Origin of the sequence: Salinimicrobium terrae DSM 17865 (genome assembly GCF_000424665.1) — a bacterium.
GTDB classification, from domain to species: domain Bacteria; phylum Bacteroidota; class Bacteroidia; order Flavobacteriales; family Flavobacteriaceae; genus Salinimicrobium; species Salinimicrobium terrae.
Genome location: NZ_AUKI01000023.1, coordinates 57,672 through 115,342, shown reverse-complemented (window position 1 = coordinate 115,342; position 57,671 = coordinate 57,672). Strand labels below are relative to the sequence as shown.

At 39.7% G+C, this 57,671-nt stretch carries 55 protein-coding genes (2 of these 55 cut by a window edge); 37 read left to right on the top strand and 18 right to left on the bottom strand.

The genetic code is table 11. The features are described 5' to 3' along the window. The 19 genes from lpxD to hisIE form a co-directional block, all read left to right on the top strand. Window positions 1–270, top strand: partial view of a UDP-3-O-(3-hydroxymyristoyl)glucosamine N-acyltransferase gene (gene lpxD / locus H148_RS0111305; protein ID WP_029034900.1) — the end only. 759 nt of this gene lie to the left of the window's left edge; the window shows 270 of its 1,029 coding nt (coding positions 760–1,029); the start codon falls outside the window, past its left edge; it ends in the stop codon at window positions 268–270. Continuing rightward, on the top strand, window positions 263–1,651 hold the full coding sequence (locus H148_RS0111300) for a bifunctional UDP-3-O-[3-hydroxymyristoyl] N-acetylglucosamine deacetylase/3-hydroxyacyl-ACP dehydratase (protein WP_029034899.1): 1,389 nt from the start codon (window positions 263–265) through the stop codon (window positions 1,649–1,651). The genes lpxD and H148_RS0111300 overlap by 8 nt, the downstream gene beginning before the upstream one ends. 5 nt (window positions 1,652–1,656) lie before the next feature. Next, complete coding sequence (gene lpxA, locus H148_RS0111295) at window positions 1,657–2,442, top strand: acyl-ACP--UDP-N-acetylglucosamine O-acyltransferase (RefSeq protein ID WP_029034898.1); 786 nt, start codon at window positions 1,657–1,659, stop codon at window positions 2,440–2,442. Between the two features lie 12 nt (window positions 2,443–2,454). Then, complete coding sequence (efp, locus tag H148_RS0111290; protein WP_029034897.1) at window positions 2,455–3,021, top strand: elongation factor P; 567 nt, start codon at window positions 2,455–2,457, stop codon at window positions 3,019–3,021. 73 nt (window positions 3,022–3,094) lie between these two features. Then, complete coding sequence (locus H148_RS0111285; RefSeq protein ID WP_029034896.1) at window positions 3,095–4,027, top strand: UDP-3-O-(3-hydroxymyristoyl)glucosamine N-acyltransferase; 933 nt, start codon at window positions 3,095–3,097, stop codon at window positions 4,025–4,027. Between the two features lies 1 nt (window position 4,028). Further along, on the top strand, window positions 4,029–4,436 hold the full coding sequence (locus H148_RS0111280; RefSeq protein ID WP_029034895.1) for a nuclear transport factor 2 family protein: 408 nt from the start codon (window positions 4,029–4,031) through the stop codon (window positions 4,434–4,436). A 58-nt stretch (window positions 4,437–4,494) separates the two neighbouring features. Continuing rightward, entirely contained in the window at window positions 4,495–5,367 is an 873-nt protein-coding gene (gene sucD, locus H148_RS0111275; RefSeq protein ID WP_029034894.1) for a succinate--CoA ligase subunit alpha, read from the top strand. 133 nt (window positions 5,368–5,500) lie between these two features. Then, on the top strand, window positions 5,501–6,247 hold the full coding sequence (gene fabG, locus H148_RS0111270) for a 3-oxoacyl-[acyl-carrier-protein] reductase (RefSeq protein WP_029034893.1): 747 nt from the start codon (window positions 5,501–5,503) through the stop codon (window positions 6,245–6,247). 156 nt (window positions 6,248–6,403) lie between these two features. Further along, the gene (locus H148_RS0111265; protein WP_029034892.1) at window positions 6,404–8,434 is read left to right on the top strand and encodes a hypothetical protein; all 2,031 of its coding nucleotides are present in this window, start codon (window positions 6,404–6,406) and stop codon (window positions 8,432–8,434) included. A 23-nt stretch (window positions 8,435–8,457) separates the two neighbouring features. Further along, entirely contained in the window at window positions 8,458–9,273 is an 816-nt protein-coding gene (locus tag H148_RS0111260; protein ID WP_029034891.1) for a prohibitin family protein, read from the top strand. 206 nt (window positions 9,274–9,479) lie between these two features. Beyond that, window positions 9,480–10,337 carry an ATP phosphoribosyltransferase gene (gene hisG, locus H148_RS0111255; RefSeq protein ID WP_029034890.1) on the top strand — a complete coding sequence of 286 codons (858 nt, stop codon included), beginning with the start codon at window positions 9,480–9,482 and terminating at the stop codon, window positions 10,335–10,337. Window positions 10,338–10,348: 11 nt separating this feature from the next. Then, on the top strand, window positions 10,349–11,650 hold the full coding sequence (hisD, locus tag H148_RS0111250) for a histidinol dehydrogenase (protein ID WP_029034889.1): 1,302 nt from the start codon (window positions 10,349–10,351) through the stop codon (window positions 11,648–11,650). Then, complete coding sequence (hisC, locus tag H148_RS0111245) at window positions 11,640–12,692, top strand: histidinol-phosphate transaminase (protein WP_029034888.1); 1,053 nt, start codon at window positions 11,640–11,642, stop codon at window positions 12,690–12,692. Before hisD ends, hisC begins: the two co-directional genes overlap by 11 nt. Continuing rightward, window positions 12,689–13,825, top strand: a complete 1,137-nt coding sequence (gene hisB / locus H148_RS0111240; protein WP_029034887.1) for a bifunctional histidinol-phosphatase/imidazoleglycerol-phosphate dehydratase HisB — start codon at window positions 12,689–12,691, stop codon at window positions 13,823–13,825. The genes hisC and hisB overlap by 4 nt, the downstream gene beginning before the upstream one ends. Before the next feature lie 32 nt (window positions 13,826–13,857). Next, the gene (gene hisH, locus H148_RS0111235) at window positions 13,858–14,478 is read left to right on the top strand and encodes an imidazole glycerol phosphate synthase subunit HisH (protein ID WP_029034886.1); all 621 of its coding nucleotides are present in this window, start codon (window positions 13,858–13,860) and stop codon (window positions 14,476–14,478) included. A 61-nt stretch (window positions 14,479–14,539) separates the two neighbouring features. Then, window positions 14,540–14,896: a four helix bundle protein gene (locus tag H148_RS0111230; protein ID WP_029034885.1), complete on the top strand. Its 357-nt coding sequence runs from the start codon at window positions 14,540–14,542 to the stop codon at window positions 14,894–14,896. 40 nt (window positions 14,897–14,936) lie between these two features. Beyond that, the gene (hisA, locus tag H148_RS0111225) at window positions 14,937–15,656 is read left to right on the top strand and encodes a 1-(5-phosphoribosyl)-5-[(5-phosphoribosylamino)methylideneamino]imidazole-4-carboxamide isomerase (protein ID WP_029034884.1); all 720 of its coding nucleotides are present in this window, start codon (window positions 14,937–14,939) and stop codon (window positions 15,654–15,656) included. A 67-nt stretch (window positions 15,657–15,723) separates the two neighbouring features. After that, complete coding sequence (gene hisF / locus H148_RS0111220; protein ID WP_029034883.1) at window positions 15,724–16,479, top strand: imidazole glycerol phosphate synthase subunit HisF; 756 nt, start codon at window positions 15,724–15,726, stop codon at window positions 16,477–16,479. Between the two features lie 126 nt (window positions 16,480–16,605). Further along, window positions 16,606–17,211 (top strand): bifunctional phosphoribosyl-AMP cyclohydrolase/phosphoribosyl-ATP diphosphatase HisIE, encoded by a 606-nt coding sequence (gene hisIE / locus H148_RS0111215; RefSeq protein WP_029034882.1) that lies wholly within the window; start codon window positions 16,606–16,608, stop codon window positions 17,209–17,211. 51 nt (window positions 17,212–17,262) lie between these two features. Here the strand turns inward: hisIE and H148_RS0111210 are convergent, their stop codons facing one another. Beyond that, window positions 17,263–19,824 carry an ATP-dependent Clp protease ATP-binding subunit gene (locus tag H148_RS0111210; RefSeq protein WP_029034881.1) on the bottom strand — a complete coding sequence of 854 codons (2,562 nt, stop codon included), beginning with the start codon at window positions 19,822–19,824 and terminating at the stop codon, window positions 17,263–17,265. A 256-nt stretch (window positions 19,825–20,080) separates the two neighbouring features. Here H148_RS0111210 and gyrA point away from each other — a divergent pair, with 256 nt between their 5' ends. After that, window positions 20,081–22,636 carry a DNA gyrase subunit A gene (gene gyrA, locus H148_RS0111205; protein WP_029034880.1) on the top strand — a complete coding sequence of 852 codons (2,556 nt, stop codon included), beginning with the start codon at window positions 20,081–20,083 and terminating at the stop codon, window positions 22,634–22,636. A 20-nt stretch (window positions 22,637–22,656) separates the two neighbouring features. Further along, a complete protein-coding gene (locus H148_RS0111200; protein WP_029034879.1) occupies window positions 22,657–23,934 on the top strand; it encodes a tetratricopeptide repeat protein in 1,278 nt (425 codons plus the stop codon). A gap of 54 nt (window positions 23,935–23,988) precedes the next feature. On the opposite strand, the gene H148_RS0111195 is transcribed toward H148_RS0111200, so the two are convergent. Further along, window positions 23,989–24,735 (bottom strand): C40 family peptidase, encoded by a 747-nt coding sequence (locus H148_RS0111195; RefSeq protein WP_029034878.1) that lies wholly within the window; start codon window positions 24,733–24,735, stop codon window positions 23,989–23,991. Between the two features lie 25 nt (window positions 24,736–24,760). Then, window positions 24,761–25,939: an acetyl-CoA C-acyltransferase gene (locus tag H148_RS0111190; RefSeq protein ID WP_029034877.1), complete on the bottom strand. Its 1,179-nt coding sequence runs from the start codon at window positions 25,937–25,939 to the stop codon at window positions 24,761–24,763. Window positions 25,940–26,053: 114 nt separating this feature from the next. On the opposite strand from H148_RS0111190, the gene H148_RS0111185 reads away from it, so the two are divergent. Beyond that, the gene (locus H148_RS0111185) at window positions 26,054–28,099 is read left to right on the top strand and encodes an HD family phosphohydrolase (protein ID WP_029034876.1); all 2,046 of its coding nucleotides are present in this window, start codon (window positions 26,054–26,056) and stop codon (window positions 28,097–28,099) included. Window positions 28,100–28,102: 3 nt separating this feature from the next. Here H148_RS0111185 and H148_RS0111180 read toward each other — a convergent pair whose 3' ends face one another. Both H148_RS0111180 and H148_RS0111175 read right to left on the bottom strand, forming a co-directional pair. After that, window positions 28,103–28,555 carry a transcription elongation factor gene (locus H148_RS0111180; protein WP_029034875.1) on the bottom strand — a complete coding sequence of 151 codons (453 nt, stop codon included), beginning with the start codon at window positions 28,553–28,555 and terminating at the stop codon, window positions 28,103–28,105. Window positions 28,556–28,641: 86 nt separating this feature from the next. Beyond that, window positions 28,642–29,049 (bottom strand): hypothetical protein, encoded by a 408-nt coding sequence (locus tag H148_RS0111175; protein WP_029034874.1) that lies wholly within the window; start codon window positions 29,047–29,049, stop codon window positions 28,642–28,644. A 159-nt stretch (window positions 29,050–29,208) separates the two neighbouring features. Between H148_RS0111175 and H148_RS0111170 the strand changes: the two genes are divergently transcribed. The 3 genes from H148_RS0111170 to H148_RS0111160 are packed head-to-tail and all read left to right on the top strand — an operon-like array spanning window position 29,209 to window position 31,411. Then, a complete protein-coding gene (locus H148_RS0111170; RefSeq protein WP_029034873.1) occupies window positions 29,209–30,561 on the top strand; it encodes an NAD-dependent succinate-semialdehyde dehydrogenase in 1,353 nt (450 codons plus the stop codon). A 4-nt stretch (window positions 30,562–30,565) separates the two neighbouring features. Next, window positions 30,566–30,985: an NUDIX domain-containing protein gene (locus H148_RS0111165; RefSeq protein WP_029034872.1), complete on the top strand. Its 420-nt coding sequence runs from the start codon at window positions 30,566–30,568 to the stop codon at window positions 30,983–30,985. 36 nt (window positions 30,986–31,021) lie between these two features. After that, window positions 31,022–31,411 carry an acyl-CoA thioesterase gene (locus tag H148_RS0111160; RefSeq protein ID WP_029034871.1) on the top strand — a complete coding sequence of 130 codons (390 nt, stop codon included), beginning with the start codon at window positions 31,022–31,024 and terminating at the stop codon, window positions 31,409–31,411. Here H148_RS0111160 and H148_RS0111155 read toward each other — a convergent pair whose 3' ends face one another. After that, on the bottom strand, window positions 31,412–32,509 hold the full coding sequence (locus H148_RS0111155) for an endonuclease/exonuclease/phosphatase family protein (RefSeq protein WP_029034870.1): 1,098 nt from the start codon (window positions 32,507–32,509) through the stop codon (window positions 31,412–31,414). It lies immediately after the preceding gene. Window positions 32,510–32,679: 170 nt separating this feature from the next. Here H148_RS0111155 and H148_RS0111150 point away from each other — a divergent pair, with 170 nt between their 5' ends. After that, window positions 32,680–33,765, top strand: a complete 1,086-nt coding sequence (locus tag H148_RS0111150; RefSeq protein WP_029034869.1) for an MFS transporter — start codon at window positions 32,680–32,682, stop codon at window positions 33,763–33,765. Between the two features lie 51 nt (window positions 33,766–33,816). On the opposite strand, the gene H148_RS0111145 is transcribed toward H148_RS0111150, so the two are convergent. Next, a complete protein-coding gene (locus tag H148_RS0111145) occupies window positions 33,817–35,100 on the bottom strand; it encodes a mechanosensitive ion channel family protein (protein WP_029034868.1) in 1,284 nt (427 codons plus the stop codon). Window positions 35,101–35,103: 3 nt separating this feature from the next. Next, complete coding sequence (locus H148_RS0111140) at window positions 35,104–35,388, bottom strand: DUF3817 domain-containing protein (RefSeq protein WP_029034867.1); 285 nt, start codon at window positions 35,386–35,388, stop codon at window positions 35,104–35,106. Window positions 35,389–35,605: 217 nt separating this feature from the next. Here H148_RS0111140 and galE point away from each other — a divergent pair, with 217 nt between their 5' ends. Beyond that, window positions 35,606–36,634, top strand: coding sequence for a UDP-glucose 4-epimerase GalE (gene galE, locus H148_RS0111135; RefSeq protein ID WP_029034866.1), 1,029 nt, complete (start codon window positions 35,606–35,608; stop codon window positions 36,632–36,634). Between the two features lie 145 nt (window positions 36,635–36,779). On the opposite strand, the gene H148_RS18505 is transcribed toward galE, so the two are convergent. Then, complete coding sequence (locus H148_RS18505; RefSeq protein ID WP_083961651.1) at window positions 36,780–36,923, bottom strand: YqaE/Pmp3 family membrane protein; 144 nt, start codon at window positions 36,921–36,923, stop codon at window positions 36,780–36,782. Between the two features lie 209 nt (window positions 36,924–37,132). Between H148_RS18505 and H148_RS0111130 the strand changes: the two genes are divergently transcribed. Next, a complete protein-coding gene (locus tag H148_RS0111130; RefSeq protein ID WP_029034865.1) occupies window positions 37,133–38,245 on the top strand; it encodes a DEAD/DEAH box helicase in 1,113 nt (370 codons plus the stop codon). Here H148_RS0111130 and H148_RS0111125 read toward each other — a convergent pair whose 3' ends face one another. The 3 genes from H148_RS0111125 to H148_RS0111115 form a co-directional block, all read right to left on the bottom strand. Next, a complete protein-coding gene (locus H148_RS0111125; protein WP_029034864.1) occupies window positions 38,246–39,118 on the bottom strand; it encodes a cation diffusion facilitator family transporter in 873 nt (290 codons plus the stop codon). It lies immediately after the preceding gene. A 76-nt stretch (window positions 39,119–39,194) separates the two neighbouring features. Further along, window positions 39,195–39,836 (bottom strand): YqaA family protein, encoded by a 642-nt coding sequence (locus H148_RS0111120; protein ID WP_245583423.1) that lies wholly within the window; start codon window positions 39,834–39,836, stop codon window positions 39,195–39,197. Window positions 39,837–39,894: 58 nt separating this feature from the next. Then, entirely contained in the window at window positions 39,895–40,272 is a 378-nt protein-coding gene (locus H148_RS0111115; RefSeq protein ID WP_029034862.1) for a hypothetical protein, read from the bottom strand. 247 nt (window positions 40,273–40,519) lie between these two features. Here H148_RS0111115 and H148_RS0111110 point away from each other — a divergent pair, with 247 nt between their 5' ends. Continuing rightward, on the top strand, window positions 40,520–41,239 hold the full coding sequence (locus tag H148_RS0111110) for an SDR family oxidoreductase (RefSeq protein ID WP_029034861.1): 720 nt from the start codon (window positions 40,520–40,522) through the stop codon (window positions 41,237–41,239). A 31-nt stretch (window positions 41,240–41,270) separates the two neighbouring features. Here the strand turns inward: H148_RS0111110 and H148_RS0111105 are convergent, their stop codons facing one another. Both H148_RS0111105 and H148_RS0111100 read right to left on the bottom strand, forming a co-directional pair. Further along, a complete protein-coding gene (locus H148_RS0111105) occupies window positions 41,271–42,179 on the bottom strand; it encodes an alpha/beta fold hydrolase (protein ID WP_029034860.1) in 909 nt (302 codons plus the stop codon). Window positions 42,180–42,188: 9 nt separating this feature from the next. Then, window positions 42,189–42,866 (bottom strand): type 1 glutamine amidotransferase domain-containing protein, encoded by a 678-nt coding sequence (locus H148_RS0111100; RefSeq protein ID WP_029034859.1) that lies wholly within the window; start codon window positions 42,864–42,866, stop codon window positions 42,189–42,191. A gap of 238 nt (window positions 42,867–43,104) precedes the next feature. Here H148_RS0111100 and H148_RS17760 point away from each other — a divergent pair, with 238 nt between their 5' ends. The 3 genes from H148_RS17760 (at window position 43,105) to cysM (ending at window position 47,290) form a co-directional block, all read left to right on the top strand. After that, on the top strand, window positions 43,105–45,282 hold the full coding sequence (locus H148_RS17760; protein ID WP_156877245.1) for an FUSC family protein: 2,178 nt from the start codon (window positions 43,105–43,107) through the stop codon (window positions 45,280–45,282). A gap of 330 nt (window positions 45,283–45,612) precedes the next feature. Beyond that, window positions 45,613–46,407, top strand: coding sequence for a serine O-acetyltransferase EpsC (epsC, locus tag H148_RS0111085; RefSeq protein WP_029034858.1), 795 nt, complete (start codon window positions 45,613–45,615; stop codon window positions 46,405–46,407). After that, a complete protein-coding gene (gene cysM / locus H148_RS0111080; protein WP_029034857.1) occupies window positions 46,400–47,290 on the top strand; it encodes a cysteine synthase CysM in 891 nt (296 codons plus the stop codon). The genes epsC and cysM overlap by 8 nt, the downstream gene beginning before the upstream one ends. A gap of 126 nt (window positions 47,291–47,416) precedes the next feature. Here cysM and H148_RS0111075 read toward each other — a convergent pair whose 3' ends face one another. Both H148_RS0111075 and H148_RS17755 read right to left on the bottom strand, forming a co-directional pair. Then, on the bottom strand, window positions 47,417–47,962 hold the full coding sequence (locus tag H148_RS0111075) for a hypothetical protein (RefSeq protein ID WP_029034856.1): 546 nt from the start codon (window positions 47,960–47,962) through the stop codon (window positions 47,417–47,419). A gap of 88 nt (window positions 47,963–48,050) precedes the next feature. Continuing rightward, a complete protein-coding gene (locus tag H148_RS17755) occupies window positions 48,051–48,764 on the bottom strand; it encodes a Crp/Fnr family transcriptional regulator (protein ID WP_037325131.1) in 714 nt (237 codons plus the stop codon). Window positions 48,765–48,951: 187 nt separating this feature from the next. Between H148_RS17755 and H148_RS0111065 the strand changes: the two genes are divergently transcribed. Then, window positions 48,952–50,469, top strand: a complete 1,518-nt coding sequence (locus H148_RS0111065) for a DEAD/DEAH box helicase (protein ID WP_029034855.1) — start codon at window positions 48,952–48,954, stop codon at window positions 50,467–50,469. A 78-nt stretch (window positions 50,470–50,547) separates the two neighbouring features. Here the strand turns inward: H148_RS0111065 and H148_RS0111060 are convergent, their stop codons facing one another. Beyond that, window positions 50,548–52,833: a transglycosylase domain-containing protein gene (locus tag H148_RS0111060; RefSeq protein WP_029034854.1), complete on the bottom strand. Its 2,286-nt coding sequence runs from the start codon at window positions 52,831–52,833 to the stop codon at window positions 50,548–50,550. Window positions 52,834–52,989: 156 nt separating this feature from the next. Here H148_RS0111060 and H148_RS0111050 point away from each other — a divergent pair, with 156 nt between their 5' ends. Both H148_RS0111050 and H148_RS0111045 read left to right on the top strand, forming a co-directional pair. Further along, window positions 52,990–53,856, top strand: coding sequence for an SdiA-regulated domain-containing protein (locus H148_RS0111050; protein ID WP_029034853.1), 867 nt, complete (start codon window positions 52,990–52,992; stop codon window positions 53,854–53,856). 3 nt (window positions 53,857–53,859) lie between these two features. Beyond that, window positions 53,860–54,570, top strand: coding sequence for a TVP38/TMEM64 family protein (locus H148_RS0111045; protein WP_029034852.1), 711 nt, complete (start codon window positions 53,860–53,862; stop codon window positions 54,568–54,570). A 217-nt stretch (window positions 54,571–54,787) separates the two neighbouring features. Here H148_RS0111045 and H148_RS0111035 read toward each other — a convergent pair whose 3' ends face one another. Continuing rightward, window positions 54,788–56,011: a dipeptidase gene (locus H148_RS0111035; RefSeq protein ID WP_425414082.1), complete on the bottom strand. Its 1,224-nt coding sequence runs from the start codon at window positions 56,009–56,011 to the stop codon at window positions 54,788–54,790. Between the two features lie 284 nt (window positions 56,012–56,295). Here H148_RS0111035 and H148_RS0111030 point away from each other — a divergent pair, with 284 nt between their 5' ends. Then, a complete protein-coding gene (locus H148_RS0111030; RefSeq protein WP_029034850.1) occupies window positions 56,296–56,694 on the top strand; it encodes a hypothetical protein in 399 nt (132 codons plus the stop codon). Window positions 56,695–57,054: 360 nt separating this feature from the next. Beyond that, window positions 57,055–57,671: the 5' end (the start) of a S9 family peptidase gene (locus H148_RS0111025; protein WP_029034849.1), read on the top strand. Its footprint extends 1,270 nt past the window's final position; the window shows 617 of its 1,887 coding nt (coding positions 1–617); the start codon lies at window positions 57,055–57,057; its stop codon lies beyond the right edge, outside the window.

Here is a 57,671-nt window from a genome sequence, read left to right as displayed (position 1 = left end):
CAAACCGGTGTGGCCGGTTCTTCCAAGATTGGAAAGAACTGCTTAATAGGAGGCCAGGTAGGAATTGCCGGGCACATTCATATAGGGGATCGCGTAAAGGTTCAGGCGCAGTCGGGAATCGGCAGAAATATTAAAGATGACGAGGTAATCCAGGGTTCTCCTGCCTTCGGTTACAATGAATGGAACAAAGCATATGTACATTTTAGAAAATTACCCAAAATAGAAGATCGCTTAACCCAACTTGAAAAAAAATTAAAGGATAATGGCTAAACAGCAAACCATAAAGAAAGAAGTTTCTTTAAATGGAGTTGGACTTCATACAGGAAATGAAGTCACTCTCACTTTTAAACCTGCTCCTGTGAACAGCGGGTTTAGTTTTGTTAGAACCGATCTTGAGGGGCAACCTGTGATCGAAGCCGACGTATCCTATGTTGTAAATACTCAACGCGGAACTAATCTTGAAAAGGATGGGGTGAAAATTCAAACGTCAGAACACGTTTTAGCGGCCTGTGTCGGTTTGGATTTAGACAACCTTATTATTGAGCTTAATGCTTCAGAACCTCCTATTATGGATGGTTCTTCAAAATTCTTTGTGGAGGCTCTTGAAAAAGCCGGCGTGGAAGAGCAGGAATGTGAAAGGGAGGAATTTGTGGTGACAGAAGTAATTCGCTATCATGATGAAAAATCGGGAAGTGAAATCTTGTTAATGCCTGCAGATGAATACCAGGTGACTACAATGGTCGATTTCGGAACTAAAGTTTTAGGAACCCAGAACGCTTCGCTTCAAAAAATATCCGATTTCAAAGCTGAAATTTCTGACGCCCGTACTTTCAGCTTTCTTCATGAACTGGAAACTCTTCTGGAGAATGGCCTTATAAAAGGCGGTGATCTCAACAATGCGATTGTTTACGTTGATAAAGAAATAAGTCCCGAAACTATGGACAAGTTAAGGATAGCGTTTAGGAAAGATAATATTGCCGTTAAGCCTAACGGTATTCTGGACAACCTTACACTTCATTATCCAAATGAAGCGGCGAGGCATAAACTTCTTGATGTGATAGGGGATCTGGCTTTGGTTGGAACCCGAATCCGTGGAAAAGTAATTGCCAATAAACCGGGGCATTATGTAAATACCCAATTCGCCAAAAAACTTTCAAAAATTATAAAGGCAGAAAAGAGAAATAATGTTCCCAGGTACGATCTCGACCAGGTGCCTTTAATGGATGTGAACGAGATCATGAACATTCTGCCTCACAGGCCACCGTTTATTCTGGTAGATAAGATCATTGAACTGACAAGTGATACTGTTGTAGGTGTCAAAAATGTCACTATGAACGAACCTTTTTTTGTGGGTCACTTTCCGGGGAAACCAGTAATGCCGGGAGTGCTTCAGGTAGAGGCAATGGCCCAGACAGGAGGAATCCTTGCTTTAAAATCTGTTCCCGATCCTGAGAATTACCTCACTTTCTTTATGAAGATAGACAACGTCAAATTTAAGAGACAAGTTGTTCCCGGAGATACTCTTATCTTTAAATTGGAACTGCTGGCGCCCATAAGAAGAGGAATTTGCCAGATGCAGGGTTATGCCTATGCGAATGGTAAACTGGTTACAGAAGCCATTCTCATGGCGCAAATAGTAAAACAAAAATAAATATTATGAATCAACCCTTAGCATACGTTCATCCCGGAGCCAAGATCGCGAAAAACGTAGTTATTGAACCCTTTACCACAATACACAATAACGTGGTGATTGGGGAAGGCACCTGGATAGGATCGAATGTTACCATTATGGAAGGGGCGAGGATCGGAAGAAATTGCAATATTTTTCCCGGTGCCGTTATTTCTGCAGTGCCACAGGATAAGAAGTTTAATGACGAAGATACACTTACAGAAATAGGTGATAATACCACCATTCGGGAATGTGTTACCATTAACCGTGGGACTACAGACAGGATGAAGACTAAAATTGGGAGTAACTGCTGGATTATGGCCTACTGTCATATTGCTCACGACTGTGTAGTTGGAGATAACTGTATTTTTTCAAACAATAGTACCCTGGCCGGCCACATCAACGTTGGTGATTACGTAATCTTAGCCGGAATGGCAGCTATTCAGCAGTTTTGCAGTATTGGGAGCCATGCTTTTGTTACCGGTGGATCTTTGGTGAGAAAGGATGTACCTCCTTTTGTTAAGGCAGGAAGAGAGCCTTTATCTTATGTCGGAGTCAATTCTATAGGGTTAAGGCGACGAGGATTTTCTACTGAAAAGATCAGGGAAATTCAGAATATATACAGAATACTTTATCAAAAAAATTATAATAACAGTCAGGCAGTAGCTATCATCGAAGCTGAAATGGAGGCCACTTCCGAAAGAGATGATATTTTAGAGTTTATCAAGAATTCCCAACGCGGAATCATGAAAGGATATATAAGTTCAAACTAATCAAGTCAAAAAATGGCAAGTACAAGTGATATTAGAAATGGATTGTGCATAAGATACAACCATGATATTTTTAAGGTTATTGAATTTCTTCACGTGAAGCCGGGGAAAGGCCCTGCTTTTGTGAGAACGAAATTGAAAAGTGTCACCACAGGAAAGGTAATAGACAATACATTTTCTGCAGGTCACAAGATCGAGGATGTAAGGGTGGAAACCCATAAATTCCAGTTCCTTTACAATGATGGAGAATTCTATCACTTTATGAATACTGAAGATTACACTCAGATAAGGCTTACAGAAAACGCTTTAGATGCACCGGGATTGATGAAGGAAGGTGAAGTAGTTACCATTCTTATCAATACTGAAGATCAAATGCCGCTATCTGTGGAGATGCCGGCAAGTGTTATTCTTGAGGTTACTCATACAGAACCCGGTGTAAAAGGAAATACCGCAACAAATGCGACTAAACCTGCAACTGTAGAAACAGGAGCCGAAGTGAACGTTCCACTTTTTATCAACGAAGGAGATAAGATCAAGATCGAAACCGAAAAAGGAACTTATAAGGAAAGGATAAAAGAGTAATCAGTGATCAGTAATCAGTGATCAGAAAAGACAAAAACCTCCATACTCAATACTAACTACTCATTACTATCGAATGAAGTTCTCACAGAAACATACTCTTGAACAAATCGCTACCATAATTTCTTCGGAATTTATAGGTCCAACCGATTTTCCTGTTTTGGGAATGAACGAGATCCATGTGGTAACTCCGGGAGATATTGTGTTTGTAGATCACCCCAAATATTACGATAAGGCTCTGAACTCTGCTGCGACCGTTATTCTTATAAATAAAGAGGTTGATTGTCCTGAAGGCAAGGCATTACTTATTTCAGACGATCCCTTCAGAGATTTTAATAAACTTACCAGGTACTTTAAACCTTTTGAAAAGGCCACTGCGAATATTGCAGCTTCCGCAGAAATTGGAGAAGGCACAGTGATACAGCCTACAGCCTTTATAGGAAATAATGTGAAGATAGGTAGAAATTGTCTTATTCACGGGAACGTAAGTATATACGATAATACTATCATTGGAGATAACGTCACCATTCACTCTGGAAGTGTTTTAGGAGGAGATGCTTTCTATTACAAAAAGCGTCCTGAAGGTTATGACAAATTGATTTCCGGCGGAAGGGTTGTAATAAAAGACAATGTGGATATAGGAGCGAATTGTACGATTGACAAAGGCGTAACCGGAGACACGACCATTGGTAAGGGATCTAAACTTGATAATCTAATTCAGGTGGGACATGATACGGTAATTGGAGAAAACTGCCTTATTGCTTCGCAGGTGGGAATTGCAGGTGCTGTGGTTGTTGAGGATGATGTCACAATCTGGGGGCAGGCAGGATTCCGAAGTGGTATTGTGGTAAGAAAAGGAGGCGTCATTATGGGCCAGGCCGGGATTACAAAATCAACAAAGGAAAATACCGTATATTCGGGAAATCCTGCGATGGAATCACGGGATTGGCTTAAAGAGTTGGCACTTCTGCGCCGATTACCTAAATTGATGGAAAAATTAAATAGTTAATATGGAACCAAAAGACTGCGTTGCAAAATTCTATTCTTCAGATTTTTACAAGAACCCTAAATCTGTAAACGAATATCTCCACCCCGATGTACAACTGTTTTGGAACAGTAGCGCAGGTTTTCACAAGCTTGGATTTTCAGAATTATTAGATCTTTCTCAGGAACTTTCCAAGTCTTTTGAACATCTTCGGGCAGATATTAGTCATCTTCTTAGTGATGGTAATATGGTGACCATAAGGTTCACCTATTATGTTCGTACTGTGGAAAACCCCGATGAGGAACTTCCCATGGCCCATTTTATTTCCATCTGGGAATGCAGGGATGGCAAAATGTACAAAGGACATCAAATCAGTCAGCAGGCTGATGATAGCCCAGAGAATCTGGATTCATTCCTTCCAATTAATTCTTAAAACTCTTTAGGTTTCTTATATAAAAACCTAATTTTGCACAAAATTCAAATAATCAACTATGAGCGTTTTAGTCAATAAAGATTCAAAAATAATTGTACAAGGATTTACCGGAAGTGAAGGTACCTTTCACGCCGGCCAAATGATCGAATATGGTACGAACGTGGTAGGTGGAGTTACTCCCGGAAAAGGAGGACAAAAGCACCTTGAAAAACCCGTTTTTAATACCGTAGAAGATGCTGTAAAAGAAACAGGAGCCGATGTTTCAATTATTTTTGTGCCACCGGCATTTGCAGCCGATGCTATTATGGAAGCTGCAAACGCAGGGATCAAAGTGATTATTACCATCACCGAGGGTATTCCCGTTGCCGATATGATTAAAGCTGCAGATTATATTAAAGATAAAGATTGCCGACTTATAGGACCTAACTGTCCGGGAGTGATTACACCGGGAGAAGCTAAAGTTGGAATTATGCCTGGATTCGTTTTCAAAAAGGGGAAAGTTGGAATTGTTTCAAAATCAGGAACCCTTACCTACGAAGCAGCCGATCAGGTTGTGAAGCAGGGACTGGGAATTACAACTGCCATTGGAATTGGAGGGGATCCAATTATTGGAACCACCACAAAAGACGCCGTAGAATTGTTGATGAACGATGATGAAACAGAATGCATCGTTATGATTGGTGAAATTGGTGGACAACTGGAAGCAGATGCTGCAAAATGGGTGAAAGAGAACGGAAACAAAAAACCTGTTGTTGGTTTTATCGCCGGAGAAACTGCACCAAAAGGTCGTACTATGGGACATGCAGGAGCAATCGTTGGTGGTAGTGAAGATACAGCCCAGGCAAAAAAGGCAATTTTGAAGGAGAACGGAATTCACGTGGTGGACTCTCCTGCAGAAATAGGTAAAAAAGTAAAAGAAGTAATGGGATAATAAATTCCAGTTCTAAAATAATAATAACCTCCGGAACTTGTCTAAAAGGGCAATTTCGGAGGTTTTTTAGTCTTGCCCGCATGTCTTATATTTGAATCAATATTAACCCACACCAGGAAAACAGAAATTTAATATGAAATTATTGGAAGGAAAGAATGCTATTATTACCGGTGCCAGCAGAGGTATTGGGAAAGGAATAGCCGAGGTTTTTGCAAAACATGGAGCCAACGTGGCTTTTACATACAGCTCTTCTGCTGAAGCTGCCAATCAGCTTGAAAAGGAACTTCAGGAACTTGGGATCAAGGCAAAAGGGTACAAATCTGATGCAGCCGATTTTAAACAAGCCGAAGAACTAATTAAAAACGTGTTGGAAGACTTCGGAAGCATTGACATTCTTGTGAACAATGCCGGAATAACTAAAGATAACCTGCTTATGCGGATGAGCGAGGAGGATTTCGACAAGGTGATCGAAGTGAACCTGAAGTCCATCTTCAATATGACTAAGGCAGTACAACGTACTTTACTGAAGCAGCGGCACGGAAGTATCATTAACATGAGTAGCGTCGTAGGAGTAAAAGGAAATGCCGGCCAGGCTAATTATGCGGCTTCCAAGGCCGGAATGATAGGATTTTCAAAATCCATGGCTCTCGAACTTGGTTCCCGAAACATCCGAACTAACGTAATTGCTCCCGGATTTATAGAAACCGAAATGACAGGAAAGCTTGATGAAAAAGTCGTTGAAGGTTGGAGAGAGGCAATTCCGTTAAAACGTGGTGGTAGTCCCGAGGATATTGCAAATGCGTGTGTTTTTCTTGCCAGTGATCTAAGCTCTTATATTACCGGTCAGGTCATCAATGTTGATGGCGGAATGCTTACATAAAATTATTGAGAGGCTGTTTAAAATAAAATCGTCATTCTGAATTTATTTCAGAATCTTATTGTTCTGTATTTTAAAACTGAACAGAACCTGAAACAAGTTCAGGTTGACGTAAATTGGGATTTTAAACAGCCTCTTCTTTTCTTAAAATAAATTTGAATGCCGGCAACTACGATATTTCTTCTTATTGGGGCTTTTCTCCTGTCGCTGGCACTGGCCTGGTTTCAGTATTTTTATCGGGCAAAAGGGAGACCCTCCAAAAATGCCATTTTTGCCACCTTACGTTTTTTAGCAATTTTTGCTCTTCTTTTGTTACTTATTAATCCGAAGATTAACAGTACAGAATATTACAATGAAAAACCAAGTTTGGTTCTTGCAGTGGATAATTCTTCTTCAATTACCGAATTCGGGGCGGGAGAAGAAGTGGAAAGTTTAGTGCAACGATTAACTACCGATCCCGAACTACGGCAAAACTTTGAAATAGAAACTTTTTCTTTCGGAAGGGAGCTTAAACCTTCCGACTCACTGAATTTTTCGGAATCCCAAACAAATATTCCTGCTGTGTTTGACGAACTTTCCACTCTTTATGAGGGCCACATGGCTCCGATGGTTCTTATAACAGACGGGAACCAGACACTGGGAGAGGAATTCACTTTTCCGGCACAGCGTTTTAAGCAGCCAGTACTTCCGGTGGTTGTGGGGGATACTACGCGTTATCGGGATCTTGGTATTTCCCGAACCAATGTCAACAAATACGCCTTTTTGAACAACCGTTTTCCGGTGGAGATATTGATAAACTATTCGGGAGATACTTCAGCAGAGACACAGCTGGAAGTACGTCAGGGAAATTCAGTAGTTCATTCCCGGCAACTCTCTTTTTCTGCAGAAGATAATTCCGAAGTTGTTCGAGTAGAGCTTCCTGCCAACTCTATAGGGATACAAAATTACGAAGTGCGGTTAAAAGCTTTGGAAGCCGAAAAAAATATCCAGAACAATTCTATGGAATTTGCAGTGGAAGTAATTGACGAGCGAACACAAGTTCTCATCGCATATTCCTTTCTACATCCCGATCTAGGAGCCTTAAAAGAAGCAATAGAAAGTAATCAGCAGCGGGAGGCAGAATTAAAACCGATATCTGAAGTGACAGATCTGGATGAATACCAGCTCGTGATGCTTTATCAGCCCGATGCAAGGTTCACAAAGGTGATGGAACAGCTTAACACTCAAAACCGCAATTATTTTCTTATCACCGGCCCTGAGACCGATTGGAATTTTCTAAACAGGGCCCAGGACCTCTTTCAGCAGGAAATCACCAACCAATCTGAAGAATATTTTCCGGTTTGGAATGAGAATTTCAACGCCTTTCAAACAGAGAGTATAGGATATACAGATTTTCCACCTTTGGAAGGAAATTTTGGAATTCTTGATGCTCCCGAAGCTATGGATGTTCTGCTTTACCGGGAGGTGCAGGGTGTTGAAACTACAATGCCTTTACTTGGTGTAACTACCGTAGGAGACTCCAAAATTGGATTTTTATTTGGAGCAGATATATGGCGATGGAGAGGCACTGTTTTTAGAGAAACTGGTTCATTTCACAAGTTTGATGATCTTATTGGAAAATTAATTCATTTTTTAGCTTCGGGAAGTAGACAGGACAGATTACTGGTAGAATATGAACCCCTTTACAACGATACTGAAAAAGTACTGATAAGGGCAGATTATTTTGATCAAAGCTATGAATTTGATCCCAGGGCTGCTCTTGAATTGCAGGTTAAGAATACAGAAACAGGTGAACAGCTGCAAATCCCCTTTTTGCTTAATGACAGATCCTTTGAAGTAGATTTAAGCTCTTTGCCCGGGGGTGAGTATAATTTTAACGTAGTTGTGGATGGAGAAAGCTTATCACGATCGGGAAGCTTCAGGATCCTGGATTTTGATGTAGAAAAACAGTTTGTCCGCGCAAATTTGGAAGGCCTTCAGAATATTGCTGCAGAAAAGGGACAGAATGTCTATTTTCTGCAGGATTTCGAAAACTTAAAGAGCGATCTTTTATCGGCCGATTCTTACGTTACAGTCCAAAAAAGCAGAAAAAAGGACGTATCTTTGATCGATTGGAAATATTTGCTGGGAATCATTGTTTTAGCTCTTAGTGGAGAATGGTTTCTTCGGAAATATTTCGGTCTCATTTAATTATAATTTTTTATTTATTGTTTATGGACAGATTGCCCAAAATTGGCCTGCCAATTCTTTTTGCAGGAATTATTTTAGTTATTCTTATTGCTAAGTCAACAGTCACTATTAACTCCGGTGAAGCAGGTGTGCTTTACCAAACCTTTGGTGGAGGTGTAGTTGTTGATGAACCACCCTTAAGTGAAGGTTTCCATTTTGTAGCTCCCTGGAACAAGGTTTTTATTTATGAAGTGCGTCAGCAATCCCTTGATGAGAAAATGCAGGTTTTATCATCAAATGGACTAGAGATAGAAATTGATGCATCCATATGGTTTGAGCCAGATTATGAAGATCTGGGTTTACTACACAAGGAAAGAGGTGAGGCATATGTGCAAAGGGTTTTACAACCTGCGGTACGTTCTGCTGCACGTGCAGTGGTTGGAAGATATAACCCTGAGCAACTTTACGCAAGCAAAAGAGAAGCTATACAACAGGAAATTTTTGAGGAAACTAAAGTCCTGCTTAAGGATCAATATGTGCAGATTAATGAAGTGCTGGTGCGGGACGTTTCTCTACCAGAAACTATTAAAGACGCAATTGAGCGTAAACTTCGCCAGGAACAGGAATCTTTGGAATATGAATTTCGTTTGACAAAGGCAGAGCAGGAAGCTGAAAGACAACGTATTGATGCCGAAGGTAAAGCACGTGCAAACGAAATTTTGGATGCTTCTTTAACACCATTAGTTCTTCGTGAAAAAGGGATTCAGGCCACTATTGAACTGGCAAAATCTCCCAATGCCAAGGTAGTAGTAATCGGTTCGGGAGATGATGGAATGCCTTTAATCCTGGGAAATAATTAATTTTTTTAAAATTTCTTGCTGAAGTTTAAAATAAAAATTTAATTTTGCTTTATAATGAAAGCACAACTACATCATCATCATTCTCATTCATTCGCTCTTGCGAGGTGAGATTGATATGTGTATAAACCATATTTCAAAAACCCGTTTGAGCAGCTCAAGCGGGTTTTTTTATTCCCTTTGGTCTGCCCGAACATAAAATTAACCAGATGAACAAGATTAGAATAGCAGTGCAAAAATCGGGTAGACTACACGATGACTCTTTAAGATTATTAAAAGATGCCGGCATCTCCGTCGACAACGGAAGAGAACAGCTAAAAGCTGCTTCAAGCAACTTTCCTCTTGAAGTATTTTATCTCCGCAATGGGGATATCCCGCAATATCTGAGGGATGGCGTTGTAGATGTAGCCATTATTGGAGAGAACGTGTTGATAGAAAAAGGTGACGATATTAAAATGGCCGAAAAACTTGGATTTTCCAAATGTAGAGTGTCCCTCGCTGTGCCTAAGTCGGTGAAGTATAACGGAGTGCAAGACTTACAGGGGGCCAGGATAGCCACTTCTTATCCCAACACTGTTAAAGATTACCTCTCAAAAAAGGGAATTACGGCCGATCTTCATATTATCAATGGTTCTGTGGAAATTGCTCCGAATATTGGACTTGCCGATGCTATTTGTGATATCGTTTCCAGCGGAAGTACACTTTTCAAAAACAATTTGAAAGAGGTGGAAGTGATGCTAAAAAGTGAGGCTGTACTGGCTGTTTCGCCTAAAATTTCCTCGGAAAGAAATGAGATCCTGGAGAAATTGCAGTTCAGGATCAAGGCCGTTTTACGAGCCCGTAACTCAAAATACATCCTTATGAATGTACCTAATTCAAAACTGGATGCTGTTGTTAAATTGCTTCCGGGAATGCGGAGTCCTACTGTTTTGCCCTTAGCTGAAGAAGGCTGGAGTTCTCTCCACACAGTAATTTCTGAAGAGCGATTTTGGGAAGTGATAGACGAATTGAAACAAAATGGGGCCGAGGGAATTCTTGTGGCACCAATAGAAAAAATGGTACTTTAAAAGTCGGAAAGATGAAGAAATACTATAATCCCAAAAATTCTCAATGGGAAACTATCCTGGAACGGCCTACCCAAAAGGTAGAGGATATTGAGAAACTGGTTTTGCAAATATTTAATGAGGTGAGTGACCGGGGAGATGAGGCAGTGAAAAAATATTCCCAGCTTTTTGATGGAAATGGATCAGGTGAACTAAGAGTAAATAAGCAGGAACTGGATGCTGCAAAATCACAGGTCTCCGAAGAACTTAAGTCGGCCATTGATCTGGCTATGCAAAATATCAGGAAGTTTCACACCGCTCAAAAAACTGAAAGGGTATCAGTTGAAACTGTTGCCGGAGTTCGATGCTGGCAGGAGAAGCGGCCTATTCAAAAAATCGGATTGTATATTCCGGGAGGCACTGCACCTTTGTTCTCTACAATTTTAATGCTTGCCGTTCCTGCTCAGGTGGCAGGATGTAAAGAGGTTGTACTGTGCACACCTCCTGGAAAAGATGGTTCAGTGAATCCGGTGATCCTCTATACTACGCACCTTTGCGGAATAGAAAAAATATATAAAGTGGGAGGGATCCAGGCGGTAGCGGCGATGACCTTTGGGACAGAAAGCATTGAAAAAGTCTATAAGATCTTTGGTCCGGGAAATCAATATGTCACCGTAGCCAAACAGCTTGCCACCAAATTCAACGTGGCTATCGACATGCCTGCCGGCCCTTCAGAATTACTTGTGGTGGCAGATGAGTCTGCCGATGCTGCTTTCGTAGCTTCCGATTTGCTTTCGCAGGCAGAACACGGATCCGATAGCCAGGTAGTGCTGGTTTCGCTTTCAAAACAAGTTTTGGAAGAAGTGGAGGTAGAAATAGCTAAGCAAATAGAAGATCTGCCACGGAAGGATATCGCAAAAGCGGCAATAGAGCATTCAAGATTTATTTTTATGGAATCTGAAGAGAAAGCACTTGACCTTATTAATGAATATGCTCCTGAACACTTTATTATCTGTACCGCCAATTCTCAATTTTTTGTGGAAGGTATTCACAATGCAGGTTCTGTATTTATAGGAAATTACACTCCCGAAAGTGCGGGGGATTATGCTTCGGGAACAAATCATACCTTGCCTACAAACGGTTATGCAAAACAGTACAGCGGAGTAAATCATGATAGTTTTACTAAAGCAATCACTTTTCAGGAAATCTCTTCGGAAGGAATTCAGAGAATAGGACAGGCAGTAGAATTAATGGCTGAAGCTGAAGGTCTGCAGGCACATAAAAATGCAGTTACCCTAAGGTTGAACAAGCTCAAAACTCCGGGTAATGAAAAGTAGCTTTGATCTTAAAAACCTGGTGCGTCCGAATGTTCTGAAAATGAAGCCTTATTCTTCGGCTCGTGACGAGTACAAAACCGATGGCCGAAAAATGACATTTTTGGACGCCAATGAAAATCCTTTTGATAATGGAGTGAACCGCTATCCCGATCCTCAGCAGGGGAAGGTGAAGCATGTCCTTGCTTCTCAAAAAGGGGTTTCTGAAGCACAAATTTTACTCGGAAACGGTAGTGATGAAGTACTGGATTTAATATTTCGGGCATTTTGCCAGCCGCAGGTTGATAACGTGATCACTTTGCCGCCCACTTATGGGATGTACAAAGTCTTGGCAGGGTTAAATGAAGTTGAAGACCGGGAAGTGGTTTTAAAAACCGACTTTCAACCCGATGTGGATAGCATTCTTCAAAAAGTTGATGAACGGACAAAAATTATTTTCCTCTGCTCCCCGAATAATCCAACAGGAAACTCATTTTCTGAGGCTTCTATAGAAAAGATCCTGAAAAGTTTTAATGGTTTGGTAGTCATTGACGAAGCTTACATAGATTTTTCGGCTGAAAGAAGTTGGCTGGAGCGGCTTCATGAATTTCCGAATTTGGTAATCACTCAAACACTTTCCAAAGCATTCGGCCAGGCCGGAATTAGACTGGGCATCTGCTATGCTTCCGAAGAAATAGTTGATATTCTCAACAAGATCAAGCCGCCATACAATGTAAATGAGCTTTCGCAGCAAAAAGCTCTGACACAGCTTAAAAATTCAGAAGTGGTAAAAGAAGAGGTGCAGCTTATTCTAAAAGAAAGGGAACTGCTGCGAACTAACCTTTCAAAAATGGCATTTGTGAAGGAGATTTTTCCGTCAGATGCAAACTTCTTGTTGGTCAGAGTTGAAGATGCCGACAAAAAATATAAGCAATTGGTGGAAGCCGGAGTGGTAGTTCGCAATCGCAGTAATCAGGAACTTTGTGAAAATACACTAAGATTTACTGTGGGAACCCCAGATGAGAACAAAGAATTAATTGAGGTTTTAAAGAGATTAAAAGCATGAAAAAAATATTATTTATAGATCGTGACGGTACCATTGTTCTGGAACCCGAAGATTATCAATTAGATCGTTTTGAAAAGCTGGAGTTTTTTCCGGGAGCTTTCCAATACCTGTCAAAAATTGCAAAGGAACTGGATTATGAACTGGTAATGGTTACTAATCAGGATGGGTTGGGAACAGATTCCTTTCCGGAAGACACTTTTTGGCCTGTTCAAAATTTTATCTTGAAAGCTTTTGAAGGTGAAGGAGTGAAATTTGAGGAAATTGTGATCGACCGCACTTTCCCTGAAGATAATGCATCCACGAGGAAACCCGGAACAGGACTTTTAAAAGCTTATTTTGATTCTGAAAAATATGATCTTGAAAATTCCTTTGTACTTGGGGACCGGCTTACAGATATGGAATTGGCAAAAAATCTTGGAGCAAAAGGGATTTTTATAACCGGTCATGAAGAGCTGGGCAGTGGAGAAATTTCGGTGAAGAAGGAGGAGCTTGAAAAGTATATAAATCTTGAGACCAACGACTGGAAAAAAATCTATGAATTTCTAAAGCTGGAGGAGCGAACAGCTTCCATAGAACGGAAAACAAATGAAACTGATATTTCCATTTCACTTAATCTTGATGGGACTGGGAAAAGCAAAATTGACACCGGAATTAAATTTTTTGATCATATGCTCGACCAAATTGCGCGCCATGGGCAAATGGATCTGGAAATTGAGGTAAAGGGAGACCTGGAGGTAGATGAGCACCACACCATTGAAGATACTGCGATTGCACTTGGGGAAGTATTTTCCAAAGCTTTGGGAAACAAACTGGGAATAGAACGTTATGGTTTTGCACTTCCAATGGACGATTGTCTGGCGCAGGTGGCGATCGATTTCGGCGGAAGGAACTGGTTGGTATGGGAAGCAGATTTTAAAAGAGAAATGGTCGGGAATATGCCTACAGAAATGTTTTACCACTTTTTTAAATCTTTTACAGATGGCGCTAAAGCGAATCTAAACGTAAAAGCCGAAGGCACCAACGAACATCACAAGATAGAAGCCATTTTTAAAGCTTTTGCCAAGGCAATTAAGGTAGCGGTAAAAAGAGATCCTGAAAAAATGATCCTGCCGTCAACTAAGGGAATGCTATAATTGATGTGAGATATTGATTTGAGACTTGAGATATGAGTATTGAGAAAAGAAAGGTTTCTGAGAAAGTTGTTATAATAAATTACGGCGCGGGTAATATTCAGAGCATCAAATTTGCTTTGGAAAGACTCGGCTATGAAGGTGTTTTAAGTCATGATGCTGAAGAAATTAAATCAGCAGATAAAGTGATTTTTCCCGGAGTGGGAGAGGCCAGTTCTGCCATGAAAAAGCTGAAGAGTACAGGTTTGGATAAATTAATTCCGCTGTTAAAGCAGCCGGTTTTGGGGATTTGTTTGGGCATGCAACTCATGTGCAACCGTTCCGAAGAAGGCGATACAGACGGTCTGGGGATTTTTGATGTAGATGTGATCCATTTTGAAAAAACATTAAAGGTTCCGCACATTGGCTGGAACAGGATAAAAGAGCTCAAAACTCCTCTTTTTGAAGGAGTAGCGGAACAGAAGTTCGTTTACCTCGTACACAGTTTTTATGCCCCAGTTTGTGCCGAGACCATTGCAAAATGTGACTACGGAGTTAATTATTCTTCAGCCTTAAACAAAGACAATTTCTACGGAGTCCAATTTCATCCGGAAAAGAGTAGTAGTGCAGGAGAGAAAATTCTGGAAAACTTTTTGAAGTTAGATTTACGAAGTTAGAAGTACGAAGTGAAGGTAGGATTACGAGGTTAGAAGTACGATTGTTTTTAAAACTAAGGAAATGAAAGATTTGAAATCAAGAACCAAAGAGTTCGCTGTAGATTGCTGGAAGTTTTGTCATAAAATCCCTCATTCGAGAGAATATAATGCTTATGTAAATCAATTATTGAGGAGTTCGAGTTCTGTAGGTGCTAATTATCGTGCAGCACTCAGAGGAAAATCCACTGCCGACTTTATAAATAAATTGAAAATCGTTGAAGAAGAGGCCGATGAGAGTATGTATTTCCTGGAACTTTTTCTGGAGATACTTAACAATGATTTGGAGGAGGTAAAAAATTTACATTCCGAGGCTAATGAAATAATTTCTATCGTTGTCACTTCAATAAATACTGCCCGCCGCAATCAAAACAGAACCTAGCTTTAACTTCTAATTTCGTAATTCTAAACTCCAACTTCACATGAGATTAATTCCCGCTATAGACATCATTGACGGAAAGTGCGTCAGACTTTCGCAAGGTGATTATAATACAAGTAAGATTTATAATGAGAATCCGCTGGAGGTGGCGAAGCAATTTCAGGACCACGGAATAAAGTATCTGCACCTGGTTGATCTTGACGGGGCCAAATCGAAGCATATCGTCAACCACAAGGTTCTTGAGAGGATTGCTTCGGGAACGGATCTTAAAATTGACTTCGGCGGCGGACTTAAAACTGATGAGGACCTGAAAATAGCTTTCAACAGCGGTGCTTCCCAGATCACCGGTGGAAGTATAGCCATCAAAGATCCCGAGACTTTCCTGTCCTGGCTTGAGAAGTATGGAAGTGAAAAGATCATTCTTGGAGCAGATGCTAAAGATGAGAAGGTGGCAGTAAGCGGATGGCTAGAAGATTCTGAAGAAGATTTGATCCCTTTCATACAGAATTACAGGAAGAAAGGTGTGAATTACGTGATCTGCACAGATATTGCCAAAGATGGAATGTTACAAGGACCATCTTTTGAGTTGTACCGCAAAATATTAAAAGAAACTCCAGATTTAAATCTGATAGCCTCAGGGGGAATTGCGGAATTTGATGATTTGCCGAAACTTCAGGAAATTGGCTGTGAAGGAGCAATTTTAGGTAAAGCGATCTATGAGAACAAAATAAGCTTAAAACAGCTGGAAGATTTTATCCGGTAAATTTCAAATTATAAGCACCAATTAACAAGCACCAAAATTAAAATTCTCAATTTTAACTACTTAATACATGTTAACCAAAAGAATTATTCCGTGTCTGGATATAAAAGACGGGCGGACCGTCAAAGGAGTAAATTTCGTAAGTCTTCGGGATGCCGGTGATCCTGTGGAGTTGGCAGAAGCCTACTCAAATTCGGGCGCAGATGAACTGGTGTTTCTGGATATTACGGCAACGGAACAAAAGAGAAAAACACTGGCAGAACTTGTGCGAAAGGTTGCGGCTACAGTAAATATTCCGTTTACTGTAGGGGGAGGAATTTCTTCTATAGAAGATGTGGATATCCTGCTGCAAAACGGAGCCGATAAAGTAGCAATTAATTCGGCTGCAGTTAAGAATCCGCAACTCATTAATGATCTGGCAGCTAAATTCGGGAAACAGTGTATTGTTGTGGCAATAGACGCAAAACAGGTGGAAGGGAAATGGCTGGTGCATCTTGTCGGCGGAAAAGTACCGACAGAAATTGATCTTTTTGACTGGGTAAAAGAAGTTGAGGAACGTGGGGCAGGAGAGATACTCTTTACCTCGATGGATCACGACGGAACTAAAGCTGGATTCGCGAATGAAGCTCTGGCAAAGATTTCAGAAATGGTGAATATACCTATAATCGCTTCCGGAGGTGCAGGGAGTAAAGAACATTTTTGTGATGCCTTTATAAAAGGGAAAGCCGATGCTGCCCTGGCGGCAAGTGTTTTCCATTTCAAGGAAATAGAAATTAAGGATCTTAAGCAGGAGATGAAGGAGAAGGGGATCGAAGTTAGAATTTAGTATTCCGTGATTAGTGGTCATCGAGAAACAAAGATGTTGGCAGAAGGTCCCGACTTCGGTCGACCTGACACCTTAAGAAAATTTCCGACAGCACACTCAATGAAGATTATTTTATAAAAAAGAAGTATGAAAATAGATTTTTCAAAAGATAAAGACGGTTTGGTGCCTGCGGTAATTCAGGATGCCGAAACCAGGAATGTGCTCATGTTAGGATACATGAACCAAGAGGCGCTGGAGAAAACCAGGGAGACCAGGAAAGTGACATTTTTCAGCCGCAGTAAGCAACGGTTGTGGACTAAAGGAGAAGAAAGCGGAAATTTTTTACACCTGGTTGACCTTAAAGTGGACTGTGACAATGATACGTTGCTGGTCTACGTCAATCCTGAAGGTCCGACCTGCCATAAAGGAACCGATACTTGTTGGGGAGAAAAAAATGTTTCAGAAATGCCATTTTTGACACAGCTGGAAGAGGTGATCTCGGACAGAAGATTAAATTTTGAAAACGAGAAGAGTTATGTTGCTTCCCTTTTTCGGAGCGGAATCAATAAGATCGCACAGAAAGTGGGAGAGGAGGCGGTGGAAGTTGTCATTGAATCCAAAGATGAGAATGACGAACTGTTTCTAAACGAAAGTGCGGACCTGTTGTTTCATTACCTTATCCTCCTGCAGGCAAAAGGCTTTATGCTTGAGGACGTAACAGAGATCCTGAAAGCCAGACACAGCAAAAAATAAAAAGAGCCTGTGATTCATCACAGGCTCTTTCTGTTTTATTAAATATTTAATTTATTTTGAATCTTCGGAATTTGTCTCCTTTTTGGCTTTTTCAACCTTTATAGTCAATTCCTTTTTCTCTTCATCAAGATCCATGAGAACTTTATCTCCTTCAGAAATGTGGGAAGTAATGATCTCCTCGGCCAGTGCGTCTTCGATGTATTTTTGAATGGCACGATTTAAAGGTCTTGCACCATATTGTTTATCAAATCCTTTTTCAGCAATATACTTTTTTGCTTCAGGACTTAATTCCAGGTTATACCCAAGAGCACCAATTCTTCCGAAGAGTTTTTCAAGTTCAATATCGATGATCTTAAAGATATCTTCCTGTTCAAGAGGATTAAAGATAACCACGTCATCAACACGGTTAAGAAACTCGGGAGCAAAGGCTTTTTTCAAAGCGCTTTCAATAACTCCCCGGGCATTGTCGTCCATCTGGTTCTTCCTTGCGGTAGTTCCGAATCCAACTCCCTGACCAAAATCTTTCAGTTTTCTTGCTCCAATGTTGGAGGTCATAATGATAATTGTATTCCTAAAGTCGATCTTGCGACCAAGACTGTCTGTTAAATATCCGTCATCAAGGACCTGAAGCAACATGTTGAATACATCGGGGTGAGCTTTTTCTACCTCGTCCAGAAGGATCACTGCGTAAGGCTTTCTGCGTACTTTCTCGGTAAGCTGACCACCTTCTTCATATCCTACATAACCCGGAGGTGCACCAATTAATCTGCTTACCGCAAATTTTTCCATGTACTCACTCATATCGATACGAATCAACGCATCTTCATTGTCAAAAAGCTCCCTTGAAAGAATCTTTGCTAATTGAGTCTTACCAACTCCTGTTTGACCAAGGAATATAAAGGAACCAATAGGTTTATTCGGATCTTTAAGACCGGCACGATTACGTTGAATGGCTTTTACCACCTTTCCAACTGCTTCATCCTGGCCAATAACTTTTCCTTTAATCAATTCAGGTAATTTGAAAAGTTTATTGATTTCGGTTTGAGCGATTCTGTTAACAGGAACTCCTGTCATCATGGACACTACATCGGCCACATTATCTTCTGTCACCGTTTCACGGTGCATTTTAGATTCCTCTTCCCATTTTGACTGTGCTTGAGCCAGTTCTTTTTCTATATTTTTTTCATCGTCACGCAGTTTGGCAGCTTCTTCATACTTCTGTTTCTTTACTACAGTATTTTTAAGCTCCCTTACTTCTTCCAGCTTTCTCTCAAGTTCCAAAATCTGCTTGGGAACATCGATATTGGTAATGTGTACCCGTGATCCTGCTTCATCAAGGGCATCAATAGCCTTGTCTGGTAAAAACCTGTCGGTCATATATCGGCTGGTGAGCTTGACACATGCCTGTATGGCTTCATCTGTATAGGTAACATTGTGATGTTCTTCGTACTTGTCTTTTATATTGTTCAGGATCTCGATAGTTTCCTCAATAGTAGTGGGTTCTACGATTACTTTTTGGAAACGTCTTTCTAAAGCTCCGTCTTTTTCTATGTATTGCCTGTATTCATCAAGGGTTGTAGCACCAATACATTGAATTTCACCTCTTGCCAGTGCAGGTTTAAACATGTTACTGGCGTCAAGACTTCCTGTGGCGCCACCGGCACCTACAATAGTATGTATCTCATCAATGAAAAGAATAATATCATCATTCTTTTCAAGCTCGTTCATTACAGCTTTCATTCTCTCCTCGAACTGGCCCCGGTACTTTGTTCCTGCCACTAAACTGGCAAGATCAAGAGTAACGACGCGCTTGTCGAACAGGATTCGTGAAACCTTTCTTTTTACTATACGAAGGGCAAGACCTTCGGCAATAGCCGACTTACCAACTCCGGGTTCTCCAATAAGGAGCGGATTGTTCTTTTTTCTACGACTTAAGATCTGCGAAACCCGTTCAATCTCCTTCTCACGGCCTACAACAGGATCAAGTTTATCCAGTTCTGCCAATGCAGTTAGATCCCTTCCGAAGTTATCTAAGACCGGAGTCTTTGATTTCTTTGTGGATTTTCCGGGTGTGCCTGCAAAGGGATTGCCTTTTCCGGCATCTTCTGAAGTCGCATCTTCATCAGAAAAGGATTCAGAAGTAGGGGAATCTATATAATCGTCATCATTGGTGATCATATATTTAAACTGATCTTTTACCCCGTCATAATCCACCTTTAGCTTATTTAATAGCTTGGTGGTGGGATCATTTTCGTTCCTTAAAATGCACAATAATAAATGTGCAGTATTTATAGAAGTGCTTTGAAATAGCTTAGCTTCCAAAAATGTGGTTTTTAAAGCTCTTTCTGCCTGCCTTGTTAAGTGGAGGTTTCTCTTCTCATTAGTTTCTACTGCCACATCTGGATTAGCGGGGCTAAGAATTTCTACTTTTCTTCTCAAATGTGTGAGATCGACATCCAGGGCGTGCAGTATGTTAATGGCTTTGCCATCCCCATCCCTTAGAAGACCCAACATTAAATGCTCGGTTCCTATGAAATCGTGGCCAAGCCGAAGGGCTTCTTCTTTACTATAGGCTATTACATCCTTTACTCTTGGTGAAAAATTATCATCCATTTTGTTCCTTTCTCTCTGATTATATTATTAAGGTTTCAAAAACCATACCCGATTATCAATACCGGCTTCATATGAAGTATAGCTAATTGACGAATTTGCATTTATAAAACAAAGCAGAATGTAATGAACTTATTAACCAAGCACAACTAAAAATTTGTTAATAAAATACAATAAAACCTCAATGAATAGTGCTCCCGGGTTGCTTAAAATGCGTAAATTGGCACGTTAGATTTTTGAACCAAAATAACAAGTATTTATGGCTGAAGGAGAAAAGTTAATTCCTATCAATATTGAAGATGAAATGAAGTCGGCCTACATTGATTATTCAATGTCGGTCATTGTGTCACGTGCCCTGCCAGACGTTCGTGACGGTTTAAAGCCGGTTCATCGCCGGGTTTTATATGGAATGTATGAGTTAGGAGTTCTTTCCAACAGAGCTCACAAAAAATCGGCAAGAATTGTAGGGGAAGTTTTAGGTAAATTTCACCCGCATGGAGATTCTTCTGTTTACGACACTATGGTACGTATGGCCCAGGAGTGGAGTTTACGTTATATGTTGGTAGATGGACAGGGTAACTTTGGTTCGGTAGACGGGGATAGTCCTGCTGCTATGCGTTACACCGAAGCAAGAATGCGCAAGATTAGCGAAGATATGCTAGCCGATATCGATAAGGAAACTGTTGATATGCAGCTTAACTTTGATGATACCATCCATGAACCTTCAGTTTTACCGACACGTATTCCAAATCTACTTGTAAATGGTGCCAGTGGTATTGCAGTGGGAATGGCTACGAATATGCCGCCTCATAATCTTTCAGAAGTTGTAGATGGAATTACAGCATACATAGAGAATCACGATATTGAGATAGACGAACTTATAGAACACGTTAAGGCTCCCGATTTTCCTACCGGAGGTACCATTTATGGCTATGACGGAGTTCGTGAAGCTTTTAAAACCGGTCGTGGAAGAGTGGTGATAAGAGCTAAGGCACATACTGAAGAGGTTGCAGGTAAGGAAGCAATCATTGTCACAGAAATCCCGTACCAGGTCAACAAGGCTGAAATGATCAAAAAAACAGCTGAGCTTGTAAATGACAGGAAAATAGAGGGAATTTCTCTAATTCGGGATGAATCTGATCGTAATGGAATGCGAATAGTCTATATCCTCAAAAGAGATGCTATTCCAAATATCGTTCTAAACCTTCTTTATAAACACACCTCCCTCCAAAATTCCTTCAGTGTCAATAATATTGCACTTGTAAAAGGTCGGCCTCAAATGTTGAATTTGAAGGATATGATCTATCATTTTGTGGAACATCGCCATGAGGTTGTGGTGCGTCGTACGGAATACGAACTACGCAAAGCCGAGGAGCGTGCTCATATATTGGAAGGGCTTATCATTGCTTCCGATAATATTGACGAAGTTATTGCTCTTATAAGAGCTTCCAGCAACGCCGATGAAGCGAGATCTAAGCTAATTGAACGTTTTGAGCTTACCGAGATCCAGGCTAAAGCAATCGTGGAAATGCGATTAAGACAACTTACAGGTCTTGAACAAGATAAACTTCGTGTAGAGTATGAAGAGATCATGAAGACAATTGAAGATCTTAAGGATATACTGGCGCGAAAGGAACGAAGAATGCAGGTGATTAAAGATGAGCTGCTCGAGGTTAAAGAGAAGTATGGAGATGAAAGACGTTCTACAATAGAATATGCCGGGGGAGACCTAAGCATGGAAGATATGATCCCCGATGAGCAGGTAGTAATAACTATTTCACACGCGGGCTATATTAAAAGGACCTCTCTTACTGAATATAAAACCCAGAACAGAGGTGGCGTTGGCCAGAAAGGGTCTACAACCAGGAATGAAGATTTTCTTGAAAATCTTTTTATAGGAACAAATCACCAGTACATGTTATTTTTTACTGAAAAAGGTAAGTGTTTCTGGATGAGGGTGTTTGAGATTCCCGAAGGAAGTAAAACTTCAAAGGGTAGAGCAATTCAGAATCTGATTAATCTTGAACCCGACGATAAATTAAAAGCATTTATTTGTACAAAAGACCTCAAGGACGAAGAGTATATTAATAGCCATTATGTCATGATGGCTACCAAGAAAGGACAAGTGAAAAAAACTTCCCTGGAGCAGTACTCTAGACCGAGAACTAATGGTATTAATGCTATAACCATAAGGGAAGGAGATGAATTGCTTGAGGCAAGGCTCACAACAGGGGAAAGTCAGGTGATGTTGGCTCTAAAAAGTGGAAAGGCCATTCGTTTTGATGAGAGTAAGACAAGACCTATGGGTAGAAATGCATCGGGAGTACGAGGAATAAGCCTTGCCGATGAGAAAGATGAGGTAGTGGGAATGATCACCGTTGAAAACCCAATGGAAGAGACAGTATTGGTAGTTTCGGAAAATGGTTATGGGAAACGTACTTATATTGACGATCCCGAAGATGGGGAACCAATCTACAGAATTACCAACCGTGGAGGGAAAGGGGTGAAAACCATTTCGATCACACCTAAGACGGGTAGCCTTGTGGCCATTAAAAATGTAACCGATCTTGATGATCTTATGATCATCAATAAATCGGGATTGGCTATTAGAACATCTGTATCTAATTTACGGGTTATGGGCCGCGCAACGCAAGGAGTTAGACTTATTAATTTAAAGAATAATGATTCCATTGCTGCGGTAGCCAAAGTGATTAATGAGGAAGAAGATGTTGAGGATGTGGCTGGTGACGCAACACCCGAGATCACTGATCAAAATGAGGATGGCACAACTATTGCAAACGATAGTGAAGAATAATTAAATCAAAATAAAACAAGATGAAAACCAGAATTCTAACGGCAGCATTAGCGATGATTACTGTCGTATCATTTGCCCAAAAGAAGGAGATAAGAAGAGCAGGTAAAGCTGTTGAAAAAGGAGACTACCAGAAAGCTAAGAATTACCTTCAGGAGGCAGAAGCAGAATTGGCTAACGCCGATAATGATGAGAAAGCCGATTTCTACCTTTACAGAGGATATACTTTGGTAGGAGATGGTCAAAATGTTTCTACTGACGATTTAATGGCGGCAGCGGAAGCAATGAAAAAAGCAAAAGAATTGGGCCAGGAAGAGGCAGAGCAAGGAATGGTTACAGTGAGTAATGCCCTGGTGAACTCGGCAATTGAAGATCAAAATGCTCAGAATTTTGCTGAAGCTTCAAAAAAGTTGGAGATGAGCTACAGGATGAGTGACCGTGATACAGTGTATTTATATTATGCAGCTTCCAACGCAGTGAATTCCAAAGATTATGATGAAGCGTTAAGATATTATGAGGAGCTTCAGGATCTTGGATTTACAGGAGAAGAAATGATTTATACTGCAGTAAACAAAGAAACAGGTGAAGAAGAGAGAATGGCTTCAAAAGAGCAAAGAGATCTTTTCGTTAAAGCTGGAACTTATATAAACCCACAGGATAAGAAGGAAGAATCTAAAGAAGGAGAAATTGCCAAGAACATAGCCTTGATCTATATTGAAAAAGGAAATAAAGAGAAGGCGATTGAAGCAATGGAAAGTGCAAAGCAGGCTAATCCTAACGATGCTGCTCTTATGCAGGCTGAGGCCGATATGTATTACCAAATGGGTGACATGGCAAAATATCGTGAGATTCTTGAAGAGGTTGTAAGGCAAAACCCCGATAATGCTACTCTTTACTACAACATGGGAGTAAGTTCTGCAGAACTTGGGGAGAATGACCGTGCTATTGACTATTATAAAAAAGCTATAGAACTTGATCCTGATATGCACAATGCCAGAATAAATGTAGCTTATGTAATTCTTTCTGAAGAAGCACCTTTGGTAGAGGAAATGAATAGTCTTGGGATGAGCAAAGCCGATCAAAAGAAATATGAGGAGCTTTCGGAACAACGCCAGGGAATCTATAGAGAGGCTCTTCCACACCTTGAAAAAGTGATGGCTAATGATCCAACAAATCTTGAAGCTGCCAGAACCATAATGAATATCTACTACCAGATCAATGAACCTGAAAAGGCAGAAGAAATGAAGGTAAAGATTGCTGAACTTGAATCTACAAATGCAGCAGCTACTCCAAAACAATAGTTTAAAAAACTAGAAAATAAAAAAGCCCGTTCATTTGAACGGGTTTTTTTATTTTTATATTATCTTCTTGATAACCCTTAATTTATGAGTGTGTCGACGCAAATCTGAATTGTAAATTCCTGAATGGTCCAGGCGATCAAGCCGCACTTTTCCATCGGCATGTATAATATAATTGTCGGTCATTATGATACCCACATGGTTTATTACCCCATCGGGACCGTCAAAAAAAGCCAGATCACCGGGCTCACTTTCTTCTATAAAACTCAGGGAATCCCCCTGTTGAGCCTGTTCTGCTGCATTTCGGGAGAGTTTGTAACCATTAAGTTTGTACACCATTTGAGTAAAACCGCTGGCATCAATTCCCATTGGGCTTTTTCCGCCCCATAAAAAAGGAGCATTGAGATATAAAAAGGCGGTTTCTATGAGCTTCTCTTTCGACTGACTTCCCGTAGCAATTGCACCTGAGTGTTGATGTTTTAAAAGTGCTACTCCGTTTAAAACAGAACCTATAGGGATAGGAATAAGTAATCCTTCTCCTGTTACAAACTCCATAAGATCTGCCGAAAGTTGCAGGTCCTCATTTTTTAGCTTTTCATACTCTAGTTCTGTGATCTTAAAGAGTTGTTTATTATCAATCCAGGCTTCAAGAGCTTCAAAAGAAGTCCGTATTCTTGACCATTTTGCTCTTTCTTCCAGAATCTTATAGGTTTCGCCATAGAGTAGCTGACTTACCATTTCAGAAGTGTGTGCAGGTTCTGCTCTTAAAGGGACTGTCCCTAAATTACAAATGGCGTATTGCATTCAAAAAGGTGCTTTGGAACAGGAATTATGGACGCTCAATGATCATTGCCGATGCACCGCCACCCCCATTACAAACAGCTGCCGCGCCTATTTTACCGTTGTTTTGCTTAAGAACGTTTAGTAGCGTCACAATTATTCGGGCACCTGAACAACCAAGTGGATGTCCTAAAGAAACAGCCCCTCCGTTTACGTTCACGTTCTTATCTTCCAGTTCCAGAATCTTCATGTTTACCAATCCTACTACAGAAAAAGCTTCATTAAATTCAAAAAAATCAACTTTATCGATAGAAATTCCGGCTTTATCAAGAGCTTTAGGTAGTGCTTTCGCCGGAGCTGTTGTAAACCATATTGGCTCTGTAGCGGCATCTGCAAATCCTTTAATGCTGGCTAAAATTTCAAGGCCAAGCTCTTCAGCTTTCTCCCGGCTCATAAGCACAAGTGCAGCCGCACCGTCATTTATAGTTGAAGCATTTGCTGCCGTCACAGTACCTTCTTTGCTAAATGCAGGACGTAAAGAGGATATCTTATCCATCTTCACATTTTTGTATTCTTCATCTTCATTAACAACTACAGGATCTCCTTTTCTCTGTGGTACTTCCACAGGTACCACTTCGTCTTTAAATCTTCCTTCTTCCCATGCGGTACGAGACCTTTCATAGGATTGGATGGCAAATTTATCCTGCTCTTCCCGGGAATAATTATGCTCTTTTGCACAATGATCTGCAGCCACGCCCATTGCATTGTGGTCGTAAGCATCAACAAGACCATCTTTTTGCATTCCATCCACCATCTGGGTTGGACCAAATTTCTGTCCGTTTCTTAAATGTAAGTAGTGTGGAATAAGGCTCATGTTCTCCATTCCCCCGGCAACAACAATGTTGGCATCCCCTAAAGCAATAGCCTGTGCTGCCTGCATTACGGCTTTCATTCCACTGGCGCAAACTTTATTCACGGTAGTACAGGGAACACTGGTAGGTATATTGGCACCAAGAGCGGCCTGTCGCGCCGGTGCCTGTCCCACGCCGGCTTGTACAACATTTCCCATGAGCACCTCGTCTACCATCTCTGGTTTGAGATTGATTTTCTCCAGAGCTCCTTTTATTGCTATTGATCCCAGTTTTGTCGCGGGAACGGTAGATAAACTACCTAAGAAACTTCCTATCGGAGTTCTTACGGCACTTACAATAACTACTTCCTTATTCATGGTTTAAAGGATTATGATTTTACTTTCGCGAATTTAATCATTTTAAAAGGAACAAACCAACGTGTTCTCTACAGCCGGCTTTTTTTAGTACTTTTGGAAAGAGATAGTCCCTGTATGAAATCGTTTGTAAACAGTCTTTATAAAAATCAGGACCTTTTTTACAAGGTTTTTTTATTTCTTCTCACCACCCTGGTCATTGTATACATGTTTCCCAAAGGAGGCAAGTTTAAATATGAGATCCCTAAAGGAAAACCCTGGCAGTATGAGAACCTTTATGCTCCCTTCGATTTTGCCATTTTAAAAAGTCCTGAAGAACTTGCTGCTGAAAAAGAGGAGATTAATAAAACCCATGTTCCTTATTATGATTACGATGCAGAAGTTGTTTCGGAAGTAGAGTCTGCTCTGGAGGAGCAATTTGTACGTATTTTTCCCGACACTCTTACGCGTAGAGAGAATATTCAGCTTAAAGAGTTTATTGAGAATACTTTTGAAGAAACCTATGATGCAGGAGTGCTGCAGGAGATAGTTCCACTAAGTCCCGATCAATTGGTTTATCTGCGCGAAGGCAATGAAGTGACCGAGGTGACTTACAAGAGCATACTAAAGCAGAACCAGTTAAGGGATTTTCTCAATCGCAGAATTGATCAGGCACAGTTACAAAATTACCGGGAAGAGTTAATCGGATTATTTTTTGATACCGTCAAACCGAATGTTACTTATAATGAAGCTCTTACCCAAAGTGATCTGGAAAGCAGGTATAATCAAATTTCTTATACCCGGGGTAACGTAGAACGAGGGACTATCATAGTAGCCAAGGGAGAAGTTGTGGAAGGGGCGAAATTACAAGTCCTAAATTCACTTAAGGCAGAATATGAATCGCAGGTATGGAGTGAAGCCAATTATAATTGGGTAATCGTGGGTTATACGCTGCTTGTTTTCCTTGCCTTACTCATGTTAATGCTCTTCATTAGGAAATACCGGTATGATATCTTCCAAAATAACATAAAGGTCACCTTTATTTATTTTAATGTTACGCTCATGGTCCTTCTTACCATATTGATCATACGTTTTAATGTTGCCTATGTTTACGTGGTTCCACTTTGCGTGCTGCCTTTAACAATAAAAGGATTTTTTGATTCCCGCCTCGGGCTTTTCACACATGTAATTACGGTTTTGCTGCTTGGTTTTATTGTACCAGATAGTTACGAGTATATGTTCCTGCAAATTATTGCAGGGATAGTAACAATTCTCACAGTTTCAGAATTATATAAAAGAGCTAACCTTTTCATAACCGTGGGGCAGATCACCCTTGTCTATATTGTCTCCTATTTTGCTTTCACTGTAATTCAGGAAGGTTCAATTTATGAAGTAGAACCCGAAACTTTTCTCATGTTCCTGCTGGGTGGACTGGCAACTCTTTTTGTGCAGCCACTGATTTATGCCTACGAGAAGATCTTCGGTTTAATTTCAGATATGTCGCTACTGGAACTTTCAGATACGAACACAAAACTGCTTAAGGAACTTTCAGACAAAGCTCCGGGAACCTTTCATCATTCCCTGAATGTGGCAAATCTTGCAGAGGCAGCAGCGAACGAAATTAATGCAAATTCCATGCTGGTAAGGGTAGGAGCGCTTTACCACGATATTGGAAAAATGCGTAACCCCACCTATTTTACCGAAAATCAAACGACATCGGTTAATTCACATGACGAGCTCTTTCCAAAAGAAAGTGCCGAGATTATAATTGAACACGTGATAAACGGAATAGAGATCGCTAAAAAAAGGAATCTCCCCGATAGGGTCATTGATTTTATTCGAACCCATCACGGCACTACCACTGTACACTATTTCCTTAAGAAAGCTATGGAAAATGACCAGGAAGTAAATGAGGATGATTACAGGTATCCCGGGCCAATGCCATTTAGTAAGGAAACAGCAATTTTGATGATGTGTGACAGTGTGGAAGCAGCCAGCAGAAGTATAAAAGAACCTACTGCCCGAACTATAGACAAGTTTGTTGAAAAAATAATCAATAAACAAATGGAGGACGGGCAGTTCCTAAATTCAGATGTTACATTCAGGGAAATTCAGCAGGTAAAAAAGGTTCTTAAGCGAAAGCTTAAAAATATTTACCATCTAAGGATTGAATACCCCGAGTAGAAATTAAAGAATTTTTACAATTTCGACTTCCCCTTCTCTAAAACTAAAGGAATCACCTTCTTTTTTTCCTTCCATTTCCTTGTAAATAGGAGCGTCCGACGAGATTGCATAAACTTTACTACCGCTCTCCATTTCGATTTCTCCGAGAGGTACCGAAACAAAATAATAGCCGTTTTTGGTTTCTACAACGCTGCCCGGTCGCACCACCTCACTGCGATGGTCCCGGTCCAGATTGGCAAGAGTTTCTTTCATGTTTCTTACCCGGTCAAGGTAAACTATATTCTTTTCATACTCTGTCAGCATTTCCCCTTTATTTCCATATTCATCAAAATCAGGATGAAATTTGTGCTGCTCATTCTGGCCGGTAAGAGTATTTAGTTTCTCATTATACTGGTCAATTTTTTCATTGACGGTATCAAGACATTTGTTAAATAATTCTTCTTTGTTAATGCTCATTTTGTTGCTTTTTTTAAAATTAGCCAACGCAATATTTAAAAAAGAACAATTAGCAAAAGTTTAATAATTGCAGTTTTCAGGAAGATCTATACTGCTGACAGTTTCTCAAGCAGCTGGATATTACTTTGCAACCTGTCCTTAACAAGGTTCATCATTCTTTTATTAAGTGCAGAAGAGTTAGTTATATAATACTGGTATTCATCAATGGTGAATTGACCAATGATCATTCCTTTTAAACTGTTTCGGAATTTTATGTCCTTCTGAATAGAATTTTCAATGTATGTCATTCTTTTATCTACAGTCATTTCATAAAAAACATTTTTATGTTTTTGTACGTAATTCCTGAAAGCTTCGAGTAGCAGATCATTTTGAAGCAAGATTACCGGGCGCAGAGTCCGGTTCTGGAACTTTTCATCTGGAAGGGTTGAAGCATTCACCACAGCAGATTCTATTTGCGGTCTTAACTCAAGTAAACTTTGGTCACGATCTCTCATAGTGGGGTTTTTCTTAAAGATAGTAAAAGAACGAAGCGATTAGAGTTCATTCATTTTTGATTTATAAACGTGTTGTGAACAATTCGGGTTTCAGTTAAAATCCTTCTAATAATTTCTCTTGCTTACAGGTTCTTTTTACCTTTAGAAAAACACCATTTTATGATTTTTTCCAAAAATCCATTTACAGGAGAAACTATCGAAGAACACCGGGAATCTTCCTCTGAAGATATCGACAAAGCACTTGAAAAAGCTTCAGCTGTCTTTTTTGAGTGGAAATCTACTTCTTTTTCATTTAGATCAAAGCTTATGCTTAAGGCTGCGGAAGAACTTAGGAAAAATAAGCAGGAATACGCCGAAGGGATCACTCAGGAAATGGGTAAGCCGATAAAACAATCTATTGCTGAAGTTGAAAAGTGTGCCTGGGTATGCGAGTACTATGCCGAGAATGCTGAACAACAACTCGCTCCTGAAGAAGTCGAAACAGATGCCACCAAAAGTTATGTGAATTATGCTCCTCTGGGGGTAGTGCTGGCAATTATGCCATGGAATTACCCTTTTTGGCAGGTATTACGTTTTGCCGCTCCGGCTTTAATGGCAGGTAATGTGGGAGTGCTTAAACACGCCAGCAATGTGATGAGGTGCGGGAAAAACATTGAAAAAGTATTTATTCGAGCAGGTTTCCCCGAAGGGTGTTTTCAGAACCTCGTCATAGGTAGTAAAAAGGTTGACGACGTACTTCAGGATAAAAGGATTAGAGCTGTCACCTTAACGGGTAGTGAAGGGGCAGGAAGAGCCGTAGGCGCAACGGCAGGAAAACATATCAAAAAATCTGTGCTGGAACTGGGAGGAAGTAATGCCCTGGTGGTTTTTGATGACGCAAATTTGGAAGAAACAGTAAAAACCTGCGTGCAGGCCCGATTCCAGAATACCGGACAGAGCTGCATTGCAGGAAAGCGTCTTTTAGTTCAGGAAAATATTGCTGAAAAGTTCACAAACTTGTTTGTAGAACAGGTTAAGGAATTGAAGTCCGGCGATCCAATGGAGGAAGACACCTTTATTGGAGTACAGGCGAGGGAGGACCTTGCAAAGGACCTTGAGAAGCAGGTAAATGATTCCGTAGAAATGGGCGCCGTATTATTAACAGGAGGGGAGCGAAAAAAGGCATTTTACGCACCTACTGTTTTGAAAAATGTTACCCCGCAAATGCCAGTTTTTAATGAGGAAACTTTTGGTCCTGCAATAGGGATTACCACCTTTACATCTGAAGTAGAAGCGATTGATCTTATAAATTCCTCTCAATTTGGACTTGGAGTGTCATTGTTTACAGCTAGTAAGGAGAAGGCTCAAAAGTTAATTCCTCAAATAGAGGATGGGGCAGTGTTTGTCAATGAACTGGTTAAAAGTGATCCCCGCCTGCCTTTTGGAGGGACCAAGAATTCAGGTTATGGAAGGGAGCTGTCGAAATTCGGCATCAGGGAATTTGTGAATATTCAGACTGTTTATTTTAAATAAAAATATGGCTAGACAAAACATTTCGGTAACTACAGATTGTGTGATATTTTTCAGAAATGATAAGGAATCCAAAGTGCTATTGGTCAAGCGTAAAAAAGTCCCCTTTAAAGACCAATGGGCGCTTCCGGGAGGTTTTCTTGAAGATGAAGAGCCTTTAGAAGATGGTGCAAAGAGAGAGCTTGAAGAAGAAACAGGTCTAAAAGTTCAACATTTGAAACAGCTGCAGACATTTGGTACTCCGGGAAGAGACCCGCGAGGCAGGACTATCAGCGTCACCTATTTGGGCGAAGTAACCTCTGAAGAAAAGGTTCAAGGAAATGACGATGCCGCCGAAGCCGGCTGGTTTAATATTAACGATCTACCTGAACTTGCTTTTGACCATTCAGAAATCCTGGAGGTCGCCCGGATAGAATATTTTAGATAAAACTTTTAATTTTATTTTTCAACAAAAAATTTCCCTATGAGATTTCATACCAGAAAATGGATAAAGCCGCAGGACCTTAACCCCAACGGCACTTTGTTTGGTGGGAGACTTCTGGAATGGATAGATGAGGAAGCCGCGCTTTATGCAATAATCCAACTGGAAAACTCCCGCACGGTCACAAAATTTATGAGTGAAATCGATTTTAAGAGCTCTGCAAGGGAAGGTGATATTGTGGAAATAGGAATGGATGTGGTGAAATTTGGAAATGCCTCCATTACTTTGCGATGTGAAGTTCGCAATAAGATGACGCGGGAAGTAATAATAACCATAGAAAGAATTGTTATGGTTTCTCTTGACGACCAGGGTAAGGCAAAACCTCATGGAAAGACCGAGATTGAGTTTGTGAAGGACCGACTTAAGAACTAGTTATTCTTTTCCCTCGGCTTTTTCTTTTCTATCTTTTTTCTCCTCCTTTTCAATTTGTTTTTCTGCCTCCTGCATTTCCTTCTGGCTTGCCGGTTTAACCGTCTGTACCGCTCTTACTTCCGGCTCCAGGCTTAATTTAGCATATAGAGGAAAATGATCTGACTCGACATCGTGTCCCACTTCCATCTTTACCATCCGGAATTCATGTGAAACAAATAAATGGTCCAGAGGCCATCTCATAAGCCAGCTATCCGCATTATAAGTATTAAAAAGTCCGCGACCCACACGTGGATCCAAAAGTCCGCTCACTTCCTGAAAAAGCTGAGTAGTTTCAGACCAGGCAACGTCATTGAAATCTCCCGCTACAATCACCGGATGCTTTGATTCTTTTGCCATTTTTGCCACCATCATCATTTGGGCATCCCTGTCTGTTGAAGATCCGTCATGGGGAGGCATTGGTGGTGTGGGATGAATGACATGTAACTGTATTACCTCCCGGGAAGGCAAAACCACTTTTGCGTGCATGGAAGGAATACTGTCCTCTAAAAGAAACCTTATTTGAGGTTCAAGCAATTCCAGGCGGGAGTAAACCAGCATTCCATAAGTGTTGTTAAGGGGCATTTCCATACGGTAGTCATAATCAAAATCCTTCAGGCGTTTTCGCAATTCATTTTGCCAGGTAGTATTAGTTTCGGTAAAGATGAGAAGATCGGGATCCTGTCTAAAGATTTCCCTTACTACCAAATCATACCGGTCATTCTGCTGCAGCACATTGGTAGCTAGTATACTGATACTGCTACCTGGAACGGCAGCAGTATTTTGTCTAACCTGCTCACCTGAGAAAGGTGTATAAGGATATATCTTGGTTAATTGCAGTAAAAAACAGACCGTTAAGACGGTGACAAAGGTGTAATCTCTCCAGTTATGCAAATCAAACCTGAAGAAATAGACCAGTAGGGCCACAAGGGTGAGAATCGTGAGTTGTACATGAGGAAAATCGAACATCCTTATCCACCAGTAATCTGAAGCAACAAAAGGGAAGAGGGAGATTAGTACAGCAAAAATTCCAAAGCCCTGAAGGAAAGGTTTAAGATGCATGAGAGAATACCTTGTTTTTTATTGAACAAATTTATTTTAAAAAATGAGTTTTCTCATGTTCATGAAGGAAAATACCGAACCTTTTGATTATTTTATGAATTTTAGATTTATTAAGGGTTAACTTTATGAAAATCAACTAATAAATTATTTAACAACCAAATATTTTAATTATGAAAACAGTAACTGAAATTAACAGCTATGACTCTGTGCCTAGAAAAGGAGTTTCCTGGAGGGCAATTTTTGCAGGTGTAGTTGCAATAATATCTGTCATGCTTTTACTAAATCTTATAGGGCTTGCAGTAGGCTTTGGTTCTATTGAGCCTACCGAAGAAAGTAATCCCTTAAGTGGTTTGGGCACAGGAGCTCTCATCTGGTGGATAGTGAGTTGTTTAGTGGCATTATTTATTGGCGGTTATGTCGCTGCCCGTGTTGGAGTTTCTTTCTCTAATAAAAGCGGGATGATTCAGGGAATAATGACATGGGCCTTATACACTTTTATTTCAGCCTGGTTACTTACCTCAACGGTTGGGAGTATCATTTCCGGAGTTGGAAACATAGTTAGTTCTGCAGTTTCTTCTACAGGACAAGCTATTGAAAATGTGGTTACAGGTAGTAGTAGTGATCAAGCTCAGAATCAGCAACAATCTCAATCATTAAATATTTCACTGGAGCAGGCAAAGCAGGAATTTTATGCTCTCCTGGAGGATACAGGTAAAGAGGAGCTGGATCCGGACCGAATAGAAAGCCAGGCACAAGAAGTAACTTCCGAAGCTAGAGAACAAGGCCAGGAAGTCGTTACTCAACCCGGAAGTTTAAACAATCAAATAGAACAAATTTTTAATAATGCCAAGAATGAATTTGAAGGCACCTTTGAAGAGGTGGATAAACAGGCGCTTGTAAATGTATTGACAGAACGTACCGATATGTCTGAAAGTGAAGCAAGACAGGCAGTAGATAATTACCTGGCTCAATATGACAATTTGCGTCAACAAGCGGAGGAATTTCTTGCTAATACTAAGGAGCAGGCAAATAAAACTGCAGAAAGTGTAGCTCAGGGAGTTTCTGATGCTGCCATGTACCTTGCAATTGCTTTAATCCTGGGTGTAATAACTGCAGCTGCGGGAGGATATTTAGGAGCAAAGAACCTGCGAAACGATTATGCCCGACATAATTATTTCAGAGAAGATTATGAGGATGATGATGACAGGCGTAGAGGAAGGAATTACAAAGATGACCACAGGGACGAAGTTCACTAGATCTTTGTAAATGATAATAAAAAAGCTGCCGTGAGAATGGCAGCTTTTTGTTTAGTAAATTTTTGATAAACTTTTCATAGACTTAATAATATCATCTCCGGAAGGAGACTCAAATAATTGTAAGTCAAAATATGGTACTGCAGCAATTAAATGATCGAATATATCGGCAGTTATTGCTTCATAAAACTCCCATCTCTTATCAGCACTAAAACAATAGATTTCCAGGGGAATACCCTGGGTGGTAGGAGGAAGGTGACGCACCATCATAGTCATTTCCTGGTGGATCTGTGGATGTGCTTTTAAATAAGCAAGAGCGTAATTTCTGAAGACCCCAAGATTTGTTTGATGTCTTCCGTTAAGTAGATGTTTTTTATTTACACCCAATTTCTGGTTGTGCTCATTTATTTCTTCCTGTCGTTGTTTTATATAAGGAGCAACCAAACCAAATTCTTCAAATTTCTCGATATCCTCATCATTTATAAATCTTATAGAATTTTGTTTAATATTCAGAGATCGCTTGATCCGCCGGCCGGGAGATTCCTGCATTCCTCTCCAGTTATGAAAAGAATCGGCAATAAGGTTATAAGTTGGAATTGTGGTGTAAGTGTTGTCCCAATTCTGCACTCGCACCGTAGCGAGGTTGATTTCGGTTACAAAACCATCGGCCCCGTACTTGCTGAAGGTAATCCAATCCCCAATGCGAACAATGTCATTAACCGAAACCTGAATTGAGGCTATAAACCCCATTATGGTATCTTTAAATATGAACAGGATAATGGCAGATGCCGCACCCAGAGAAATTAAAAATCCAATAACAGATCTTTCGGTAATTTCTGAAAATGCAAAAATTAAACCTAATGACCAGAAGCCAATTATAAGTACCTGTGCATAGCTTTCAATAGGTTTGTCTTGGTAGCGCTCATGCCGCTTCATATAATTTGTTGTGGTTCGCACCAGGCTCCGGCCAATGAGCACCGTAAGAAAAATAATATAGAGGTCTACAAGCTTTTCAAATACAACGAGTAGCCGTGGATAATCTTCAAATACCACAGGCACCGTCAATATGAGCAATAAAAGCGGAAAAATATTGCTTACATATTTCGGAAAATTACTTTTTACAAGGTAATCATCATAAGTGGTTTTGGTCTTATTGGTAAACTTATGGAAGGTGGTAAGAAGAAGGCTCTTTGTAATTTTATGTATGACAAACCAGAGAATAGAAACAAAAATGATATTCACCAGCATGTTCAGGAAATGAGCTATATCTGCATCTAATCCCTTTTCAATAAAAAATTCGGCTAAAAAATTACTTAGTTCCTTTATATCCTCCCACATGGATTACAAATATTTTTTCTCAACATAAAAAGGGCCCAGGGGTAGAACCGAGCTTAAACAGACAATCATAAGAGTTTTAAACTTCCACTGTAGTGGCTTGAACAATAATAAAGCTCCAAAAATGTACGCTACAAACAAGATGCCATGAGCCATCCCAACTATACGCACCATTTCTGGCAATTCCCAGATGTATTTTAATGGCATTGCAATTAACAACAGCACAAGAAATGATACCCCTTCAAAAATGCTGATCCATTTAAAAATTTTTACTTGTGATTCTAAAGACATAGCTATTTTTTTAATGATGCAAATATACCTTAAAAGCTCCTAATTCGGGATGGAAGTTCATCCTATTTTTTCTGCAGGTCTCTGCTCCTGAAATAGCTTTTAGTGTGATTTTTAACTATATAGATAAAGAATTAAAGGTGGTTTAGTAATTCAGCTCTTAGCTTTCCTTTTATACATGGTAATTTCTTAATTTGCGGAAGATTCAGAAATAATAAAAATGAGTAAAAAAATACTGGTGACGGGTGGTTTGGGTTTTATAGGTTCTCATACTGTGGTGGCACTTCAGGAAAAAGGGTTTGAAGTTGTAATAGTAGATAACTTGTCTAATTCTTCTATCGAAGTGTTGGGGGGAATTACAAAAATCACCCGAATCTCTCCGGAATTTGAGAATCTGGACCTTCGGGACAAGCAGGCTGTAAATCACTTTTTTGACAAGTATCCTAACATTGAAGGAGTGATACATTTTGCCGCTTCTAAAGCAGTAGGTGAAAGTGTGGAGAATCCTTTGCTCTATTATGAAAACAATTTAAATACGCTGATATATTTATTACAACAGTTAAAAGAAAAAGAAGCACCAAAATTTATATTCAGTTCCTCCTGTACAGTTTATGGGCAGGCCGATGAATTGCCAATTACCGAGAGTGCGCCTGTAAAAAAAGCTGAATCTCCCTATGGTAATACGAAACAAATAGGAGAGGAGATCATTTTTGATACTTGTAAAGCAGTGCCTCATTTAAGTGCTATTTCATTAAGATATTTTAACCCAATTGGCGCGCACCCAAGTGCAAATATTGGAGAGCTGCCAATAGGTACACCTCAAAACCTGGTGCCATTCATTACACAGACAGCTGCAGGTAAAAGAGATAAACTTTCGGTTTTCGGAAATGATTATCCAACTCCAGATGGCACCTGTATAAGAGATTATATTCACGTAATGGATTTAGCCCGTGCCCATGTAGTGGCTTTAGAGCGATTACTTGAAGAGGAGCAAAAGGAGAATTATGAAGTATTCAACCTTGGTACGGGAAAGGGAAATTCAGTTCTTGAAGCAATAAAGGCTTTTGAAAAAGTTTCCGGAAAGCAATTACCCTACAAATTTGCTGAAAGGAGGGAAGGGGATATAATCTCTGCCTATGCAGATACACATAAGGCTAATGAGGTTCTTAAATGGAAAGCTGAGTACACTATTGAAGATGCATTGGCAAGCACATGGAAGTGGCAGCAAAAACTTGAGGAGAAAAATTAGATATAAAACAAAAAAGAAACTGTCTAAAATATAAGCTTAAAGGCTAATTCAAACTTTTTGGAACCTTCAAAAGGGAAGGTTTTTGATCCCAATCTCTCACATTGAAATCATAAAGGGATTTACATCTTAGACAGTTTTTATTTTTTTAATTTACTATAAATGCGTGAATTACTCCGGGTAACCAACCAATTAAAGTTAGGATGATGCTTATCAAAAGGGTCGTTCCTACTCCATGGTTAAGATAAACGGCTACAGGTGGTAATAGGATATTTAATATGATAGTCAGCATGTTTCTTATTTTATCGGTTATACTACCAAATTAATAATTATATATTATAATTCATTTAGATATGAATGGTTTAGCTTCAATTTAACAGCCATATTATTAATCTCTTAAGATGATAATAATGACTTAAAGGAGCCACCGATCTATTTCTTTCAAATCTCCAGAAAAATATTTCTGTTAAGAATAAACTATCTTCGCAAAAAATTAAAGCAATGACTTTTAAAGAACTGGGAGTGTCGGATGACATCATCAAAGGGTTGAATGAAATAGGGATTGTCACACCAACTAAAATACAGGAGGCTGCTATTCCAATTCTTACAGAAGGAGAAGTTGATTTTGTTGGACAGGCACAGACCGGTACTGGAAAAACAGCAGCCTTTGGACTACCTATTCTTGCCCAAATAGACCCTGCAAAAGATCACGTTCAGGCTTTGATTCTGTCTCCCACCCGGGAACTAGGTCAACAAATAGCCCGACAGCTCTTTAAATTCACCAAATATTCAGAAAAGGTTTTTACGGAAGCAGTTTATGGAGGAGAAAAAATTGATATCCAGATTGCCCGACTAAACCGGCCAACGCAGATCGTGGTTGCTACTCCCGGAAGGTTAATAGACCTTATTAATCGTAAGGCTATAGATATTCGTAAAATAAAAACTCTTGTACTTGATGAGGCAGATGAAATGCTGAGCATGGGCTTCAAAAATGATCTTACGAGAATCCTTGAAGTTACAGATTCCAAAGAGAGAAATGTGTGGTTGTTTTCTGCAACAATTCCACAGGAACTTAACGAGATCATAAGTAAGTATGTGAACAAAGGGGCGCGTCGTGTAGCCATTGATAAACAGGATGCGGTAAATACTGCAATTGAACATCAATTCGTGGCAGGAGATGATAATAGTAAACTGGATACCCTGGCATATTTTCTAAAAAGCCAGGGCAAAAAGAGGGGGATCATCTTTACAAGAACAAAATCGGCGGCAAGAATTTTGGTTAAACAACTGGCAGCAAAGAATCATGAGGTAGGATTGCTGGAAGGCGATATGCTTCAAAAGGACCGGGATAAGGTGATGAGGGCATTTAAAGGTGACAATTTGCGATTGTTGGTTTCTACAGATGTAGCCGCGAGGGGGATTGATGTAGCAAATCTTGCATTTGTAGTTCATTACCAGTTACCGGATCAAACAGAATACTACACTCACCGCAGCGGCCGTACAGCAAGAGCCGGTAATACAGGTTTGTCTTTAGCTCTTGTAAACCAATACGAACTCAAAAAATTGCGCCAGTTAGAGAGAGAATTAAATATTAAGTTTATTCAGATACGGTAACTAGAGAAGATCGCAAGACTCTTCATCCAGTTCGGTTTCAATTGTGTAGTGATCAAAATTATAATCCTGAAGTACATCTTTTACAGCCCGCTTTACACTTAGCAGCTGTTCGAATTGTCTTATGTTTTCCAATTTGATATGAGTTGTAAAAACATGGTCTGTTCCTTCCATCGACCACACGTGCATATGGTGCAGGGAAGCTACATGAGGAATGGATCGCAATTTTTCTTCTATTTCTTGTAAATCAATTTCCTTTGGTACTCCCTGTAGGAAAATAAACATTGTTTCTTTAAGTCGTTTGAAAACATTAAAAAGGATGTAAAGAGTAATTATTAGGGAAAGAGCAGGGTCAAGATATGGACTGTTGTAGAAATGCAGGACTATAGCCACAATTAGTACAGCTACCCATCCCAGAACATCTTCTAAAAGATGCCACGAAACTACTTTTTCATTCATAGAAGTGCCGCTGGAAAGTTTATAGGCTGCAAAACCATTAACCGCAACCCCTACAATGGCAAAAAGGAGCATTCCTCCGGCATCAGAATATTCCGGTTCTATAAGACGACTTATAGCTTCGGTTATCACATACACAGAACCAGCAATAAGTACCAGGCTATTAATTAGGGCTCCAAGGAGAGAGAACCGCTTATAACCAAAACTGAATTTATTATTACCGGCTTGCCTTGATTTGTTCTGCAGGTACCAGGAAGTACCAAGAGAAAGAGTGTCTCCAAGGTCATGTACAGCGTCTGAGATTATAGCCACACTATTAACATACAACCCGCCAATGATTTCGAAAATGGTAAAGGCAGCATTTAGAAAAAAAGCAAGTTTCAGGTTCTTGCCGGCTCCGTGGTCATGATCGTGGCCCATAAAAAATCCCGTATTTAAGGTCTTTCAAAAATACGGGATTTCAAGAGGAATTATTAAGGATTGTTTCTTACAATTTTTATACGATATTAAAAATTACCAGGGCATAGCCATAGAACCTTATAAATCTAAGAAGGCCAAAAAGCAAATAGTATCTAAACTTGTAGTTGATTATACCTGCCGCCACACTTGTAATAGCAAAAGGAATTGGAAGGAGTGCACCAACAACAATAAGAAACCCTCCCCATTTCTCCGTATTCTTAATATGTTTGGACATTTTTGTTTCCATCGCCTCATGTACGGCGGGGATTTGTGTAATGGCTTTGCCTATCCAATAAGAAATTATCCCTCCAATGTAAGAAGCCAATGCCAGGAAACTAAGGTTAAGTAAAGGCATAGCAGATTTTCCGGACCATGCAATAAAAAGTTCGGGTGGTACCAAACCAAGAAAAATTGATTCTGAGGCTAGAAACACCGCCAGGATTCCAATTGGAGAATAAGTTTCGGTCACAGTGACCAGGATGCTGTTAATATTCACCACATATTCATTAATGGCAAATAAGGCTGCAAGAAAAAGAATTACCGGTAAAATCGCCTTTTTTAGACTTCGGCCTACAAACTTGTAGAATCCTGTGTAACTATAGTATTGGTGAAGTAACTTCCAGCGGGGTTTTTTATTCAAGACGGCAACATTTTTCTTTTTCATTTTTGTTTCCTTCATTAAAAAGCTTTTCAATATTACATTCAATTATTGAGCCACTTCTACAAAACAAAATTTTTTAATTCTCTTCGGCGTAAGCCATTAGCTGGTTGCTGTATTCTCTAAGTTCAATCGCATTGATCTTATTTTTTGCCTCGGCCATAAGTGAAAGAAGATAATCAAGACTTTCAACCGGGTCAAAATCAGAATTGTTTTCGGTTTCTTCTTCAAAACCTTCAATCGGTTCATCTTCCGGAATTGGGATATCGAAAGTCTGGTAATTTTCAATATGCTCATAGGTAAGCCTTATTACTTTAGCAAGTAAGGGACTATTTTCTTCTACGGCGTACGGCCTTAACTCCTTTAAATCTTGAACAATGGTATTGATGATAATGCCATTGCGCATTAGGTCGCGCTGTATTTTATTCAGAAGTTTTTGTGCCTTAGGATTTTCCAACGTGTAAAGTATTTTATAAAGATTAAACTAAATATTCCTGAAAAGCCTCATTTTTAGCTCCCTTCGGAAGGTGTGCAAAGATAATTGATTCTCTTTGTAATTCATGTTAGCAAGTTTAAAGATTTTAGTCTCAGAAGTTAAAATTTTTCAGACTAAGTAAATTCTGAAGAATTAACAAAGTCTTAAAATACATCAACCCTCATTAGCACCAGATATTTGGTAGCTTTAAGCTGAAAAATCAAGTAATATGAAGAATTTAGAGAATAAAGTAGCTTTCGTTACAGGCGGAAGCAAAGGAATTGGGTATGGTGTTGCGGCGGCTCTTTCTTCCATGGGAGTGAGAGTAGGAATTACAAGCCGTCACCGTGAAGAAGCTGAAAAAGCTGCAAAAGAAATCACTAAAAATGGAAAAGGCGAAGTAATAGGCATGGAAGCCGATGTACGTAATTTTGAGAGTCAGCAAGCTGCTATAAAACAGCTAATAGATAAATGGGGGCAGCTCGATGTAGTTGTTGCCAATGCCGGAGTAGGACATTTTGGATCCATTGAAGATCTTACTCCCGAACAATGGCAGCAAACCATAGACACCAATTTAACCGGTGTTTTCTACAGTCTAAAAGCATCTATTCCTCAACTTAAAAAAAGTAAAGGTTATATTTTCACTATTTCAAGTCTTGCAGGTACAAATTTCTTTGCCGGTGGTTCTGCCTATAATGCGAGCAAATTTGGAGTAACAGGTTTTACACAGGCAGCCATGCTTGATCTTCGGAATTACGATATAAAAGTAACTACGATCATGCCGGGTTCTGTTGCCACTCATTTTAATGATCACAGCCCGGGAGATGAAGATGCATGGAAAATTCAGAAAGAAGATATAGGAGAACTGGTCGTAGATCTTTTAAAAATGAATCAAAGGGCACTACCCAGTAAGATTGAAATAAGGCCAACTAAGCCACCTAAAAAATAATGAGCTTATATAGGATTCAAAAAGGAGGTTTTTAGACCTCCTTTTTTATTGTTTTGAGATGAACAGATTGGGCCAGATCCACAATTTTATCTGCGATCCCAAGCCATGCCTCTTCTTGCAGGAAATGTTTTGATCTTAAAGTGTGGATCTCTTTCAATCCTGCAACCTTTTTTACTTCCTCTCCATAGGTTTCCAGTTGTAAAGCAGGATCATTGGCACCCCAAATTGCCTGCACCGGGTACTTTTTACTCTGCACCGCCTTATAACATAAATTACGAAATTCGGGAGAACTATCAAAACTTCTCATAATCTTCAGAAAAGCTTTCCCGTTATCTTCTCTTTTCAAAAGGTCGATATACGCGTTTATTTCAGAAATATTAATACGGGACGAATTGATAACTCCCATTTGTTTAAACATTACGGGCCAGGTGAGATGGGTCATCATTTTTAATTCCGCCTCGCCTAAAACTCTTTTTTCAAAAGGTCTCATAACCACTGGTTTCTTAAAATTGACAACATCAACCCATGTGTTTAGGATGGTGAGAGACATAATCCTGTTAGCGTGCCTTGCTGCGAGAGCAAAACCAATAGGTCCACCTACATCATGTACTACGAGATGAAACTTTTTAAGTTTTAAAGCTTTTGCTGCTTTGTAAAGGAAATCTGCAAGGTTAGAAAAGGAATAATCAAAATTCTCGGGACGTTCACTAAGCCCAAGTCCCGGCATATCTATACTCACCCCTTTATAACCTTTCTTTTCTAGAGACCTCAAGACCTTTCGGTACAAAAAAGAGGAAGTGGGAACCCCGTGCAGACAAAGCACCGGCTCGCCACGCCCGTATTTAAGAGCAAAGGTTTTTATTCCATCCACTTCAAAGTAAGTTCCCGAAGCTTCATGGTCCCTGATAACTTCAGATACAGATTTTTCTTTTTTAGCCATAGCAAAGGATCATTTTTGTAACAAGCGAAGCAGTTCTCTGGCGGCTTTTTCTGAAGAAGCAGGATTTTGTCCTGTAATAAGTTTTCCATCTACTTTGACATAAGAACTCCAGTCTTCTCCCTTGCTGTAATTGGCGCCTAACTGGTTCATCTTGTCTTCTACAAGAAAAGGTACGACATTAGTTAACTCCACCGCCTCTTCCTCGGAATTTGCGAAGCCTGTAACATCTTTTCCACGAACAAGAGGCTTTTTATGATCTTCCACATTTGCCAAAACCCCCGGCGCATGGCAAACAAAGGCCATAGGTTTCATTTGTTGATTGAAGGCTTCAATGAGAGAGATAGACTTCAAATTATTTGCCAAATCCCAAAGTGGTCCATGCCCGCCGGGATAAAACACTCCATCAAAATTTGAAGCATCTACATCTTCCAGTTTCGTTGTCGAGGACAATTTTTTTTGCAATTCCTGGTCTTTATCAAACCGTTTTGTTGCTTCAGTTTGTGCATCTTCTGTGGTGCTCGAGGGATCAATAGGAGGTTGTCCCCCTTTGGGAGAAGCCAGCGTGATCTCAGCACCTGCATCTGCAAGTATATAATAAGGAGCTGCGAATTCTTCTACCCAAAATCCTGTTTTTTTACCTGTGTCTCCCAGTTTGTCATGAGACGTAAGAACCATTAAAATTTTCATAGTAATTTTATTTATTGATGATTAAAAAAGCGTGTTTTTACAGGCCTTTTTGGTCGATCTTAAAATTACAACGCCCCCGGGGCACAGCCAAAGCTGAGATACTAATTAAAGGTTAAATTCCTATTGCAGTCTAACTTTTTCAAGTAATGCTGCTCATGCTCGGCCAAAGCCATGTAATTTTGTAGGAAACTAACTTGCTTTGAATCTTTACCGGCAACTGCAGTCTTTTTTTAAACTTTTGAAAACGGCCGAATTCTCCCGGGGAATTCGTTTTGCAGTTGCAGCTATTCTCCCCCTGCTGGTCACAGCTCAACTGGGTGAAATACAGATTGGAATTGCCATGGCAGTAGGTGTTTTACTTACCTCACCCAGCGATGTGCCGGGAAGCCTGCAACGCAGAGTAGTAGGAGTGGCTTTTTCCATTGTGATTGCTGTGCTGGCAACCATAATAACCGGGTTTACTCTAGCACATCCAATGTTTTTTATTCCCGTGCTGGTGTTGCAAATCTTCCTCTATTCCATGATCTCAGTTTTCGGTTTTAGAGCATCTCTTATTTCATTTTCGGGATTACTTGCAGTAGTGCTTAGTATGGCCCAGGTATCTGCGGAAGGAGGGGTTGTTATCCATGCCTTATGGATAGGAGTGGGCGGATTGTGGTACCTGTTGTTTACCCTTTTGTTCCATTACTTGTTGCGTCGCAGAGAAACCGATAATCTTTTGGGAGAAGTCTTTGAACTCACCGCAGAGTACCTTGAGGTACGCTCCCGATTAATGAGTCTAAAATCTAAAAACAGGAAAGAGCTTGAAAAAGAACTTTTTTCCCTCCAGACTACTATTAATGAAAAACATGAGATTATTAGGGAAATGGTCATTACCCGAAGGAAAAAATTTGGAAGATCGGGCATGGTAAGGAAGAGACTGCTCATATTTATTGAGCTGGTTGATATTCTGGAATTGGGAATGGCCAATCCTGTGGATTTTTCAAAAATGAGTAAACTATTTGTATCTCATGAGGACAAAATAGCATTAATACAAGATTGGAACATGGCACTGGCCGCCCATCTGCGGATCTTTGGCCATGGATTCTGGCACAAATTTTCCCGCGCTGAAGAAGATTCTTTACACGATAAACGACGGGAGGTCTGGAAAAAATTTCAGGACTTTGAAGCTGTAGCAAATCGTTCCGGTGATGAAGAAGTTCTTCTCGTATTTCGGAATTTTCTCACTTTTAAGGAAAAGCAACACCAAAAGGTACTTTCGGTTTATAGGTTAATGAGAGAATGGAAAGGGGATGAGAAAATAAAATTAAAGTCGAAAGATGCTGCCAAATTGCTTACAACTCCAGATTATAGTTTAAAAACTCTTCAGGATAACCTGGATCTTAAATCTCCTATTTTCAGACATTCCATTAGATTAACAGTTGTCATGGTGCTGGGGTATTTTGTTGGTGAATATTTTGCTGTTCAAAATGCCTACTGGATCTTGTTAACTATTGCGGTAATCATGCGACCCGGTTACGCCTTAACCCGCGATAGATTTAAACAAAGGCTTTATGGCACCCTCATTGGTGGTGCTGTTGCTGTAACTCTGGTCTTTCTTATAAGAAACCAGGTGGCCTACGGAATTTTGGCAGTAATAAGTCTGGTACTGGCACATTCCATGATACAGCGCAATTATAAAACTGCAGCAGCTTTTATTACTCTTAATGTTATTTTTGTCTATAGCCTCCTGCGTCCCAATGTTTTGGAGGTGATTGAATATAGAGTGTTGGATACTTTCGTTGGTGCAGGATTGGCTTTTCTTGGTGCGAAATTCCTTTGGCCAACCTGGGAATATACAACCATTAAAAATTTTATTGATGGAAGTTTAAGAGCAAACCTTGATTTTATAAAGGAGATTGAAGCCTTTTATACCTATAAATCTTCCTTACCCGCTTCTTACCGGCTCGCCCGGAAAAAAGCTTTTCTGGCAATGGGAGATCTCAATGCCGCATTTCAACGTATGACCCAGGAATCAAAAACAGATAAAATACACCTGGGAAAAACCTTCAGAATAGTTTCCCTCAACCAGGAATTTCTCTCGGCTTCCGTTTCTCTGGGGATTTTTATTAGGTCTCACACCACTACCAAAGCTTCAGATCATTTTGTGAATTATGTTTCAGTTATCAAGGCAAACCTTTTAAATTCCGTAGAAAACGAAGACATTTTAAAAGAAGATCGTTCAGAAGAAATTGGTGAAGCAGAAATTTTCTATGAAAATCTATACCGGGAATTGCTGGATCTTGACAGGAATGAAAGTAGTGGAAAGGAAGGGGTGAGGGAGAGGCTGCAGGAAGTGCAAATACTTATGGACCGGCTTAAATGGTTATTGGAGGTGAGTGAAGGGCTTGCCAAAATTTTAACTAAAAAAGCATAAAGCCACCCTTTTGAGGTGGCCTAAAAAACATGCTAAGATGTGGTGTACAAAAAAGTCTTATTTTTTGTTTTGCTGCTTTCCAGATTTTTGATCAGACTTTTGATCGGTTTTCTTGTTAGAATCTTGCTTTTGTCCGGATTTTTTTTGGTCTTGTGCCATGGTTATAAGTTTTTGATTAATATTTAAAGTTACAACACCCTGTAAAACAATGTTTTAAAGTGTCATTTTTTTAACCTTTCTTTTATAGTTAAATATTTTAGCATTAAAGGAAACCAAACATAAGCCGGCGTTGATTTCCATTTTAGTATTTTTGAATGTTAACCAGGTTTTATGGAGTATAAGGATGTTATAAGGAAGATCAACGAGCAGAAGCAGTTGCCGAATTTGAGGTTCAAGATCAAAGAAAAGGCTGAAGCATTTACCAATAATTTATTTTACACCCTGTTTGATAGCGATACAGGGGTGGAAGAAAATCTCGGGCGGCTGGCGATCGATTTTAAAGAACTGGGCGATCTGGTTTGCTGGGAACCGGGAAAACCATGTTCAGAATTGTGGAGAGAGTACTGCCAGAAGCTGCCTAATCTGCTTGAAAAGATCAACCTGGATGCGGTTGCTATCGCTACGAATGATCCGGCCGCGAATTCGGTCGAGGAGGTTTACCTTTCCTATCCCGGTTTTTTTGCAATTGCCGTTTACCGTTTGAGTCATGAATTTTATAAGATGGGGTTACCACTGGTGCCAAGGTTAATGACCGAATGTGCACATAAACTTACCGGTACAGATATTAATCCCGGGGCACAGATAGGAGATTCATTTTTTATTGATCATGCAACGGGAGTAGTCATTGGAGAAACGACGGTGATAAAGAATAATGTGAAGATCTATCAGGGGGTAACATTGGGTGCTTTATATGTGGAAAGAGAACTCAGGAATATGAAAAGACATCCCACCATTGAAGAAAATGTTACCATCTACGCAAATGCCACAATCCTGGGGGGAAACACCATCATTGGAGCTAACAGCATAATAGGAGGGAATGCCTGGCTCACAAACTCTGTACCTCCTAATTCTTTTGTGACTCACAATCCTACGATCAAAATTAAAAATCTGCAACAAAATGAGTAAAACTGTACTGGATCTTATTGGTAATACCCCTTTGGTAAGAGCTCAAAACCTTGTCAAAAATCCGCAGGTGGAATTATATTTTAAACTTGAAGGTCAGAATCCGGGTGGAAGTGTAAAAGACCGTCCTGCTTATAATATGATCAGGAAGGCAATGGAGCGGGGCGAGATTACAAATGAAACAAAGCTCATTGAAGCCACCAGTGGAAATACAGGAATCGCATTGGCAATGGTTGCACGCTTACTCAACCTGGATATAGAACTCGTTATGCCCGAAAATTCTACAGTAGAACGTGTGCAAACTATGAGAGCTTATGGTGCAAAGGTTATCCTTACCAGTGAAGATATAGGGATTGAAGGTGCAAGAGATTATGCCGAAGAGCGTATGAAAACCGGAAATTATTTTATGCTTAACCAATTTGGGAATGATGACAACTGGCAGGCGCATTATGCTTCGACTGGACCGGAAATATGGAGAGTTACAGATCAAAAGATCACTCATTTTGTTTCTTCTATGGGCACTACAGGTACTATAATGGGAACTTCCACTTTCCTGAAAGAGAAAAATAAGGACATTCAAATTGTGGGGGTGCAGCCCGATGATGAAGCACGTATTCCAGGAATCAGAAAATGGCCTAAGGAGTACTTGCCTACCATTTTTAATCCGCAGAAGGTCGATAGGATTCTGGAAGTTACAGAGGCAGAGGCCCGCGACATGACAGCCAGACTGGCCGAAGAGGAAGGTATTTTTGCAGGGATGAGTAGTGGAGGTGCAACGGCAGCTGCGGTGAGGCTATGTAATGAGTTACAAAGTGGAGTAGTGGTAAGTATCATTTGTGACAGAGGAGACCGATATCTTTCCTCAGATCTGTTCACCAAAAAATAAGGACAACCTATAACTACTCTTCTCCATCAATTTTTAGATCCTTTGGACAAACCGATATCTTAAAGGAAATGGTAGTGTCAAAAAAGTAATTTTAGGTGTCCCTTTGCCTTAAATCAGGCAATTATTCTATAAACCGGCTATATAAAGACGGTCGTTCTTTCTGTCGATACGAACTCTCCTGGTTCTTTCACCATCATCCAGTTTTATTTTGTAATATTCCTTGTCAATTATCCATCCTTTAGAATGTGCGAAAGACCTTGTTCTTAATACCGTGGCATTATTGTAAAGGTGAGCAATTTCAAGTTGAACATCATGAGGTAATCTCATATTTTTAAATTTCTGTTGAGAAGAAATTAAGTCGCCATCTTTGTTAAATCTGGCGGTCAAATGACCTTTATTACTAACAAAGTTAACCTGGAATTCTGAATAATCCTGATCTGAATTATCTTTGATAAAAGATTCTACATCAAAATTGTTTTTCATGAAGACCAACGGGTTTTTTCCGAATTCTCCAACCTCTTTTTCAGGTATTTGAATAACCAGAGTCTGAGTTGCAGGATCAAGTTGCATAGAAGCTTTTGTAAAATTTACTTTAGCTTCATCTAATACGATCTGTGAATTTCCTGTGGCAATAAAAGCTAGCAGGAAAAATCCAATGACTACATTTTTCATAGCACATGTATTTTAGATTAATATATGGTGAAGTTACTATGAGAAAAAGAGATCAAATACTACTTAAGTAGCATATCGTGTTAAAATATTAAGGTGCTGAATCTTTGTTATTATTAGCTTTAGAGAGCAACAGGTCCAGATCTTTTATCTCTACTTTCTTTCTTCTAAGGCTTATAATTCCGTCATTTTTGAATTCTTGTAAATGACGATTTACTACCGCGCGGGTAGATCCTATCAGGTTAGCTAATTCTTCATTGGAGAGGTCGTTTATTAATTCAAGTTCCTGTGATTCAGCATTGATGTTCCTCAGGATTAACCTCGCAAGTCTTGTAGAAATATCAATTAGAGTTACATTGGAAGCATAGGCTTCTAACGTTTTCATTTGATTACTTAAAAATGGCAGCAGGTTCTTATTGATCTCAGGATGTGCCCGGACCCACTTTTTCATTCTTTCCATGGGAAGTGATAATAGCACCACCCGGTCAAGAGTTTCATAATAAACATCATGATCATCACCATCTAAAAGACATAGAATATCAAAGGCATCATTTTTCTTAAGCAAGAAAAAAGTGAACTCCCTACCGGTATTTACATTGATCTGATAAACCTTCAGGCGACCTGAGATTATAAAATGAAAATGATTAGAAGTACGCTGCTTGTAAATGCTACAGGTACTCTTTGGCCATTCAACCTCTTCAAGTTCGTCTAACAGTTTTTGCAGTTCATCTTGGCAAAGATCCTTGAGCAGTTTATTACTACTAAGAATACCTGTATATTTCCTCCTTTTTTTTTCACTCAACATAATCATTCTATCAATTTAGACTGGGGAAAAAAGGGAATGGTATAAAGCTTTTATAAAGTTAACTATTTTAAAATCAGCGTGTTGTTAAAATTTATTTTTTGTTTGTTTTCATTTTCTGACAGTTTATTTTGCTTCAACCTTTATTTCGGCTATTTTTGCAAAATTGCAAACGATAGGAAATCAATAGATGGGGCAGGATACTTTTGGGATAGTTGAAAAAAAAGTAGATAAAGAACTTTACGAATATCAGCAGGAAGATATTAATAAGATCTTTAGGGTGATTGACGCTCACCCTGAACGGTATAATCTCCTGTACCAGCTGCCTACAGGCGGAGGTAAGACGGTAATCTTTTCACAGATCGTGCGTGAATACATACAGAGAACAAACAAAAAGGTACTAATTCTAACCCACCGCATTGAACTTTGTAAACAGACCTCTAAAATGCTGACAGGGTTTGGGGTACAAAACAAGATTATCAATTCCAGCATTAAGGAACTTCCAGATCAGGATGAGTACATGTGTTTTGTGGCTATGGTAGAAACCCTTAACAACCGTCTTAATGATGAAAAGGTGGAGTTGGAGAATCTTGGCATGGTGATCATTGATGAAGCCCATTACAATTCATTTAGAAAACTGTTTAAGTTTTTCAACAAATGCTTCATTCTGGGCGTTACCGCCACTCCGCTTAGTTCTAATATTAAGCTACCTATGAAAGACAATTACAGGGAGCTTATTGTTGGGGATTCCATTAGCAGTTTAATTTCAAAAGGCTTTTTAGCAAAGGCTAATACTTACAGTTTTGACGTAGGACTTTCAACGCTTAAAGTTGGAATCAATGGGGATTACACAGTGAAATCTTCCGAAGAACTCTATTCAAATTTTAACATGCAGGAAAAGCTTCTGGATGCTTATATGGAGAAATCTCAGGGAAAGAAGACCCTGATTTTTAATAATGGAATTAATACTTCGAAGGAGGTTTATGAAACCTTTCGCAATGCGGGCTTTGATGTAAGACATCTGGATAATACCACCAGTAAACAGGATAGAAAAGACATTTTAAGATGGTTCAGGAAAAAACCTGATGCCATTTTAACATCTGTAAGTATCCTCACCACTGGATTTGATGAACCTACAGTAGAGTCAATTATTTTAAACAGGGCGACTAAATCTCTTACCTTATACTATCAAATGATTGGCCGTGGATCAAGAGTACTACCGGGTAAGAGTGAATTTACAGTAATTGATCTGGGAAATAATGCTGCCCGATTTGGACTTTGGAGTGCCCCTATTGATTGGAAGCAGATTTTCAGGTCACCAGATTACTTCCTTGAAAATCTAATTAGTGACGAGGAAATTGAGCAGAACTTTCGATATGAAATGCCAAAAGACCTCCGGAATAAATTCTCAAATACCAAAGACGTTTCTTTTGATGTAGATGAGGAATATGATGATATAATCAAAAAAGGACTAAAGTCGAAAACTGTCCTGGAACGTTCTCTTGAACAACATACCTGCATGTGTGTGGATAATAGTGAAGATGTTTTTGATGCCAGGCTTTTGGCCAAAGAACTCGAAGAAGATATCGCTTATAGGATTAGAAAGTACTCTTACTGTATAAGTAACAGCACCAAAAACTATCGGGACTGGCTTAGGGAGGATTATATGCGGAAATTAAGACTCAAAATCAATCAGGCGGAATTTTAGTTTTTTCTGATTTATTTTTTCTGGAATTGTTCTTTACCAAGGCTATCTAAAAGGGGCATTTTTAAATAATATTTTCAATTAATTATTTTTTTTGAACAGCCCCTTGATTTTCTTGAATAGTCCTTTCTTTTCCTCATTTTGCTTTTTTGGTTTGTCCTTTTTAGTAAAAAGCCTTTCTAAAAAGTTATCTCTTTTTTCTGGTTCACAATTGAGCATCATTTGGACTGTCGAAGAAGGCGACTGAAAATTTGCCTGGGTGATCTCATTAAACTGAGGGTCTGCATTCATTTTTTGCATAAGCAAGGCGAAAGCAGGTAAAGCTGAGTTTGCACCTTGGCCAACATAGGTAGAAGGGAAGCCAATACGGGCATCATCTGTCCCTGCCCAGGTTACCGAGACCAGATTAGGTGTGATCCCAACAAACCAGCCATCACGATTGTTCTGTGTGGTTCCGGTTTTTCCCGCTATATCGTTAGGCAGGTTATATTTATATCTTAATCTTGCAGCAGTTCCTTCATTTACAGTTTCCTTCATCATCTCTATCATTACCTGCCGGGTTGTGTTTGAAAAAGCAGGTTTTGAGATATCGGGTTCAAAGCTGGCAATAACATTTCCATATTTGTCCTGAATTTTTGTCAAATAGAAAGGTTTGACAATTCTCCCTCGGTTCACATAGCCCGAAAAGGAACTTGCCAGGTCAGCCACACTCATTTCTGCAGTTCCCAAAGCAATTGAAGGATAGGGCGGAAGATCTTTCGGAAACATCATTTTCTTAGCCTGCTCAAGAACGTTTTCGAGGCCGACATCGAAAAGAACCTTTACTGCTATAGTATTAATAGACTGCGCCAAAGCGGTAGCCATGGGGTAGTTCATATAAGGATCTTCTTCCTCATTTCCCGAATTGGAGGGCGTCCAGCCTCCTTCATAAGTTACCTCTCTAATGGAATAATAAGTACACGGGTCTATACCTGCTTCAACTGCTGCTGTGTAAACCACAGGTTTAAAAGTAGAACCAATTTGCCTCTCGCTTTGCGTTACATGATCGTATTTAAAATATTCATGATTTATTCCTCCCACCCAACTTTTTACGGCTCCGGTTGAAGGTTCCAGATTGATCATGCCCATATTTAGGAACTTCATATAATGTTGGAGGCTATCGGCAATGCTGGCCGAAAGCAATTTTTTTTGCCCCCAGTCAAAGAGTTCCATATCGGTTTTTCGGTGCAGGGAATCTAAAATTTCCTCTTGACTCCAACCGGCCGCAGCCAGGCTTTTATATTGTTTGCTGTTCTCCAGTGCTTCCTCCAGGAGGTCCTTCCGCATCCATGGCGGATTTTTTCCGTAGGCTTCTTCAAACTGTTTTTGGAGTGCTGTCATATGTTCCTGCATGGCTTCTTCTGCTAGCTCCTGCATTTTATAATCTATGGTAGTATGAAGCTGCAGGCCATCTCTGTAAAGATTATAACTTTCACCATTTTCTTTTTTGAGCGTATCAAGAATTTTTTGTACCTCCTTCTTCAGCTGTGACCTAAAATAAGGTGCTACTCCGCCATTATTGCTAAAATACTGGTAATTAAGATCCAGCGGTTTAACCCTGGCCTTCACATATTCTTCAGAAGGCAAATAGCCATACTTATTCATTTGATTCAGGACGACATTTCTCCTTTTAAGGCTACGCTCTGGGAAGAGTCGTGGGTTATAGGTATGAGATGCCTTCAAAGAACCTACAAGAGTTGCAGCCTCTTCCAGATCAAGATACTGAGTGCCGGTGTTAAAGAATTTCATGGCAGCACTCTCAATGCCGTAGGTATTATCACTAAAAGGAACGGTGTTAAAATATAGCCCTATGATCTCCTCCTTAGTATAAATATCCTCAAGACGTTGGGCTATAATTGCCTCCCTCACCTTGTTTACTACAATACTAAGATGCCCGTAATCCTTACGTCCAAAAAGGTTCTTTGCAAGCTGTAAAGTTATGGTACTGCCACCGCCCGAAGATTCATCTCCCATTAAGATGGTCTTAAAAAAAACGCGAAGAAGACTGCGGTTGTCAATACCCGAATGTTCATAGAACCTTACATCTTCAGTAGCAACCAGGGCATCAATGAGGTGTTGCGGTAATTCATCATAAAGTACCGGTTGTCTGTCAAAAATGTAATATTTACCCATGAGTTTTCCTTCAGAAGAAAAGACCTCGGTAGCTTCATTCTGTTTTAGATTCCGCAATTCCTGGGTATTTGGAAGTTCCCCCCACCAACCCCAATAAATGCTAAGAAAAAAGAATCCAAAAATCAGGAAAATTCCCAGTAAGGAACTTAACACCCATTTTTTAAAAGGCGTCAATTTCACATTTTTTAACTTCATAGGCTTAGTGTCTGTCAAAGAAACGAAGACTTACAAAAAAAATTCTGAAACTTTAAAAAACTTTAGGATTTCCAGCCTTCCTAAAATCCTGCTAATGTTTCAAAAGGAAACTTTAAAACTTTTTGGACATAAGGGAATTTCCCTAATTTTAATGGAATGAAAAAAATGGGCCATAATAAAACAGTAATTCTCATTACTGTAGGTCTTCTACTTTTTGCTGCAGCCTTCTTTTTAACTTTCCGGGGAGAGGCAATAGAGTACCGTGCTACCATCTCGAATGAAGTTAAAATTGCAAAAACCTGGAAATTACCAGGAGTTTTAAAAGAGGTCTCGGGAATTGCTTTTTTGGAACCAAACAAAATAGCCTGCGTACAAGATGAAAGAGGGATTATTTTTATATATGATCTGGTATCTTCTTCAATTGTAAAACAAATAGAATTTGCCGGTCCCGGTGATTATGAGGGTATCACTTTGGATGGAACTACAGCTTATGTCCTCAAATCTGATGGTACAATTTATAAGGTGGAGGATTTCTTGAGGAAGCCGATGACTCAGGTTTTCGAAACTCCTTTTGGTTCAAGAAATGATGTTGAGGGACTTTATTTTGATCCGGGACAAGAACAATTGTTACTAGTTCCAAAAGGAAAGGGACTGGAATCTGAAAATGATAAAGGAATCCACGTGGTAAATGTTGAAACTATGGAAATGAATAAAAAACCTCTCATTAATATGACTTTTAAGGAGGAAATTTTTCATGACCTTAGTACAAAAGATAAAGAAGCTTCTTTTTATCCTTCGGAAGTTATTCGTCATCCGGGTACAGGAAAAGTGTTAGTCCTGGAAGCCACAAGACCTCACTTGTTGATCCTGGATCCTGAAGGTGATCCCGAAGCTTTACATCGTCTCGACCCCGATCTGTTTCCAAAGCCGGAGGGGTTGACTTTTGATCCTTCCGGAAATTTATATATTTCCAACGAAGGGAATCCGGCGACTATTCATCGCATAACCCTAACCTCAAACTAATTTATGCCCGATCCTATTGAGACCCCTTCGGTCAAACAAAGTAAAGCACCATTATATATTTCCCTGGTTATTATAGTTGCCCTTGTGTTAAGTTATTTTTTAATTCCCCAGGTCCGGGAATTTCTAAGTACCGGGTGGGAAGTTCTTACCAGTGGAGATAAACAGCGTACCCGCGATTGGGTTTCGAAATTCGGATGGTTTGGACCAGTAGTGATCTTACTCACCATGATCTTTCAAATGTTCCTTATTGTTATTCCCACTCCTTTAGTTATGGTAGTTACGGTGCTGGCTTATGGTTCTTTGTTTGGTGCTGCCATACTTTTTGTGGCGGTTTTCTGCGCCTCCAGTATAGGTTATTTTATAGGCCGTTATTTTGGACCTGTTATAGTTGAAAAGCTAATTGGGTACAAGAATGAAAAGAAAATATCACATTTTATTGATGATTATGGATTTTGGACAGTAATTGTAGTCCGACTAAGCCCATTTCTTTCTAATGATGCAATAAGTTTCGTTGGAGGAGTTCTAAAAATGGGATACTGGAAGTTCATAGGTGCAACCATGATAGGAATTTCTCCCCTGATTATTTTTGTTGCCTATTTGGGAGGGGATTATGAACGGCTTAAAACAGGTCTCATCTGGACTTCTATTGTAAGTTTGGTGCTTTTTGTCGCTTTTGTATGGTGGGATAAAAAAGTAAGGACAAACAGAAGTTAGAACCTTTTCCTGCCTGCCAAAAATGGCAAAATTATCACCTTTTCTTCTGAAGAAAGTTTAATCCAGTGTTGTAAGTATTTTTGGGTTGACTTTCTCTAATAATAAATCTCCTGGATATATGGCCGATGTAGAAACTGCTTTCAAATTAATTGAAAGTTTGAAAGATCAATTCTACATATTTTCAATTTGTGCTCTCAATTTTATGGCAAAATGAAACTTAACTTTTTTGCAGTCTTTGGGCTACGTCCTGAACTTCATCAAGTACCCGAAGTAAATTTTCACCCCAAAGTTTTGCGATCTCTTCACGGGTGTATCCTCTTTTCACTAATTCAAGCGTAATGTTAAAAGATTGGGAAGCATCATTCCAGCCTTCTATGCCGCCGCCGCCGTCAAAATCTGAACAGATCCCCACATGATCCACTCCTATTTTTTCTACCAGATAATCTACATGATTTACAAAATCTGAAACATCTACCGGGGGAACTTTCTCCTTCAATTTTTGAACCTTTGGTTGTGCCAGTTTTCTCACCCTGCGGAAATCTTCGTAATAAGTTTCACGTTCTTCAGTATTCATTTGCCTCACATCGGTTCTGGGCAGGAGCTTAAAACCAACTTTTTCGCCTACTTCTGCATAAACCTTATTAACAGCTGCTTCGTATGCGTTATGTTTTTCGGTATTGAGATAAGAGTCAAAAGCCACCGTTTGAATGACTCCCCCGTTCTCCTTTAACCATAATAGTTGCTCGTCATCCAGGTTTCGGCTGTGATTACACAACCCTCTGGCCGAAGAATGAGAGGCTATTAAAGGAGCTTCTGAAAGTTCTATCATTTGTCGCATGGCTTCCTTGGAAGGGTGGGAGACGTCGATCATCATACCCAGACGGTTCATTTCTTGTACTACCTTTTTTCCCAGATCGCTTAATCCACCGTGCAGCCATTGGCTATCAGCTTCACCAGTGTTCGAGTCGCAAAGCTGACTGTGCCCATTATGCGAGAGAGACATATAACGTGCTCCAAGATCATAAAATTTTTCTACGTTCTTAATATCTGTTCCAACAGGATAGCCGTTTTCCACTCCAATCATAGCTACTTTTTTTCCTCTGGATACTAGATCCCTTACTTCTTCGCTCGTAGTAGCCAGACCTATCTCGTTGGGTGCAATTTCCTTCACCAGGCGGTGTATCGCATCAAATTTAGACATAGCTGTTTCATAGGCAGCTTTGTACCCTGCGGCATTCAGTTCTTCCTGACCGGTATAGACAATGAGCCAGGTGACATCAATGCCTCCTTTCTCCATTTTTGGCAGGGTGACCTGCGTATCCAGGTCCTGGGTGTAATTTTTTTGAGCCGTAAAGTTTTTAACGTTGATATCATTATGAGTGTCTATGGTGATCACTTCTTCATGTATTTGTCGGGCCTTTTTAACCAGGTCTTCATCCATTGTTTGAGCGTTTGTAGCCAGGGCTGTGAAAAAAATTAGTAGGTAGATTCTGGAGAACATATAAAGTTTTTTATTTTAAGCGGCTCAAAATACCAATTTATTTTTCAATTTTCTTTCCTTGTTATCCTAAAATATTCCATACCGGGTCTTTTTTTCCCTGAAATAGCAATGTTACAATCATAAGGATTTTTTTAGCAGATTAGGTTATTCAATTTTTCTTTATATCTTGTTAAAAATTTAACACGGATTGCTTTTCAAAGGAAATTCACTTAAACAGGCAGATCATGAAAATAAAATATTGCAGGAGCGTCATCAGGAATAATTTTGGGTATGGCTTTGTTATGATAGTCCTCGGGATTTTTGCAGTTTCCATCAACAGTAGTTCTGTTTTTAGTTATCTATGGATAGCATTGGGAATTCTTCAGTCGGCAAGTTCTTACTATCGTCAAAAATATCAGTATCTCACCATTCAGGATGATAAAATCATAAAACATAATTTAATTTCGAAGAGTATTTCACTTTCAGAAATTAAAAGGGTTAAAAAATATGGGAATAGTTACAAAATTGAGGCACGAGACCAGTCAATGCTCATTGAAAAAGATTTTATTGAAAGTGAATCTTTAACTAAACTGAATTTATTCTTCGAAAAGTTTAATCCAAAAGTTGTCGCCAACTTAAGGTAAGCTTTTTCGGTACAAGTATAAATTTATCCTTGTCTTTCTATTATTCGAAAAGAACAGGTGGAATTTGTGGAAATATGTGTATTCCAGTGGCATTTTTTCAGCTGATCTGTTTCTTGACACCTTTTGCATTTTTTGGAGGTAAAAGGCGTTACCTGCATCTTACACTATAAAAGATACTCCTTTCGTTTATATTCTTCAATAAGCTTTAAGATACCCGTATTCATAGGAATAGCACTTTTTCATCCAAAATTCAGGTGGTTTTGTTTATTTTTATCCGGGGTTTTAATAATGGTGTTTTCTGAAGATTTTTTATCAGAATAGCCAACCCTTTAAAAATTAATAAAGACAAATTCCCTTCTAATGAAAAGAATATTTTTCCTCATTGTTTTTTCTGCCTATTGTTTTCCTGTGTCTTCGCAGGTGATGACTCCTGAGAAACTATGGTCTATTGCCCGAATTTCGGCGGTTGGTTTAACAAATGACGCTCAAAAAGTCATTTTCAAAACCCGCTCTTACGATATAGATGCGAATACCAGCAGTTCAAAGACTTATGTAATTCCGGTAACGGGAGGTGAACCTGTATTGGACCAAAATATCGATAGTATATTCAGAGATGGCAAAATTTCCCCGTCAGGAAATTGGAAGATCATTCCGAAAGAAGTGGAGGTAGAGCCGGTTACAGGGGAAGATTTTTATCCTCAACTGGAAAAATCTGATGTTTATATATACGATGACCTCAATTACAGGCATTGGGATAAATGGGAAGATGGTCACTACAGCCATTTATTTTTAAAAAATCTTTCCACAGGGGAAGAGATTGATATTATGGAAGGAGAGCCGCATAGTACTCCGTTAGAACCTTTTGGCGGCCCCGAAGATTACATCTGGACCAATGACGGTGGCCAGGTGCTGTATGTTTCCAAAAAGCTGAAAGGAAGAGAATATGCTGTAAGTACCAACACTGATATTTACGCTTA

What these genes read in the sequence shown, in the direction of transcription:
- H148_RS0111300 (WP_029034899.1), top strand. Translation starts at nt 263, where the DNA reads ATGGCTAAACAGCAAACCATAAAGAAAGAAGTTTCTTTAAATGGAGTT.
- lpxA (WP_029034898.1), top strand. Translation starts at nt 1,657, where the DNA reads ATGAATCAACCCTTAGCATACGTTCATCCCGGAGCCAAGATCGCGAAA.
- efp (WP_029034897.1), top strand. Translation starts at nt 2,455, where the DNA reads ATGGCAAGTACAAGTGATATTAGAAATGGATTGTGCATAAGATACAAC.
- H148_RS0111285 (WP_029034896.1), top strand. Translation starts at nt 3,095, where the DNA reads ATGAAGTTCTCACAGAAACATACTCTTGAACAAATCGCTACCATAATT.
- H148_RS0111280 (WP_029034895.1), top strand. Translation starts at nt 4,029, where the DNA reads ATGGAACCAAAAGACTGCGTTGCAAAATTCTATTCTTCAGATTTTTAC.
- sucD (WP_029034894.1), top strand. Translation starts at nt 4,495, where the DNA reads ATGAGCGTTTTAGTCAATAAAGATTCAAAAATAATTGTACAAGGATTT.
- fabG (WP_029034893.1), top strand. Translation starts at nt 5,501, where the DNA reads ATGAAATTATTGGAAGGAAAGAATGCTATTATTACCGGTGCCAGCAGA.
- H148_RS0111265 (WP_029034892.1), top strand. Translation starts at nt 6,404, where the DNA reads ATGCCGGCAACTACGATATTTCTTCTTATTGGGGCTTTTCTCCTGTCG.
- H148_RS0111260 (WP_029034891.1), top strand. Translation starts at nt 8,458, where the DNA reads ATGGACAGATTGCCCAAAATTGGCCTGCCAATTCTTTTTGCAGGAATT.
- hisG (WP_029034890.1), top strand. Translation starts at nt 9,480, where the DNA reads ATGAACAAGATTAGAATAGCAGTGCAAAAATCGGGTAGACTACACGAT.
- hisD (WP_029034889.1), top strand. Translation starts at nt 10,349, where the DNA reads ATGAAGAAATACTATAATCCCAAAAATTCTCAATGGGAAACTATCCTG.
- hisC (WP_029034888.1), top strand. Translation starts at nt 11,640, where the DNA reads ATGAAAAGTAGCTTTGATCTTAAAAACCTGGTGCGTCCGAATGTTCTG.
- hisB (WP_029034887.1), top strand. Translation starts at nt 12,689, where the DNA reads ATGAAAAAAATATTATTTATAGATCGTGACGGTACCATTGTTCTGGAA.
- hisH (WP_029034886.1), top strand. Translation starts at nt 13,858, where the DNA reads ATGAGTATTGAGAAAAGAAAGGTTTCTGAGAAAGTTGTTATAATAAAT.
- H148_RS0111230 (WP_029034885.1), top strand. Translation starts at nt 14,540, where the DNA reads ATGAAAGATTTGAAATCAAGAACCAAAGAGTTCGCTGTAGATTGCTGG.
- hisA (WP_029034884.1), top strand. Translation starts at nt 14,937, where the DNA reads ATGAGATTAATTCCCGCTATAGACATCATTGACGGAAAGTGCGTCAGA.
- hisF (WP_029034883.1), top strand. Translation starts at nt 15,724, where the DNA reads ATGTTAACCAAAAGAATTATTCCGTGTCTGGATATAAAAGACGGGCGG.
- hisIE (WP_029034882.1), top strand. Translation starts at nt 16,606, where the DNA reads ATGAAAATAGATTTTTCAAAAGATAAAGACGGTTTGGTGCCTGCGGTA.
- H148_RS0111210 (WP_029034881.1), bottom strand. Translation starts at nt 19,824, where the DNA reads ATGGATGATAATTTTTCACCAAGAGTAAAGGATGTAATAGCCTATAGT.
- gyrA (WP_029034880.1), top strand. Translation starts at nt 20,081, where the DNA reads ATGGCTGAAGGAGAAAAGTTAATTCCTATCAATATTGAAGATGAAATG.
- H148_RS0111200 (WP_029034879.1), top strand. Translation starts at nt 22,657, where the DNA reads ATGAAAACCAGAATTCTAACGGCAGCATTAGCGATGATTACTGTCGTA.
- H148_RS0111195 (WP_029034878.1), bottom strand. Translation starts at nt 24,735, where the DNA reads ATGCAATACGCCATTTGTAATTTAGGGACAGTCCCTTTAAGAGCAGAA.
- H148_RS0111190 (WP_029034877.1), bottom strand. Translation starts at nt 25,939, where the DNA reads ATGAATAAGGAAGTAGTTATTGTAAGTGCCGTAAGAACTCCGATAGGA.
- H148_RS0111185 (WP_029034876.1), top strand. Translation starts at nt 26,054, where the DNA reads ATGAAATCGTTTGTAAACAGTCTTTATAAAAATCAGGACCTTTTTTAC.
- H148_RS0111180 (WP_029034875.1), bottom strand. Translation starts at nt 28,555, where the DNA reads ATGAGCATTAACAAAGAAGAATTATTTAACAAATGTCTTGATACCGTC.
- H148_RS0111175 (WP_029034874.1), bottom strand. Translation starts at nt 29,049, where the DNA reads ATGAGAGATCGTGACCAAAGTTTACTTGAGTTAAGACCGCAAATAGAA.
- H148_RS0111170 (WP_029034873.1), top strand. Translation starts at nt 29,209, where the DNA reads ATGATTTTTTCCAAAAATCCATTTACAGGAGAAACTATCGAAGAACAC.
- H148_RS0111165 (WP_029034872.1), top strand. Translation starts at nt 30,566, where the DNA reads ATGGCTAGACAAAACATTTCGGTAACTACAGATTGTGTGATATTTTTC.
- H148_RS0111160 (WP_029034871.1), top strand. Translation starts at nt 31,022, where the DNA reads ATGAGATTTCATACCAGAAAATGGATAAAGCCGCAGGACCTTAACCCC.
- H148_RS0111155 (WP_029034870.1), bottom strand. Translation starts at nt 32,509, where the DNA reads ATGCATCTTAAACCTTTCCTTCAGGGCTTTGGAATTTTTGCTGTACTA.
- H148_RS0111150 (WP_029034869.1), top strand. Translation starts at nt 32,680, where the DNA reads ATGAAAACAGTAACTGAAATTAACAGCTATGACTCTGTGCCTAGAAAA.
- H148_RS0111145 (WP_029034868.1), bottom strand. Translation starts at nt 35,100, where the DNA reads ATGTGGGAGGATATAAAGGAACTAAGTAATTTTTTAGCCGAATTTTTT.
- H148_RS0111140 (WP_029034867.1), bottom strand. Translation starts at nt 35,388, where the DNA reads ATGTCTTTAGAATCACAAGTAAAAATTTTTAAATGGATCAGCATTTTT.
- galE (WP_029034866.1), top strand. Translation starts at nt 35,606, where the DNA reads ATGAGTAAAAAAATACTGGTGACGGGTGGTTTGGGTTTTATAGGTTCT.
- H148_RS18505 (WP_083961651.1), bottom strand. Translation starts at nt 36,923, where the DNA reads ATGCTGACTATCATATTAAATATCCTATTACCACCTGTAGCCGTTTAT.
- H148_RS0111130 (WP_029034865.1), top strand. Translation starts at nt 37,133, where the DNA reads ATGACTTTTAAAGAACTGGGAGTGTCGGATGACATCATCAAAGGGTTG.
- H148_RS0111125 (WP_029034864.1), bottom strand. Translation starts at nt 39,118, where the DNA reads ATGGGCCACGATCATGACCACGGAGCCGGCAAGAACCTGAAACTTGCT.
- H148_RS0111120 (WP_245583423.1), bottom strand. Translation starts at nt 39,836, where the DNA reads ATGAAGGAAACAAAAATGAAAAAGAAAAATGTTGCCGTCTTGAATAAA.
- H148_RS0111110 (WP_029034861.1), top strand. Translation starts at nt 40,520, where the DNA reads ATGAAGAATTTAGAGAATAAAGTAGCTTTCGTTACAGGCGGAAGCAAA.
- H148_RS0111105 (WP_029034860.1), bottom strand. Translation starts at nt 42,179, where the DNA reads ATGGCTAAAAAAGAAAAATCTGTATCTGAAGTTATCAGGGACCATGAA.
- H148_RS0111100 (WP_029034859.1), bottom strand. Translation starts at nt 42,866, where the DNA reads ATGAAAATTTTAATGGTTCTTACGTCTCATGACAAACTGGGAGACACA.
- epsC (WP_029034858.1), top strand. Translation starts at nt 45,613, where the DNA reads ATGGAGTATAAGGATGTTATAAGGAAGATCAACGAGCAGAAGCAGTTG.
- cysM (WP_029034857.1), top strand. Translation starts at nt 46,400, where the DNA reads ATGAGTAAAACTGTACTGGATCTTATTGGTAATACCCCTTTGGTAAGA.
- H148_RS0111075 (WP_029034856.1), bottom strand. Translation starts at nt 47,962, where the DNA reads ATGAAAAATGTAGTCATTGGATTTTTCCTGCTAGCTTTTATTGCCACA.
- H148_RS17755 (WP_037325131.1), bottom strand. Translation starts at nt 48,764, where the DNA reads ATGTTGAGTGAAAAAAAAAGGAGGAAATATACAGGTATTCTTAGTAGT.
- H148_RS0111065 (WP_029034855.1), top strand. Translation starts at nt 48,952, where the DNA reads ATGGGGCAGGATACTTTTGGGATAGTTGAAAAAAAAGTAGATAAAGAA.
- H148_RS0111060 (WP_029034854.1), bottom strand. Translation starts at nt 52,833, where the DNA reads ATGAAGTTAAAAAATGTGAAATTGACGCCTTTTAAAAAATGGGTGTTA.
- H148_RS0111050 (WP_029034853.1), top strand. Translation starts at nt 52,990, where the DNA reads ATGAAAAAAATGGGCCATAATAAAACAGTAATTCTCATTACTGTAGGT.
- H148_RS0111045 (WP_029034852.1), top strand. Translation starts at nt 53,860, where the DNA reads ATGCCCGATCCTATTGAGACCCCTTCGGTCAAACAAAGTAAAGCACCA.
- H148_RS0111035 (WP_425414082.1), bottom strand. Translation starts at nt 56,011, where the DNA reads ATGGATGAAGACCTGGTTAAAAAGGCCCGACAAATACATGAAGAAGTG.
- H148_RS0111030 (WP_029034850.1), top strand. Translation starts at nt 56,296, where the DNA reads ATGAAAATAAAATATTGCAGGAGCGTCATCAGGAATAATTTTGGGTAT.